The sequence below is a fragment of the Serratia ureilytica genome (assembly GCF_013375155.1).
GTDB lineage: Bacteria > Pseudomonadota > Gammaproteobacteria > Enterobacterales > Enterobacteriaceae > Serratia > Serratia ureilytica.
Map to the genome: position 1 here is coordinate 226,575 of NZ_JABXOF010000002.1, position 55,734 is coordinate 282,308.

At 58.3% G+C, this 55,734-nt stretch carries 56 protein-coding genes and 3 pseudogenes (2 of these 59 running past the window's edge); 36 read left to right on the top strand and 23 right to left on the bottom strand.

The features are described 5' to 3' along the window. The 5 genes from tssH to HWW83_RS04495 form a co-directional block, all read left to right on the top strand. A protein-coding gene (gene tssH, locus HWW83_RS04475) for a type VI secretion system ATPase TssH (protein ID WP_033643564.1) crosses the window boundary here: on the top strand, positions 1-572 show its 3' end. Its footprint begins 2,083 nt before the window's first position; 572 of the gene's 2,655 nt are visible here — the last part of the coding sequence; its start codon lies beyond the left edge, outside the window; the stop codon is at positions 570-572. 49 nt (positions 573-621) lie between these two features. Beyond that, positions 622-2,067 carry a serine/threonine protein kinase gene (locus HWW83_RS04480; RefSeq protein WP_033643565.1) on the top strand — a complete coding sequence of 482 codons (1,446 nt, stop codon included), beginning with the start codon at positions 622-624 and terminating at the stop codon, positions 2,065-2,067. A gap of 140 nt (positions 2,068-2,207) precedes the next feature. Then, positions 2,208-4,136 (top strand): type VI secretion system Vgr family protein, encoded by a 1,929-nt coding sequence (locus HWW83_RS04485; RefSeq protein WP_042784895.1) that lies wholly within the window; start codon positions 2,208-2,210, stop codon positions 4,134-4,136. A 132-nt stretch (positions 4,137-4,268) separates the two neighbouring features. Further along, positions 4,269-4,793: a hypothetical protein gene (locus HWW83_RS04490; RefSeq protein WP_146035835.1), complete on the top strand. Its 525-nt coding sequence runs from the start codon at positions 4,269-4,271 to the stop codon at positions 4,791-4,793. 3 nt (positions 4,794-4,796) lie between these two features. Continuing rightward, positions 4,797-5,549, top strand: coding sequence for an Ivy family c-type lysozyme inhibitor (locus HWW83_RS04495; protein ID WP_033643567.1), 753 nt, complete (start codon positions 4,797-4,799; stop codon positions 5,547-5,549). Positions 5,550-5,767: 218 nt separating this feature from the next. Here the strand turns inward: HWW83_RS04495 and sbmC are convergent, their stop codons facing one another. Beyond that, positions 5,768-6,235, bottom strand: a complete 468-nt coding sequence (gene sbmC, locus HWW83_RS04500) for a DNA gyrase inhibitor SbmC (RefSeq protein ID WP_033650839.1) — start codon at positions 6,233-6,235, stop codon at positions 5,768-5,770. A gap of 23 nt (positions 6,236-6,258) precedes the next feature. Further along, positions 6,259-7,101 (bottom strand): tryptophan 2,3-dioxygenase, encoded by an 843-nt coding sequence (gene kynA, locus HWW83_RS04505; RefSeq protein ID WP_033643569.1) that lies wholly within the window; start codon positions 7,099-7,101, stop codon positions 6,259-6,261. Positions 7,102-7,395: 294 nt separating this feature from the next. Here kynA and HWW83_RS04510 point away from each other — a divergent pair, with 294 nt between their 5' ends. The 4 genes from HWW83_RS04510 to HWW83_RS04525 all read left to right on the top strand — a co-directional run bounded on the left by HWW83_RS04510 (position 7,396) and on the right by HWW83_RS04525 (position 11,186). Next, complete coding sequence (locus HWW83_RS04510; RefSeq protein ID WP_033643570.1) at positions 7,396-8,433, top strand: LacI family DNA-binding transcriptional regulator; 1,038 nt, start codon at positions 7,396-7,398, stop codon at positions 8,431-8,433. Positions 8,434-8,702: 269 nt separating this feature from the next. Beyond that, on the top strand, positions 8,703-9,938 hold the full coding sequence (locus HWW83_RS04515) for an MFS transporter (RefSeq protein WP_226772921.1): 1,236 nt from the start codon (positions 8,703-8,705) through the stop codon (positions 9,936-9,938). A 21-nt stretch (positions 9,939-9,959) separates the two neighbouring features. After that, positions 9,960-10,724: an SDR family NAD(P)-dependent oxidoreductase gene (locus tag HWW83_RS04520; RefSeq protein WP_122016283.1), complete on the top strand. Its 765-nt coding sequence runs from the start codon at positions 9,960-9,962 to the stop codon at positions 10,722-10,724. 45 nt (positions 10,725-10,769) lie between these two features. Continuing rightward, positions 10,770-11,186 (top strand): RbsD/FucU domain-containing protein, encoded by a 417-nt coding sequence (locus HWW83_RS04525; RefSeq protein ID WP_033643572.1) that lies wholly within the window; start codon positions 10,770-10,772, stop codon positions 11,184-11,186. Between the two features lie 52 nt (positions 11,187-11,238). Here HWW83_RS04525 and HWW83_RS25770 read toward each other — a convergent pair whose 3' ends face one another. Then, positions 11,239-12,588, bottom strand: a complete 1,350-nt coding sequence (locus tag HWW83_RS25770; RefSeq protein ID WP_176589013.1) for a colicin-like pore-forming protein — start codon at positions 12,586-12,588, stop codon at positions 11,239-11,241. A 305-nt stretch (positions 12,589-12,893) separates the two neighbouring features. On the opposite strand from HWW83_RS25770, the gene HWW83_RS04535 reads away from it, so the two are divergent. Beyond that, the gene (locus tag HWW83_RS04535; protein WP_033643574.1) at positions 12,894-13,973 is read left to right on the top strand and encodes a transketolase-like TK C-terminal-containing protein; all 1,080 of its coding nucleotides are present in this window, start codon (positions 12,894-12,896) and stop codon (positions 13,971-13,973) included. Here the strand turns inward: HWW83_RS04535 and HWW83_RS04540 are convergent, their stop codons facing one another. Then, entirely contained in the window at positions 13,974-14,411 is a 438-nt protein-coding gene (locus HWW83_RS04540; RefSeq protein WP_033643576.1) for a MarR family winged helix-turn-helix transcriptional regulator, read from the bottom strand. It abuts the gene before it with no gap. Positions 14,412-14,565: 154 nt separating this feature from the next. Here HWW83_RS04540 and aceE point away from each other — a divergent pair, with 154 nt between their 5' ends. Continuing rightward, positions 14,566-17,241: a pyruvate dehydrogenase (acetyl-transferring), homodimeric type gene (gene aceE / locus HWW83_RS04545; RefSeq protein WP_164119675.1), complete on the top strand. Its 2,676-nt coding sequence runs from the start codon at positions 14,566-14,568 to the stop codon at positions 17,239-17,241. 27 nt (positions 17,242-17,268) lie between these two features. Here aceE and umuC read toward each other — a convergent pair whose 3' ends face one another. From umuC to HWW83_RS04570, 7 genes and pseudogenes are all read right to left on the bottom strand, one after another. After that, positions 17,269-18,585, bottom strand: a complete 1,317-nt coding sequence (gene umuC, locus HWW83_RS04550) for a translesion error-prone DNA polymerase V subunit UmuC (RefSeq protein ID WP_047025430.1) — start codon at positions 18,583-18,585, stop codon at positions 17,269-17,271. Between the two features lie 2 nt (positions 18,586-18,587). Next, positions 18,588-19,022, bottom strand: a complete 435-nt coding sequence (gene umuD, locus HWW83_RS04555; protein ID WP_047574693.1) for a translesion error-prone DNA polymerase V autoproteolytic subunit — start codon at positions 19,020-19,022, stop codon at positions 18,588-18,590. A gap of 188 nt (positions 19,023-19,210) precedes the next feature. Next, positions 19,211-19,390 (bottom strand): annotated as a pseudogene (locus HWW83_RS25830) (SOS response-associated peptidase family protein); the annotation flags it as partial. Between the two features lie 313 nt (positions 19,391-19,703). Further along, positions 19,704-20,075, bottom strand: a complete 372-nt coding sequence (locus tag HWW83_RS04560) for a hypothetical protein (protein WP_126502249.1) — start codon at positions 20,073-20,075, stop codon at positions 19,704-19,706. Between the two features lie 75 nt (positions 20,076-20,150). Next, positions 20,151-20,363: pseudogene (locus tag HWW83_RS25655) on the bottom strand (resolvase); the annotation flags it as partial. Between the two features lie 117 nt (positions 20,364-20,480). Beyond that, positions 20,481-20,726, bottom strand: a complete 246-nt coding sequence (locus HWW83_RS04565) for a hypothetical protein (RefSeq protein ID WP_033650831.1) — start codon at positions 20,724-20,726, stop codon at positions 20,481-20,483. A 14-nt stretch (positions 20,727-20,740) separates the two neighbouring features. Further along, positions 20,741-20,932, bottom strand: a pseudogene (locus HWW83_RS04570) (S24/S26 family peptidase); the annotation flags it as partial. A gap of 295 nt (positions 20,933-21,227) precedes the next feature. On the opposite strand from HWW83_RS04570, the gene fdhD reads away from it, so the two are divergent. The 7 genes from fdhD to HWW83_RS04605 all read left to right on the top strand — a co-directional run bounded on the left by fdhD (position 21,228) and on the right by HWW83_RS04605 (position 27,087). After that, complete coding sequence (gene fdhD, locus HWW83_RS04575) at positions 21,228-22,070, top strand: formate dehydrogenase accessory sulfurtransferase FdhD (protein ID WP_033650829.1); 843 nt, start codon at positions 21,228-21,230, stop codon at positions 22,068-22,070. Positions 22,071-22,128: 58 nt separating this feature from the next. Beyond that, complete coding sequence (locus HWW83_RS04580; protein WP_164119674.1) at positions 22,129-23,046, top strand: bestrophin family protein; 918 nt, start codon at positions 22,129-22,131, stop codon at positions 23,044-23,046. Between the two features lie 34 nt (positions 23,047-23,080). Continuing rightward, positions 23,081-24,043, top strand: coding sequence for a Dyp-type peroxidase (locus HWW83_RS04585; protein ID WP_033643584.1), 963 nt, complete (start codon positions 23,081-23,083; stop codon positions 24,041-24,043). Between the two features lie 73 nt (positions 24,044-24,116). After that, complete coding sequence (locus tag HWW83_RS04590) at positions 24,117-25,226, top strand: YbdK family carboxylate-amine ligase (protein WP_122003949.1); 1,110 nt, start codon at positions 24,117-24,119, stop codon at positions 25,224-25,226. Positions 25,227-25,321: 95 nt separating this feature from the next. Then, a complete protein-coding gene (locus HWW83_RS04595; protein WP_004935085.1) occupies positions 25,322-25,501 on the top strand; it encodes a hypothetical protein in 180 nt (59 codons plus the stop codon). 213 nt (positions 25,502-25,714) lie between these two features. Then, complete coding sequence (locus HWW83_RS04600) at positions 25,715-26,311, top strand: hypothetical protein (RefSeq protein WP_069100618.1); 597 nt, start codon at positions 25,715-25,717, stop codon at positions 26,309-26,311. Between the two features lie 2 nt (positions 26,312-26,313). Beyond that, on the top strand, positions 26,314-27,087 hold the full coding sequence (locus tag HWW83_RS04605; protein WP_033650823.1) for a DUF3307 domain-containing protein: 774 nt from the start codon (positions 26,314-26,316) through the stop codon (positions 27,085-27,087). A gap of 48 nt (positions 27,088-27,135) precedes the next feature. Here the strand turns inward: HWW83_RS04605 and mgtA are convergent, their stop codons facing one another. After that, positions 27,136-29,835 (bottom strand): magnesium-translocating P-type ATPase, encoded by a 2,700-nt coding sequence (mgtA, locus tag HWW83_RS04610; RefSeq protein ID WP_033643589.1) that lies wholly within the window; start codon positions 29,833-29,835, stop codon positions 27,136-27,138. A gap of 243 nt (positions 29,836-30,078) precedes the next feature. After that, entirely contained in the window at positions 30,079-30,777 is a 699-nt protein-coding gene (locus HWW83_RS04615; RefSeq protein ID WP_025303346.1) for an MgtC family protein, read from the bottom strand. 501 nt (positions 30,778-31,278) lie between these two features. Between HWW83_RS04615 and HWW83_RS04620 the strand changes: the two genes are divergently transcribed. Both HWW83_RS04620 and HWW83_RS04625 read left to right on the top strand, forming a co-directional pair. After that, a complete protein-coding gene (locus HWW83_RS04620; RefSeq protein ID WP_069100619.1) occupies positions 31,279-33,459 on the top strand; it encodes a glycoside hydrolase in 2,181 nt (726 codons plus the stop codon). A 61-nt stretch (positions 33,460-33,520) separates the two neighbouring features. Further along, positions 33,521-34,906, top strand: a complete 1,386-nt coding sequence (locus tag HWW83_RS04625) for a CoA transferase (protein ID WP_033643591.1) — start codon at positions 33,521-33,523, stop codon at positions 34,904-34,906. Here HWW83_RS04625 and HWW83_RS04630 read toward each other — a convergent pair. Then, complete coding sequence (locus HWW83_RS04630; protein WP_142002634.1) at positions 34,903-35,778, bottom strand: LysR substrate-binding domain-containing protein; 876 nt, start codon at positions 35,776-35,778, stop codon at positions 34,903-34,905. The genes HWW83_RS04625 and HWW83_RS04630 overlap by 4 nt on opposite strands. A 101-nt stretch (positions 35,779-35,879) precedes the next feature. Between HWW83_RS04630 and HWW83_RS04635 the strand changes: the two genes are divergently transcribed. Further along, on the top strand, positions 35,880-37,295 hold the full coding sequence (locus tag HWW83_RS04635; protein WP_101453177.1) for a pyridoxal phosphate-dependent decarboxylase family protein: 1,416 nt from the start codon (positions 35,880-35,882) through the stop codon (positions 37,293-37,295). A 12-nt stretch (positions 37,296-37,307) separates the two neighbouring features. On the opposite strand, the gene HWW83_RS04640 is transcribed toward HWW83_RS04635, so the two are convergent. Beyond that, positions 37,308-37,949: a GNAT family N-acetyltransferase gene (locus HWW83_RS04640; RefSeq protein WP_103101012.1), complete on the bottom strand. Its 642-nt coding sequence runs from the start codon at positions 37,947-37,949 to the stop codon at positions 37,308-37,310. 794 nt (positions 37,950-38,743) lie between these two features. On the opposite strand from HWW83_RS04640, the gene rcsA reads away from it, so the two are divergent. Beyond that, positions 38,744-39,373: a transcriptional regulator RcsA gene (gene rcsA, locus HWW83_RS04645; protein ID WP_019453510.1), complete on the top strand. Its 630-nt coding sequence runs from the start codon at positions 38,744-38,746 to the stop codon at positions 39,371-39,373. A gap of 217 nt (positions 39,374-39,590) precedes the next feature. Here rcsA and dsrB read toward each other — a convergent pair whose 3' ends face one another. From dsrB to HWW83_RS04660, 3 genes are all read right to left on the bottom strand, one after another. Beyond that, positions 39,591-39,791 (bottom strand): protein DsrB, encoded by a 201-nt coding sequence (gene dsrB, locus HWW83_RS04650; RefSeq protein ID WP_033643594.1) that lies wholly within the window; start codon positions 39,789-39,791, stop codon positions 39,591-39,593. 364 nt (positions 39,792-40,155) lie between these two features. Further along, positions 40,156-41,169, bottom strand: a complete 1,014-nt coding sequence (locus HWW83_RS04655; protein ID WP_176589014.1) for a phage integrase — start codon at positions 41,167-41,169, stop codon at positions 40,156-40,158. Between the two features lie 76 nt (positions 41,170-41,245). Continuing rightward, a complete protein-coding gene (locus tag HWW83_RS04660; protein WP_176589015.1) occupies positions 41,246-41,545 on the bottom strand; it encodes a helix-turn-helix domain-containing protein in 300 nt (99 codons plus the stop codon). A gap of 97 nt (positions 41,546-41,642) precedes the next feature. Here HWW83_RS04660 and HWW83_RS04665 point away from each other — a divergent pair, with 97 nt between their 5' ends. The 14 genes from HWW83_RS04665 to HWW83_RS04735 all read left to right on the top strand — a co-directional run bounded on the left by HWW83_RS04665 (position 41,643) and on the right by HWW83_RS04735 (position 50,173). Next, the gene (locus HWW83_RS04665; protein ID WP_176589016.1) at positions 41,643-41,993 is read left to right on the top strand and encodes a hypothetical protein; all 351 of its coding nucleotides are present in this window, start codon (positions 41,643-41,645) and stop codon (positions 41,991-41,993) included. After that, entirely contained in the window at positions 41,990-42,238 is a 249-nt protein-coding gene (locus tag HWW83_RS04670; protein WP_176589017.1) for a hypothetical protein, read from the top strand. Before HWW83_RS04665 ends, HWW83_RS04670 begins: the two co-directional genes overlap by 4 nt. 3 nt (positions 42,239-42,241) lie before the next feature. Continuing rightward, a complete protein-coding gene (locus HWW83_RS04675) occupies positions 42,242-42,460 on the top strand; it encodes a phage filamentation protein Fil family protein (RefSeq protein WP_072270979.1) in 219 nt (72 codons plus the stop codon). Beyond that, entirely contained in the window at positions 42,457-42,669 is a 213-nt protein-coding gene (locus tag HWW83_RS04680; protein WP_176589018.1) for a hypothetical protein, read from the top strand. Before HWW83_RS04675 ends, HWW83_RS04680 begins: the two co-directional genes overlap by 4 nt. Positions 42,670-42,751: 82 nt before the next feature. After that, complete coding sequence (locus HWW83_RS04685) at positions 42,752-43,210, top strand: tellurite resistance TerB family protein (protein WP_230202718.1); 459 nt, start codon at positions 42,752-42,754, stop codon at positions 43,208-43,210. Then, positions 43,210-43,383 carry a DUF3927 family protein gene (locus tag HWW83_RS04690; protein ID WP_072265536.1) on the top strand — a complete coding sequence of 58 codons (174 nt, stop codon included), beginning with the start codon at positions 43,210-43,212 and terminating at the stop codon, positions 43,381-43,383. The genes HWW83_RS04685 and HWW83_RS04690 overlap by 1 nt, the downstream gene beginning before the upstream one ends. 111 nt (positions 43,384-43,494) lie before the next feature. Then, positions 43,495-43,797, top strand: a complete 303-nt coding sequence (locus HWW83_RS04695; RefSeq protein WP_176589019.1) for a hypothetical protein — start codon at positions 43,495-43,497, stop codon at positions 43,795-43,797. Between the two features lie 90 nt (positions 43,798-43,887). Continuing rightward, positions 43,888-44,124 (top strand): hypothetical protein, encoded by a 237-nt coding sequence (locus HWW83_RS04700; protein ID WP_176589020.1) that lies wholly within the window; start codon positions 43,888-43,890, stop codon positions 44,122-44,124. 162 nt (positions 44,125-44,286) lie between these two features. Further along, positions 44,287-44,907 carry a hypothetical protein gene (locus HWW83_RS04705; protein WP_060433190.1) on the top strand — a complete coding sequence of 207 codons (621 nt, stop codon included), beginning with the start codon at positions 44,287-44,289 and terminating at the stop codon, positions 44,905-44,907. Continuing rightward, the gene (locus tag HWW83_RS04710; RefSeq protein WP_060433193.1) at positions 44,904-45,713 is read left to right on the top strand and encodes a Dam family site-specific DNA-(adenine-N6)-methyltransferase; all 810 of its coding nucleotides are present in this window, start codon (positions 44,904-44,906) and stop codon (positions 45,711-45,713) included. Before HWW83_RS04705 ends, HWW83_RS04710 begins: the two co-directional genes overlap by 4 nt. Then, entirely contained in the window at positions 45,710-45,961 is a 252-nt protein-coding gene (locus tag HWW83_RS04715; protein ID WP_060433195.1) for a DUF3850 domain-containing protein, read from the top strand. The genes HWW83_RS04710 and HWW83_RS04715 overlap by 4 nt, the downstream gene beginning before the upstream one ends. Next, the gene (locus tag HWW83_RS04720) at positions 45,955-47,004 is read left to right on the top strand and encodes a phosphoadenosine phosphosulfate reductase domain-containing protein (RefSeq protein ID WP_176589021.1); all 1,050 of its coding nucleotides are present in this window, start codon (positions 45,955-45,957) and stop codon (positions 47,002-47,004) included. The genes HWW83_RS04715 and HWW83_RS04720 overlap by 7 nt, the downstream gene beginning before the upstream one ends. Then, the gene (locus HWW83_RS04725; RefSeq protein WP_343926891.1) at positions 47,001-49,367 is read left to right on the top strand and encodes a replication endonuclease; all 2,367 of its coding nucleotides are present in this window, start codon (positions 47,001-47,003) and stop codon (positions 49,365-49,367) included. Before HWW83_RS04720 ends, HWW83_RS04725 begins: the two co-directional genes overlap by 4 nt. 113 nt (positions 49,368-49,480) lie before the next feature. Beyond that, positions 49,481-50,173: a DNA adenine methylase gene (locus HWW83_RS04735; protein ID WP_176589023.1), complete on the top strand. Its 693-nt coding sequence runs from the start codon at positions 49,481-49,483 to the stop codon at positions 50,171-50,173. A 27-nt stretch (positions 50,174-50,200) separates the two neighbouring features. Here HWW83_RS04735 and HWW83_RS04740 read toward each other — a convergent pair whose 3' ends face one another. The 5 genes from HWW83_RS04740 to HWW83_RS04760 all read right to left on the bottom strand — a co-directional run. Next, a complete protein-coding gene (locus HWW83_RS04740; protein WP_060387955.1) occupies positions 50,201-50,470 on the bottom strand; it encodes an Ogr/Delta-like zinc finger protein in 270 nt (89 codons plus the stop codon). Positions 50,471-50,547: 77 nt separating this feature from the next. Further along, positions 50,548-51,375, bottom strand: a complete 828-nt coding sequence (locus HWW83_RS04745; protein ID WP_176589024.1) for a hypothetical protein — start codon at positions 51,373-51,375, stop codon at positions 50,548-50,550. Positions 51,376-51,385: 10 nt separating this feature from the next. After that, positions 51,386-53,206, bottom strand: a complete 1,821-nt coding sequence (locus HWW83_RS04750; protein ID WP_176589025.1) for a hypothetical protein — start codon at positions 53,204-53,206, stop codon at positions 51,386-51,388. 2 nt (positions 53,207-53,208) lie between these two features. Then, complete coding sequence (locus HWW83_RS04755) at positions 53,209-54,258, bottom strand: phage portal protein (RefSeq protein ID WP_072271432.1); 1,050 nt, start codon at positions 54,256-54,258, stop codon at positions 53,209-53,211. Further along, positions 54,255-55,734, bottom strand: partial view of a terminase large subunit domain-containing protein gene (locus tag HWW83_RS04760; protein ID WP_176589026.1) — the 3' portion only. It continues 320 nt past the right edge of the window; only the last 1,480 of its 1,800 coding nucleotides appear in the window; its start codon lies beyond the right edge, outside the window — the gene reads right to left on this strand; its stop codon occupies positions 54,255-54,257. Before HWW83_RS04760 ends, HWW83_RS04755 begins: the two co-directional genes overlap by 4 nt.

Consider the following 55,734-nt stretch of genomic DNA (forward strand, 5'->3'; position numbering starts at 1 on the left):
TGGACGAGATCGAAAAGGCGCATCCGGACGTACATGAAATCTTCTTCCAGGTGTTCGACAAGGGCTGGATGGAGGACGGCGAAGGCCGTCATATCGATTTCCGCAACACCATCATCATCCTGACCTCCAACGTCGGCACCGATCTGATCGCCGGGTTGTGCAGCGATCCGGAGCTGCTGCCGGAGCCGGAGGCGCTGAGCGGCGCGCTGCGCCAACCGCTGCTGTCGGTGTTCCCGGCCGCCTTGCTCGGCCGCCTGCTGGTGGTGCCGTATTACCCGCTGACCGACGCCACGCTGGGCAACATCGTGCGCCTGCAATTGGGCCGCATTCAGCGTCGCCTGGCGGAGAATCACGACATCGTCTGCACCTTCGACGATGCGGTCATCGAGCAGATCGTCAGCCGCTGCACCGAGGTGGAGTCCGGCGGCCGCATGGTCGACGCCATCCTGACCAACACCCTGCTGCCGCAGATCAGCCACACCCTGCTGACCGGCAGCGCCAACGACCAGCGCTATCGCCAGCTGCATATCGCGCTGCAGAACAACGAATTCATTTGTCAATTTCAGGCATAACGCCGCGGCCGCCGAGACGGCGGCCCTTTGAACACAGAGAGTCATCACTATGTCGGGAACCGGGATAACCAAACCGAATTCGAACAGCCTGCCGAGCGGCTATCGATTCAATGAATTCGAGATCCAGGAAGCGATCGGCGAAGGCGGCTTCGGCATCGTCTACCGCGCCTACGATCACCAACTGGAACGCACCATCGCCATCAAGGAGTACATGCCAACCTCGCTGGCGAAACGCAACGACGATCTCAGCATCGGGCTGCGCGGCGAACGCTTCGGCAAAACTTTCCAGGCCGGGCTGAACAGCTTTATTCAGGAGGCGCGTCTGCTGGCGCGCTTCTCGCATCCCGGTCTGCTGCACGTATTGCGCTTCTGGGAGGAGAACGGCACCGCCTATATGGGCACCCAGTTTTACAGCGGCACCACGCTGAAAAACCTGCAGGCGCAGCAGCCGGAGAAAATCGACGAGGCGTGGATCCGCCGGTTGCTGCCGCCGCTGTTCAGCGCCATCAACACCATCCATCAGGAAGGCTATCTGCACCGCGACATTTCGCTGGATAACATCCAGATCCAGGAGAGCCAGCTGCCGGTGCTGCTGGACTTCGGGTCGGCGCGCAAAGAGATCGGCAACCTGTCGGACGAAACGGAGATCATGCTCAAACCGGGCTTCGCGCCGATCGAGCAGTACACCGAGAACAGCGACGGCGAACAAGGGCCGTGGACCGATATCTACGCGCTCGGCGCCGTGCTGCACACGCTGATCGTCGGTTCGCCGCCGCCGGTCAGCGTGGTGCGCAGCATCGAAGACAGCTACCAGCCGCTGACCGAGCGCCGCCCCGCCGGCTACTCGCCGGAGCTGCTGCGCACCGTCGATCGCGCGCTGGCGCTGAAGCCGGAAGACCGCCCGCAGACCATTGACGAAATGGCCGAGTTGTTGCATCTGCCGATCGCCGATGAAAACGAAATCATCAGCACCCCGGCCGCCGCGCCGGAGAACTTGCTGGTCGCCGCCAACCCGGCCGCCGCTGCGGCCGCAGCCGGCACCGTTACCGCGCGCGGCACCCAATTCTCGCGCCCGATGATGGCCGGCGCCGGCGTCGCCGCGCTGCTGGTGATCGGCGCGATCGCCTGGCTGAGCGGCGGCAAGGACGATGCCCAGGCCGTCGCTCAAAACAGCGAGGCGTCACCGGCGCAGAAAACCCTGACGCAGCAGCCGAGCGCGCCGCAAACCGCGCAGCCTGCGGCGGCGGAACCTGAAAAAGCGGCGCCGCCGGCGCAACCGGTGGCGTTGGTGTACTTCAAACTGCAACCGGGTGAGCAGGTCAGCCTCGACGGCAAGCCGCAGCAGGTGACGCCGGGCGAAAACGGCTTTGCCAGCCTGAACCTGGCGCCGGGCCGCTATCAGCTGGAGATCCGTCACAACGATCGGCTCCGCCGCCAGCAGCTCAGCATCGACACCGCCGGCACCTGGCTGGTCAACCCGGCCACTGCCGGCTAATCCCGTTCTGAAACTCCGCCTCGGCGGGGTTTCACCTATTTCATGAGACTGACGAGCAACTGCCCCTCATTGGCCGCGCGGCAAGGCCGCTGCAACGCCGGAGTATGCAGGGCATGACGTCAATCACAGAGGACGTTCTCATGTTGGATCGCATTATTGCGCACACGCCGCTGGGCCAGGAGCAACTGCTGTTTCGCTCGCTGGACGGTATCGAAGCGCTTTCCACTCCTTTCGACTTCTCTATTGAATTGCTGAGCACCGACGCGCGCCTCGATCGCAAAGCGCTGCTCGGCCAACCGCTGACGCTGGAAATTCCGACCCAGGGCTTTCTCAGCGCCCCGCGTTACCTGAACGGTAAGATCACCGCCATCGCCGTCAGCAGCGAAGAGATCGGCGGCACGCGCTACGCGGTGTACAACCTGCACGTGCAGCCGGATCTGTGGCCGATGACCAAAGACCGCAATTTCCGCATCTTCCAGGAACAGACGGTGCCGCAGATCGTCAAGACCCTGCTGGCGGAGCACAACGTGCAGCTGGAAGATCAGCTGACCGGCGACTATCGCCTGTGGGGCTACTGCGTGCAGTACAACGAAAGCAGCTTCAACTTCATCAGCCGCCTGATGGAGCAGGAGGGCATCTATTACTATTTCAAACATGAAATGGGCAAACACACGCTGGTGCTCGGGGACGCCCCCCACCATCACCAGCCCTATCCCGGCTATGAGATGATCCCCTACCACCTGACGCCGTCGGGCGGCAGCACCAGCGAGGAAGGTATCAGCCAGTGGACGTTGTCCGATCGCGTCACGCCGGGCATCTACAGCCTGGACGACTACGATTTCCGCAAACCGAACGCCTGGCTGTTCCAGGCGCGGCAAAACCCGGTCTCGCCGACGCCGGGGCAAATCGACGTTTACGACTGGCCGGGCCGCTATACCGAGCATCAGCAGGGGGAGTTCTACGCCCGCGTGCGCCAGGAAGCCTGGCAGGCCGAACATCAGCAGATCCGAGGCACCGCCACCGCCATGGGCATCGCCCCCGGCAGTACCTTCACGCTGTATAACGCCCCGCATGCCGACGACAATCGCGAATATCTGACGCTGCAGGCCAGCTACCATCTGAAAGAGAATCGCTACGCCAGCGGCGACGATCAGAGCAGCGAACACCGCATCGACTTCATCGTCCTGCCGGCGGACGTGCCCTGGCACCCGCCGCAGCAGGCCACCTGGCCGAAAACCCACGGACCGCAGACCGCCCGGGTGGTCGGCCCGGCCGGCGAATCGATTTGGACCGACAAATACGGCCGTATCAAGGTGAAGTTCCACTGGGATCGCTTCGGGCCGAAAGACGACGGCAGCTCCTGCTGGGTGCGCGTCTCCAGCGCCTGGGCCGGCCAAGGCTACGGCGGCGTGCAGATCCCGCGCGTGAACGACGAAGTGGTGGTGGACTTTATCAACGGCGATCCGGATCGGCCGATCGTCACCGGGCGCGTCTATAACGAAGCCAGCATGCCGCCGTGGGCGCTGCCGGCCGCCGCCACCCAGATGGGCTTTATGAGCCGCACCAAGGACGGCACCGCCGACAACGCCAACGCCCTGCGTTTCGAAGACAAGGCCGGCGCCGAACAGGTGTGGATCCAGGCGGAGCGCAACATGGACACCCAGGTGAAAAACGATGAAAGCCACACCATCGCTAACGATCACACGCATCTGGTGGGCGGTAACCAGATCAAACGGGTGGTGCTCAATCAGGCGACCGGCGTCAAAGGTGAATCCTCCGCGCTGACCGGCAAAACGCGCAGCGACGCCGTGGTCAATGCCTTTACCCTCGGCTCCGGCGAATCGCTGCGGCTCGAGTGCGGCGAAAGCGTGATCGAACTGCTGGCGGACGGCCAAATCAACATCACCGGCACCAGTTTCAATATCACGGTAAAAGAGGATGGCGCGATCAACACCGGCGGCCAGCTGGATCTCAACCAGCCTGGCGGCGCCGCGCGCACCGCCGCACCGGGCGGTGGCCATCAGGCGGCAATCCAGAGCGCCGTCGATCAGCTGTTCCCTAAAGAGTAGGTAATTCGTTCGCCGGGAAAGCCGGTTAACGCCGCCCCTCGGGCGGCGGCAGCGGCGCCGGCATCTATCACGCAAAATGCTCAATCGACAACAAAACCCGGCAGAATTGATAATCGGGTTGTTGAATCGGTCATGGCCTCTGAAGGGAGTGCTGGAGAACAAGGTGGGCGCCGTGAGTTATACGGATTCAGAAAAGGAAATGGCAATGCTTATGACAAAATCCTTGCTGCTCGTAACCAATACGGCCAAGGCAGCGCTGAAGAGTTTGAGGAAGTATCCAAAGCAATGAGCGCATCAGCGAAGTCTGCAGGTGCACTGAACTTTTCTGATCCAGGAAAACAAGGGGCAATAACTTCATTGGCACATATGCGTGGCTCATCTGGCGCACAAGCGATCCTGAACTCCATGGAGTCCGGACGAATAGTTAAGGCTGATACCTTAACGTCGGAGGCAATAGCCAAAATTGAAAGTATGTCGGCGGAAAGCTTTCAGGATAATTTACTTAAAGCTCGGGTAGAATACGATAGAGCAATATATGGAGATACCATCACGACGCAGGGTGGTAAACAGTACAACTGGTGGGCACGTTATGGTAATGGCCTTCAAAAGCGGTATGCCCGGGAAGCAGAAGAATTTTTAAAATTATCAAACGAGTGATTTATGTTCAAAAAAATCTTATTACCTACATTGTTTGCTGCTTCTTTGCTTTGCTCCATTGAATCCACATCAGCGATAGACCTGTTACAATATAACAAAACCAACACAGTAAGCGGGCTGGTCAACGATAAAGCGGTCACTGACAATCTTAAAAGCATACTGGGTCAAGACTATGAAAAGTACATCAACAACTTTGATGTGTTCGGTGAACCTCATTCAACCCCAGGTGGTGGGTTATTTGTTGAAGGATGGCTAAAAGATCTTTATCTGGAAAATGCCTCTGCTCTGGTCATCAATCCCGATGGGAAAATTTATGCCGCCTGGGTTGTACCTGATTCTGATATCATAAATTACAAATCATCTGATAAAGATTCCCCTATTAATAATGATATTCTGCATTGGGCTGCACGCTTCAAAGACATGCATTTTTCCTCAGACAGCAAAAGAAATAAGGTGAGGACTGAGGAAGAATACTTTGACACACAGTCATTCTCTATCAAGCTCATGACTGTTTGCATCAGTAAAGGAAACTGTAATGATGCTACTTATTATGGAGAGCGTAAAAAAGATGGTGCTGCTGTAACTTTGCAGGGAAAAGTGACACGTGCTGATTGCAATACAGCCCCATGCCCAATAATCAGTTATGAGTTTAAAAATGCATCGACGACCTACATGCTCAGTAAAATTGATAACACACTGACAGTTATAAAGAACGGTAAGATATTAATGAATCAAAAAGGAACTTGGGGGAAATAGCCACCACAACCGCCACCGAGTGATTCCAAGGCACTTGATTCCAAGGCGCTAAAGTGAGACTTGGCCTATCTACCTACACTGTATAGATATCAAACGGCCTATACGTCAGTGCGAGTGACACTCCCTCCTCTTGTCACCGCTCCTAAACCGAACAGGAATGACAATCACAGGCTGAATCGATATCCCCTATCGATTCAGCCTTCTTTATCATTTCCCCTTCACCACTTTTTCACCGTCTGGTAAATCTCGAGGTCGAAATAGCCGTCGGCCTCGCAATCGTTGAGATAGTGTTCATAGCTCACCCCCTCAACCGGCTGATAGCCGCTGGCCGGCAGCAGCTTCTGGTAAAACTCGCCCCATACCCGTTCGAAATCGCCATCGCTGATGCGTACGCGGTAAACCGCGTACTGCCCGGCGGGCAGCGTCTGCACGGTCATACCCGCGCTGCCCGTCGGCAGCGCGAAATCGTCCGCCACGCTCATCACCACGTCGGCGCGCAGCTTTTCCGACGCCACTTCCGCCGGATCGTCCCAGTACAACACCAGCCATTTGCCGAACGGCACGTCGTGACGCTGCCGCCATGCCAGCAGTTGCTGCGAACCCTGCGGGATGGTCTGCGGATACGGCCCCACCACTCTTACCCCCACCACCTTCTCCGCCGCTTTATCGATAATCCTCACGCTCATCGCCCTTATCCTCTCTCTTTATCTCAGGCGCCGATTTCGGTACGCACGTCCAGCAGTTCGGGGAAAAAGGTCAGGTCCAACGCCTTTTTCAGGAAGCTGACGCCGCTGGAACCGCCGGTGCCCGACTTAAAGCCGATGATCCGCTCCACCGTTTTCATATGGCGGAAGCGCCACAGATGGAAACTCTCTTCGATATCCACCAGCTTCTCCGCCATTTCATACGCTTCCCAATAGGTCTGCGGGTTGTCGTAGATCACTTTGAACGCCGGCAGCAGATCCGGGTTGCGCTGATAGGGCTGCGTCCAGTCGCGCTTGAGGCACTCCTGCGGGATCGGCAAACCGTGGCGCGCCAGGTACAGCAAGTATTCGTCGTACAGGCTCGGCGCTTCGAGGATCGCTTTCAGCGCCGCGTGTTTTTCCGCATCGCTGCTGAACACCGCCAGCATGGCGGCGTTCTTGTTGCCGAGCAGAAACTCGATCGACCGGTATTGATGCGACTGGAAGCCCGAGGAACTGCCCAACACATCGCGAAACTCGACGTATTCCGACGGCGTCAGCGTTTCCAGCACCGCCCACTGTTCGAACAGCAGCCGCTGGATCTGTTTGACGCGCGCGAGAATTTTAAAACAGTGGCTGAGTTTGTCCTGCTGCACCAGCCGCAGCGCCGCCTGTAGCTCGTGCAGCATCAGCTTCATCCACAGTTCGGAGGTTTGGTGCTGTATCACGAACAGCATTTCATCATGATGCGGCGGATTGGAGAGCGGGTGCTGGCAGTCCAGCAGTTGGTCCAGGCACAGGTAGTCGCCATAGCTCATGCGTTTGGAAAAATCGGTGACAATCGCGCTTTCTAATTCCCGTTTGTTCATCTGTGATCTCCGTTGCGCCCAGCGCCCCATCGGCCTGGAACGTGCCGCAAAGAGAAAACAATAGTACAGAACCCGCCGCCCCGAAGGGCGATAAACGAGAGATGCTTCGCAGATCTCACTCATCCGCGTCACCCCATGGCCGCCGCCCTTTGCTGTTTAGTAAACAACCAGCCCTGCGCCTGACGACTCTCACAAATGCGCGATCCCGTGCGGGTTTCGCCCCGGTTGCGGCTTGCCTGCGCCCGCCTTCCCTTATAGATTGCAGGCTAACGGCAGGCAGCAAGGGATCGGCAAATGGCAAATATTCGTGATGTCGCGCGGTTGGCCGGCGTGTCCATCAGCAGCGTGTCGAACCTGCTGAATAATCGCAGCCACCAGATGAGCGCACAGACCCGTCAGCGCATCGAACAGGCGATGGACACCCTGGGCTATCGTCCGGCGCGCACCGCAGTGAACCTCGCGCCACAGGCGAAGATCATCGGCCTGCTGCTGCCGTCGATCGTTAACCCGAGTTTTTCGGCGCTGGCGCACGCCGTCGACAGCGCGGCGCGCGCTCACCGCTACCGCGTCTTGCTCGGCAACGCCTACAGGCAGGAACAGGAGGAAGCCGCGTTTATCGACGATATGTTTCTGCATGGCGTGCGCGGCATCATCGTGGCGGCGAGCGACATCCGCCAGACCCATTTTGTCCGGGCGGCCGAGCGGGGCATGAAGATCGTCAGCTATGACAGCCCGTTCGCCGAGCCGATGGCCGCCGACAGCCGGTTGTTCGACAGCGTGTCGATGGACAATCTCGCCGCCGGGCGTCTGGCCGCGCAGCACCTGCTCGAACGCGGCTGCCGACATATTGTGTTCGCCACCGAAGCGGCGCTGACCGTGGGGCGCAGCCACAAGATCGACGGTTTTCTGAGTGCGCTGGGGCACAACTTGAGCGAACGCCAACGGGTGATCGAAGGCAAAGCCACCAGCGCCTACGGCGACACGGAGATGTTCGAATTGGGGCTGACGCTGGCATCCCGCATCCTCGCGCTGACGCCGCGCCCGGACGGCATCGTGGCGATTAACGATGCGCTGGGCATCGGGCTGATGGTGGGGCTGCGCGCCGCCGGCGTCCAGGTGCCAGCAGAGATTTCGGTGGTCGGCATCGACAATATCGCGCTTGCCGGCCTGGCCGAACCGGGGTTGACGTCGATCGGCCCGCCGCTGGCCGAGATGGCGCAGCTGATGGTCGAACGCCTGATCGGCCGCATCAACAATGATTCACAACCGCCCGGCGAGTTTCTCTTCCCGCCGACGGTCATCAGCCGGCGTTCCGTCAAAACCGCCGGTTAATACGGTAAAAACGGCTTACCCAGGCGATGCGCAGATAGCATCGTCCGGCTCGCCGCAGCCAAAATCAGAAAAAACAGCGTCGTCGCAATAAATAAACGGCGCGACGCTTTATGCACGCAACGTCGTTATTCAGCACGCCGCTCATGACTTTGGGCCGGGCCGCTATTATTCCGATTAACCACATGGGAAAAACCATGATGAAAAAAACAATGCCAAAGGATATTGAACGCAGTGCCATCAGGAAATTGACGCTGCATATTGTCCCCCTAATGATCTTGTTGTATTTCCTGGCCTTTCTCGACCGCAACAATATGGCCTACGCCGCCAAAGCGTTGGAAGATAATCTGGGATTGACCGCCTCGGCTTTCGGCTTCGCTTCCGGAATTTTCTTTATCGGCTATTTCCTGTTTGAAATACCCAGCAACGCCGGCACCATTAAATTCGGCCCGCGCATCTGGTTCGCCAGAATATTAATTTCCTGGGGCATCTTCGCGACCCTGCTCGGTTTTGTGCGCACGCCGCTGGAGCTGTATATTTGCCGTTTTATGCTGGGCGTGTGCGAGGCCGGTTTCTTTCCCTCGGTGGTGTATTACTTCACGGTCTTCTTCCCGGAAAAATACCGCACCAAAATTCTCGGCATGTTCATCATCGTCCAGCCGCTGTCTAACGCGGTCGGCTCGCCGATTTCCGGCTTTATTCTCAATATTCAGCATGACTGGTTCGGCTTCGCCCCCTGGCAGCTGCTGTTCATCCTCGAAGGGCTGCCGCCGATCGTCATCGGCCTGCTGATCCCCTTCCTGATCAAGAACTCGCCCAAGGACGTCGGTTATCTGAACGTGGAGGAAAAAGCCTGGCTGATGAGCAACGCCGGCCGCTCCAAATCCGGCTCAAAAATCACGCTGGGCGACTTCCTCAAGGGCATTAAAAACAGAAAGTACCTGCTCTACGCGCTGCTCAACTTCGGCATGGTATGCGGCATTTACGGCTTCGGCACCTGGCTGCCGTCGATCATCAGCGCCATTTCCGGCAGCGATATCTTTCGCGTCAGCCTGCTGGCGCTCATTCCCTACGGCCTGGCCGCGCTGCTGGTGTATCCGTGGAGCCTGTGGGCCAGCAAAACCAAAAAGCTCGGCGTGTTCGCCGGCCTCAGCATGGTGATCGCCGCCATCGGCCTGATGGGCGCGGTGACATTTTTTAAATACGACCCGTTCGTCGCGCTGTCATTCCTGTGCATTGCCGCCATCGGCATCTACACCGCCGTGCCGCCGTTCTTATCCATGCCCGCCAATATCTCCACCGGCGCGGCCGCGGCCGCCGGGCTGGCGGTGGTGAGCTGCATCGGCAATATCGGCGGTTTTGTCGCCCCCTATGCGGTGGGCGTGCTGAACGATCTGACCGGCAGCAGCGCGCCGGGGCTGTTTTTCCTGGCCTCGTGCCTGCTGGCGACCGGTTTGATCTGCATTTTCTACTGCGCCAAACAGCGTGAAGGCGTCATCAATTCTTAACGAACCAATAAGGAGTCAATCATGGGCGATCTTGCGGGCAAAAAGGTCTTTATCACCGGGGCGGAACAGGGCATCGGCCGCGCCACCGCAGAGCGGCTGATCAAGGCCGGGTGCGACATCTATTTTCACTACCACAGCGACGAAAGCGGCCCCAAGGCGCTGGTGGCGCTGGCCCATTCACTCGGACAAAAGGCCGCCTACGGCTACGCCGATCTCATCGACACCGACGAAACGCTGCGCTGCGTCTCGGCCGGCGCCGAGTTTCTCGGCGGCATCGATATTCTGATCAATAACGTCGGCGGCATCGTCGGGCGCAAATGGCTGGGCGAGATCGATCGCGCCTTCTGGCAAATCGTGATCGACGTAAACATGACCACCATGCTGAACGTGACCCAGAGCGCGCTGCCGCACCTGAAGGCGGCGCCGAACGGCGCCAGCATCATCAACCTGGCCTCGCTGGCCGGCCGCGCCGGCGGGCACGCCGGCTCGCTGGTCTATTCCGCCACCAAGGGCGCGGTGCTCACCTGGACGCGCTCGCTGGCGGCGGAGCTGGGCGAGCACGGCATCCGGGTGAACGCGGTGGCGCCCGGCCTGATCCTCGGCACCCGCTTTCATAATCGCCATACCACCCAGGCATCGGCGGAGGAAACCGTTCGCAGCATCCCGCTGGGCCGCGCAGGCACGCCGGACGACGTGGCCCGCGCCATCGCCTTCCTGGCGGCGGAATACGACGGCTTCATCTCCGGCGCCACTCTCGACATCAACGGCGGCATCTTCCGCATGTAGTTCAGCTGCGGGCGGCACAGCCGCCCCCTATTCAGGAATCGCTTTATGATCAAATCCGCCATCACTCACCCGCCGCTGCTCGCCGCGCTGGCGCAATGCGGGCATAAAACCCAGGTGCTGATCGCCGACGGCAATTACGCCTGCGTGACGCACGCGCCGAAAGACGCCACCGTGGTCTATCTGAACCTGGCGCCCGGCACGCTCGCCGCCCCGCCAATCCTGGAAAAACTGCTGGCCTGCATCAACGTGGAAAGCGCGGCGCTGATGGCCTGCCCGCCGGACTTCACCAACACTATCGAAGCCGAATACCGGCAACTGCTGCCAGAACATTGCCCGATCGAGCACCTGCCGCGCGAGGCGTTTTACGCCGCGGTCAAATCGGATCGGACGCTGCTGGTGATCGCCTCCGGCGAACGGCGCCGCTTCGCCAATCTGCTGCTGACGGTGGCGCCGGTGGTGTGAAAGAGGTAGAGGGTGTGAGGGATAAAATGAGGGGGCCAGCCCCCTCATGCCGTTACAGGTCAGCGACCCACTTCTCCAGCTCCCCCGCACGTTCCGCATCGATATAACTGGTGGCCCAGCCAAACAGGTAAGCGAAGGCGAAAATGCCCACCGTCGACGACACCAGCGTCGGCGCGAAAAACGCGGCGATAGCGGAGAGCGTATACCCTGCGCCGATCGACAACCCGAGCGCTTCGAGCTGGTTGCGGAACGCTTTCCAGTTGCCGGTTGAGAAACCTTCAATCGCGGCGTTTACCAGATCCGCGCCCTTGATCGCCCAGTCCACCCCGGTGAAGACCTTGCCCAATACCCGCGCATTGCGGGCATACTGTTCCGCATCGATCATTTTCAGCCAGGCGACAATCGCCGCTTTGTCCTGCGCCTTGAGCTTTTTGTTCAGGCCCTTCGTCAATTGCTCGTAGGTTTTCTCCGCATCTTGCACGTTGCGGATATATTTTCCTTGAATTCCCGCCTCCAAATCCTTGGCGAGTTTGGCGTATTTCGCGCCGATCTTTTCCGCGATATCTTTATTGATACCTGCGGCCAGGCTGACGCCATCCTTGATGGCTTTTAATTCCGCATTTTGATATTCGACGAATTCCTTAACGATCGTTTTTACCGAGCCGGGTGATTTTACCGGCTTGCCGTTGGCATATTTCACCTCCATGGCATTCAGGTTATCCCCTCTCACCACGGCGATAAACGCGGGCCGGTTCTTATTGGCCTTATAGTAGAGGTTGTAGGTCGCCACTCCGTCTTGCTTTTCCACCTTCAAATGATGAAAACCGTAGTAACTCCCGGTCGTGCGGGTCGTCGAGAATTCGCCGGTTTTGCCGTTGCCATGCCAGCCGCTGACGGGCCGATCGCGATGCGAGTCTGTCACGAAACTGCCTAACGAAGAGGCGCCGATCTGCCCGGTATTCAGGCCATTGTTGCCGCCTTTGCCAGGGGGTGAGGGCTTGCGCGCATGGCCGGTTTCGATATCCCCGATCGCCACTGTCACCCCCTTGGCGTTGACCCCCATCACCAGCCCCCCCAGGCCAATGTGCTTCGCCTGATCGGCCGTCAAACCGGTGGCGGAAAGGCTCAGCGTGCCGGATGGGCTGACGCTTTCAATATGCAATTTCGCATCCGGGTTAATTCTGCGCGCCGCCTTAATCACCGCCTCCAGCTTCATGCGCAGCGCCGGATCGTTTTGGATCGCCGCTATCTGTTGCTGTTCCGGGCTGTTGCCAACGCCGGCGCCGCCGCGATCGCGATCGCCGGAATGGCCTTTATCGCCGCCCCCCGGCTCAGGGCCCGTACCGCGTTCAGAACTCCAGTTAGTCCCATCTCCTTTACCACCATAATTAAATCCAGGCATATGCTTTCATCCTTATTTCGTTTTATTTTTAAGATGCCGATATTCTCGTTTAACGCGGATTGACACGCGCATTATCCCTATCGGCAAACCGTTTTTAGCTGCCCGTCATTTATAAAAAACCGCAGAAATAAGGACAACGGATGGCGGCTGTCTGGTCGGTGAAACAAATAGGATCGCGTCTGCATAACCTGAATATATCGCCGCGGGTCACGCCTGGATGGCTGCGACCTGTTCAGAAGTCATTGGCACACGCCATGAATTGCAATTACAATCATCGCACTTGCAACTCAAAGGGAATGCTCCGCATGTCGCCTCAACGTATAACAATGCCTGCCGCCTCCGCCAGGACCAGAACCCTGGCCGAAGCCTGTATCCGCAAGATGGCCTCCGTCAGCCAGAACGCCGGCGCGGCGCTTCCCTCTTCCACCGCCTGGACGGCGGAAGCCTTGAGCGAACTAAACGCCAGTGGCAACATCTGGCTCATCGACGGTAGAAGGCGCGCCGAACCGCCGAGCTCCCGCTACGCCACCGCCTGGCCGCTCTGGTTTGGCCATCAATCAGAACGTTATGAGAAACCGTTGTTTTACGTCGTCAACACCCCTTCGGTGGACATGCTCCGCGGGCTTGAGCCGGAAACCAATCGCAAGGGGATTTTCATCAGCGATGCGGATACCGGCAGTACCGACTTGCCGAAAGGCGTGCAGGCCTGGTTCCCGCTCCAGCTCACCGCCATGCCGGACTGGCTGCCTTTCGATCCGGCCAATGCCCGGGAAACCGGCGCGATACTCCATCACGCCCTGCACGCGCTCTATCTGGAGGGAACGAGAAAGATGGTGTATCTCGCGACCAACGCAGACAATGATGCCCCCGCTTCCGGTGAGCCGTTTGTCGCAGAGCAGGCGTTCAAGGGGATGTATCGTGTCGCGGCGGCGGCGGACTCGCCGTTGCAGGTTCGCCTGTGCGGCGCAGGCAGAACGCTCGCCCGCGTTCAGCAGGCGGCTGAGGTGTTGAAAAATTGGGGCATCGCGGCCGAAATCTGGAGCTGCCCCAGCTACACGCGGTTGGCGCAGGATGCTGAACTCGCCGACATGCAGCGCCAGGACAGCGGCGGCGAATGCCATCTGAAAACGTGTCTGGGCGCCGGGAATGCCCCCGTCGTCGCCGTTACCGACTACTCGCACCTGATTGCCAACCAGCTCAAGCGGTTCATTCCCGCACGCTTTGCCGCGGTGGGTTCGGATTCTCGCACCCGGGGCGAAATTCACTATCCGCAGGCGGAATGGATTGCGCTATGTGCCCTCAAACTGCTGGCCGACGAGCAGAAAATTCCCTCGACGCTGATCGCCGATGCGCTGCGCGTTCTGCACATCACGCCCGATGCCTGATCACGCTCTGGCCAGCTGCATCGCGTTGTCCAACGCGTCGGAGAAGCGTGCGATCTCTTCTTCGCTGAACTGATTGAGAAAGTGGGTTTTGACCACCGCACGGTAGATCTCCCACATTTTTTTCCGCAGGGCCTTGCCTTCCTCGGTGATGGTGGCGAAGGAGGCCCGACGGTCGTCATCCGAACGAAAACGCGTGACCAGCCGCTCTTTTTCCAGGCGATCCATCAGGCGGGTCAGGTTATAACGCTCAATCACCAACACGTCCGCCAGTTCATGCATGCGGCGCGTGCCGTTTTCCCCGCTTTCCAATCCCCATAACACGTCATACCAGGCGTACGCCGGCAGCCCCGCCTCCGACAATTGCGTTTCTATCTTTTTGATGATTGCCCGGTGCGCGCGCACGAAGGAGAACCACAGGTCGGGTTGTTTATCTGTCATGTCAGTTTTCTCGTCAAAAGCGGTGAGTTGCAATTGCAATTGTAAAGGGATAGAGTGGCTTTCACCATTATTGCATTTGCAACTCTTGCATATGCAATTCAATAAATTCCTGTATCGCTCAGCGCCTTATCAGGTAAGTACATTTGGAGCTTTTATGAACCAACCCGCGGTAAAAGCAGATCTTGACCCACAAGAGACGGCTGAATGGCTTGAGGCATTTGAAGGCGTCGCCGACATCGACGGCCGTGAACGCGCGCATTTTTTGTTGGAAAGAATGGCCGAAGCCGATCAGCGAAAACACGGCGATTTCTTCAGCATGGTCACCACGCCGTACGTGAATACGATCCCGGTCTATAAGCAGCCGACGTATCCCGGCGATCTGGCCGCGGAAGCGCGCATCAATGCGTTTATTCGCTGGAACGCCATGGCGATGGTGCTGCGCGCCGGCAAACATTCCAACGTCGGCGGACACATCGCCACCTACCAGTCGGCCGCGGTGCTTTACGACGTGGGATTCACGCACTTTTTCCGCGGACGCACCGATGAGTTTGCCGGCGACATGGTGTATATCCAGGGCCATTCCGCCCCCGGCATTTATGGCCGCGCCTATCTCGAAGGCCGCATCGACGAGGAGCTGCTCGACAACTTTCGCCGCGAATCCGCGCGCCGCGGCCTCTCCTCCTACCCGCACCCGCGGCTGATGCCGGATTTCTGGCAATATCCCACCGTTTCGATGGGGCTGGGGCCGCTGACCGCCGCCTACCAGGCGCGCTACATGCGCTATCTGGAATACCGCGGGTTGAAACCGCACCAGGGGAGAAAGGTGTGGGCGTTTCTCGGCGACGGCGAGATGGATCAGCCGGAATCGCTGGCGGCGATTGCGCTGGGCGGGCGAGAAAAACTCGATAACCTGATCTTCGTCGTGAACTGCAACCTGCAACGGTTGGATGGCCCCGTGCGCGGCAACGGCAAGATTATTCAGGAGCTGGAAGGCACCTTCAAAGCCGCCGGCTGGCAGGTGATCAAGGTGATCTGGGGCAGTGGCTGGGACAAACTCCTGCAAAAAGATCGCTCCGGGCTGCTGATGCAGCGCATGATGGAGTGCGTCGACGGCGATTACCAGACCTTCAAGTCGCAAAGCGGCGCCTATGTGCGGGAGCATTTCTTCGGCAAGTACCCGGAGTTGCTCGCGCTGGTCGCCGATCTGAGCGACGATGAGATCTGGGCGCTGCACCGCGGCGGCCACGATCCGCAAAAGGTGTACGCCGCCTACCATCAGGCGATGCATACCCCGGGCAGGCCGACGGTGGTATTGGCCAAAACGGTCAAAGGGTTCGGCATGGGAGAAGCCGGTGAAGGGCAGAACATCAACCATCAGTTGAAAAAAATGAGCCAGGATGCGGTGAAAGCCTTCCGCGATCGTTTGGGGCTGACGCTCCCCGATGCGCAGCTGGAAGCGATCCCTTATCTGAAGCCCGAGCCCGACAGCGCGGCGGCGAAGTACATCACCGCGACGCGCACCGCGCTGGGCGGCTACATCCCCGCCCGCTTCGGCCAATCCGCCCCGCTGGCGATACCGGCGTTATCGCGCTTCGACAGTCTCCTTAAGGGCAGCGGCGAGCGCAACATGTCAACCACCATGGCCTTCGTCAATATCCTCGGCGCGCTGCTCAAAGACCCCAACATCGGCAAACTGATCGTGCCCATCGTGCCGGACGAGTCGCGCACGTTCGGCATGGAAGGCCTGTTCCGCCAGATTGGCATCCATTCCTGGCTCGGCCAGCTGTACACCCCGCAGGATGCCGGGCAGCTCAGCTACTATAAAGAGGCCAAAGACGGCCAGATTTTGCAGGAAGGCATCAACGAATCCGGCGCGATATCGACCTGGATCGCCGCCGGCACCGCCTACAGCAACCACGATGTCGCGACGATCCCGTTCTATATCTTCTACTCCATGTTCGGGCTGCAGCGGGTGGGCGATCTCGCCTGGGCGGCGGCCGACGCGCGCACCAAGGGTTTCCTGCTCGGCGCCACCTCCGGCAGAACCACCCTGATGGGCGAAGGCTTGCAGCATGACGACGGCCACAGCCACGTGCTGTCTTCCGTGATCCCCAGCTGCGTCTCCTACGATCCGACCTATGCCTATGAACTCGCGGTGATTGTTCAGAGCGGCATGCGCAGGATGTTCGTTGAGCAAGAGGATATTTACTACTACATCACCTTGCTCAATGAGGGATACCCGCAGCCGCCGATGCCGGCGGGCGTAGAGGACGGGATTATCCAGGGGGCGTATTTGCTCAAACAGAGCGCAGCGACAACCCAAGAGAGCCCGCGTGCTCAGCTGGTCGCCAGCGGCGCCATCATGCGCGAGGCGCTGGCGGCGGCGGAGCTGTTGGCCGTGGACTTTGGCGTCGCCAGCGATATCTGGAGCGCCACCAGCCTGAGCGAGCTGCGCCGCAACGGCATGGCGGCCGAACGCTGGAACCTGCTGCATCCGGAAGATCCGCCGAAAGTCCCTTATATACAAAGCCTGCTGGCGGCGCATCCCGGCCCGGTAGTGGTAGCGACGGACTATATGAAGATCGTCGGCGATCAGATCAAACCGTTCTTGCCCGACCGCACCTTTATCGCCTTGGGCACCGACGGTTTTGGCCGCTCGGACACCCGCGAGGCGCTGCGTGAGTTCTTCGAGGTCAACCGCCATTTCATCGCGCTCGCCGCCCTGAAGCTGCTGGCTGACGAAGGCCGTATCGCCCGCAGCGAGGTCAACCGCGCCATGGCGCTGTACGGCATCGCCCCCGATAAACCGGATCCGGCGGCGGTGAAGTAACACTCAGCCTACCCACGCCGCCGGTTGTCACCCGCGGCGTTTTTCTTCCTTCGATTCGGCAGCGCGCGGCGCCCGCTCCCCCAACCGCACCAGCGGGATATCCGCCAGCCGGGTGGTGTAAGCCGGCGACAGCATGTCGCGCTTCATTTGCCACGGTTTGACGATCCCCTGCCCGGCGAACCACACGCGCCCGCGCCCTTCCTGATTCAGGCGATCGAGGGTCGCCATCAGGCGCTCGCTGTTGCGGCGCGGCGGGCAGTCGTCGAACAGGTCGATCTGCGCCATGGCGGCGGCGCTGAAATCCCCCAGCATCACGCCGCCCTTCAGATAACGTCGCCCCTCCTGCCAGATGCTTTCCAGCGCACGTACCGCCATGGCGATGATGTCGCGGCTGTCGTTACTCGGGGTTTGCAGCCGGGCGGTGCCCATATTGCTGTAATAGCCTTCGCCCGCCGAATGCGGGCTGGTTTTGATAAACACCGACACGTTGCGGCAATAGCGCTTTTCCTGTCGCAGCTTTTCGGCGGCGCGTTCGGCATAGCTGCAGATCGCCTCGCGCATGTGCGGGTAGTGCGTCAACCGCTGGCCGAACGAGCGGGAACAGATGATCTGCTCTTTCGCCGCCGCCTCATCTTCCCATTGCAGGCATGACTCGCCGCGCAGCTCACGTATCGTGCGCTCCAGCACCACGCTGAAGGTTTTACGCGCCAGCCGGGTATCGCAGTCCGCCAGCTGCAGCGCGGTGTGAATGCCCATCGCCTGCAGCTGGCGCGTCAGGCGGCGGCCCACGCCCCACACTTCTTCCACCGGAAGCAACGCCAGCAGTTTGCGCTGGCGCGCCGGATCGGATAAATCCACCACGCCGCCGGTGCCGCGCCATTTCTTGGCCGCGAAGTTGGCCAGCTTGGCCAGCGTTTTGCTCGGCGCAATGCCAACCCCGACCGTCAAATGCAGCTCGCGCCGGATGCGATCGCGCACCCGCTGGCCGAACGGTTCCAGCGCCTCGCAGCGCGCCACGCCGTCCAGCCGCAGAAAGGCTTCGTCCAGTGAATAGATCTCCACCGCCGGCGCCATCTCCTCCAGCGTGTCCATCACCCGGCGGGACATATCGGCGTACAGCGCGTAGTTGGAGGAGAACACCGCGACGTTGCGACGGCGCATCTCCTCTTTGATCTTGAAATAAGGCGCGCCCATCGGCACGCCCAGCGCCTTCGCCTCGGCGCTGCGGGCGATCACGCAGCCGTCGTTGTTGGACAACACAATCACCGGCCGCCCCCGCAGGTCGGGCCGAAAGATGGTCTCGCAGGAAGCGTAGAAGCTGTTGACGTCTACCAGGGCGAACATGGTTACAGCGCCGCGTAGACGATAAAGGTCACCACGCCGAAGATCTCCAGCTGCGCTTCGTCGTCGAACACGATGGGCGCGTAGGCGGGATTCATCGGCAACAGCCGCACGTCGGGGTGGCGCTGCAGCTTTTTGACGGTGAATTCACCGTCCACCGCAGCGATCACGATATTGCCGTGCTCCGGCGTCAGGGCGCTGTCGACAATCAACAGATCGCCATCCTGAATATTGCCGTCGATCATCGACTCGCCGCTGGCGCGCACGAAGTAGGTGGCGTTGGGGTGCCGCACCAGCAGCTTGCCGATGTCCAGCCGGCCTTCGACATAGTCCTGCGCCGGGGAAGGAAAGCCGCAGGCCACGCGATCGGCAAACAGCGGTAACGTTAGGGGTTCACCTGGTGAAAAAGCATACAACCTTGAATTGCTCAGCATAATCATAACCAAACTGTATATTTATACAGTTAAGCATAAACAAAACGCGAACGCGTGCAACCCCCAATCCCCCTGCGGATCGCGCTTTCCCGCGTAATATAATAATTTTCTGAGCGATTTTTCCTGCAGCTTTTGGCGTTCTTCACGTGTGTTTGCACACATGATATCCACCAAAACTGTGGATAATGCGGCACTCAGACCGTTGGCGTATCGATGGGCAGGATGAGTGAGGGATTGTCATTGCGAACGGCGCCGACGGCGGGCGATACCGGTTGCCAGACGAAATCCTCTGCCTGCAGGCTGTACACGTCAGCCTGCATTTGACCAGAGGGCGGGACTAAGCGGGAGTCGAGCCAGTCGCGCGCGGCCGTCGGTCTCTGCTGCGTACAGCGCCGCAAAGAACAGCGGCAGGCCTTGCCTCAGCAAGAGCCCACGGGAGGAACGGCGGACGGCCTTACAAAATGACGCCAATAAAATTGCGACTGGCAATGGCATCAATGGGACGGCCAGAGACGAAAGTCAGTACGTTATGCCAGGAGCTTGGGATAACCCGACAAACGCTGTACCGCCACATTTTCCCTGATGGTCCACTGCGAGCTGACGGTATAAAGCTGCTCAACCGGGGATAATTTTAGCGGACGGAAAAATCTGGGGTTCCGGCGTAGAATCCCGAATAAGGAATAATCCTTAATTCATTTCCGGATTATTAATTCCATCTAAAACCTCTCGGCAATATTCTTTTTTATAGGCTTCATCATTACTTAATGACTTAACCAAAAAATCAGCATTTTTCCAACCATTATCCCAATGCGTATCGAATCCTGACTGTTCATACTTTAATGTTCTAGTTAATGAGTCTTTTATTTGTTTTTTATATTTATCAATTTTCTCATTGGTTGCCCCACAAACATCATGTGCAACACGAGCATTTGAGCCAGAAAAACCTATTGCTGAAATTGCCATCGCTTCATTTGATTTGTCGAAATCATTCGCATATGCCACAGCATTAGATAAAGCGAATATGACAAGAGCAGGTATGATTTTTTTGTATGAAATCATCTTTCACCTCTAACTCATTGATTGTTCATGGGGTCAGTTTGGATATCGAAAATTATTGTACATTAAGGCTGCTTTTTAATCAGTCTCAACTTCTTTATAGAAGGCCTGAATGCGACAAACTTGGGAAGTACTGTAGCCTGTCGCGTCTGCTGTTTCTCGGATGCTCAGTTTCTTAATCTGTCGGTAGTACAGGACTTTCTGATGTCGTTCCTGATCTGCCTGCTTTCCCCGGTATCTACCCAACGTATGCGCCCGTTCAATTCCCGGCTTTTGCCGTTGGCGGCGACTTGATCGTTCCGTCCGCGCGCCACAGCAGCAGGCAGGGGGCACGCAGGTTCGGCCAGCACAATCAGCATCCGTCGCTACAGCGGCGACGGCCGGCGGACGTTAACCGTTGCCACGATGTCACTCCTCTCTCTTATAGATGAGGACATGCAGGCGCAGCCGGTCGGCATCAACACGTTCATCCATTATTGTGCCCGGATAGCCCTGCAGCGCCAGACCGTACCAGAAACTCAGAATGGCAGAAGGCTTACCCAACTCTAGGGTGTAACCCATCCCGCCCTGGTTCAGATTGCATTTTTTAATCGCATCTTCTGCTTCCCGGATCAGCTGCGCATAGCTGAGTGAAAAATTCAGTGCCTGATCCATCCTGCTCGCTCCATCTCACCGCTGGCGCGCACGAAGTAGGTGGCGTTGGGGTGCCGCACCAGCAGTTTGCCGATATCCAGCCGGCTCTCGACATAGTCCTGCGCCGGGGAGGGAAAACCGCAGGCCACGCGATCGGCAAACAGCGGTAACGTTAGGGGCTCACCTGGTGAAAAAGCATACAACCTTAAAGTACTCAGCATAATCATAATCAAACTGTATATTTATACAGTAAGACATAAACAAAACGCGAACGCGTGCAACCCCCTATCCCCCTGCAGATCGCGCTTTGCCGCGTAATATAATAATTTTCTGAGCGATTTTTTTTTACGCCTGCTAACGGTTTCACGCTGCCTTGCACACACGTTATCCACTAAAACTGTGGATAACCTGCAGGGCGTGATTCCCTACGCGAGCGGGATCAGAATCCTGTATAATGTCCACACCTGCTCAATAAGCATTCATCCCCGTCGGCGCCTCGTCACCGACGGTCACGAGAACGTTATGAACAAGCACCTACTCCTCGCAGAAACCGACGACATCGAACAGGCCTGCCTGTCTCGCCATGCGGTCTGGCAGCGCACCGATCTGGCTCAGGCGCAGCAGGATTGGCTGGCGGAAGAAGTGCCGGTCGCACTGGTGTACAACGGCATTTCCCACGTGGTGATGATGGCGACGCCGAAAGATCTGGCGGCCTTCGCCATCGGTTTTTCGCTGTCCGAAGGCATCATCACCTCTCCCGACGATATCTACGACATCCGTCAACAACCGGCCTGCAACGGCATTGAAGTGCATGTAGAGCTCTCGAGCCGCCGCTTTATGCAGCTGAAAGAGAAGCGCCGCAGCCTGGCCGGCCGCACCGGCTGCGGCGTCTGCGGGGTCGAGCAGCTGCAGGAGGTTGCTCAGCCCATCGCACCGCTGCCCTTCACCCAACGTTTCGATTTGGCCCAACTCGACCGGGCGTTGGCTCAACTGCAGGAAGTGCAAACGGTGGGAAAACTGACCGGCTGCACCCATGCGGCGGCCTGGATCCAGCCGGACGGCGCACTCAGCGGCGGATGTGAAGACGTCGGCCGCCATGTGGCGCTCGACAAACTGCTGGGTTACCGCAGCCAACAGGCCTGGTCGCAAGGGGCGGCGCTGGTCTCGAGCCGCGCAAGCTATGAAATGGTGCAAAAGTCCGCCATGTGCGGCGTCGAGATCCTGTTCGCCGTCTCCGCCGCCACCCGTCTGGCGGTGGAAGTGGCCGAGCGCAGCAACCTGACGCTGGTGGGCTTCAGCAAACCGGGGCGCGCCACCGTCTATACGCACCCGCAACGGCTCTGGCAATCGACAACGGCGGCATAGCGCCGCCGGATAAGAATCGACTATTCTCAATAGCAGGACACCAGGAAGCACCCACGTTATGATAATTCGCCCGCACCAGAACTGGTTTTTTCGCCTGTTCGCCTGGCACGGTTCCGTGCTGTCAAAAATTACCTTTCGCCTGTCGCTGAACGTGCTGATGTCGATAGTGGCGGTGATCAGCTACCAATGGTACGAACAGCTCGGCGTGCATTTGACCATTGCGCCGTTCAGCCTGTTGGGCATCGCCATCGCCATTTTTCTCGGCTTTCGCAATAACGCCGGCTACAGCCGCTTTGTCGAAGCGCGCAACCTGTGGGGCTCGCTGCTGATTACCGAACGCACCCTGCTGCGCCAGATCAAAAGCCTGCTGCCGGACGAACCGGCGGTGCAGCAAAAGGTCGCCAAGCTGCTGATCGCCTTTAGCTGGAGCCTGAAGCATCAGCTGCGCGGCACCGACCCCACCGCCGATCTGTACCACAATCTCACCGGCAACGAGCTGGCCGAGGTGATCGCCAGCCCGATGCCGACCAACCGCATCCTGCTGATGCTGGGCCAGGAAATCGGCAAATTGCGCCGTCAGGGCTTGCTGAGCGACATCACCTTCGGGCTGATCGACGATAAGCTGAGCGAACTGTCTCACACCCTCGGCGGCTGCGAACGGCTCGCCAGCACCCCGGTGCCGTTCGCCTATACCCTGATCCTGCAGCGCACCGTTTACCTGTTCTGCAGCCTGTTGCCTTTTGCCCTGGTGACCGATCTGCATTACATGACACCGTTTGTTTCGGTGTTCATTTCCTATACCTTCTTATCCTGGGACTCACTGGCCGAAGAGCTGGAGGATCCGTTCGGCGTGTCGGCCAACCATCTGCCGTTAAACGCCATTTGCAACACCATCGAGCGCAACCTGCTGGAAATGAACGACCAAAGCCCGCTGCCACCGCTGATGAAACCCGACGAGCACTTTAATTTGATCTGATCTATTTCACCCGAACACACTGGAGCCGAATGCAATGAATGCAAATAACACCCCGCCGCAAGCCGTATTCACGCCGGTCACGCGCCATGCCATTTTCATCGTCGCCACCCTGTCGCCCGTTCCCGCCCATCTGGCGGCGGTGCGCGCCTGGTGCGGCGATATCGCCGCCGTGGTACGTTCGGTCGGCAAACGCGCGCCGGCGGGCAATCTCACCTGCGTCTGCGGCTTCGGCTCCGAGGCCTGGGATACGCTGTTCGGCGCGCCGCGCCCTCGCCAGCTGCATCCGTTCAGCCCGATCGGCAGCGGGGAGCGCGTTGCGGTCGCCACGCCTGGCGACATCCTGCTGCACATCCGCGCCGATGAAATGGATCTGTGTTTTGAACTGGCCTCTCAGTTGACCGCCAAGCTCGGCGACGCCGTGACGGTGATCGAGGAGGTGCACGGCTTCCGTTATTTCGATCAGCGCGCCATGATCGGCTTCGTCGACGGTACGGAGAACCCGGAGGGGCACGAAGCCTTCGACTACACGGTGATCGGCGACGAAGACGCGGCGTTCAGCGGCGGCAGCTATGTGCTGGTGCAGAAATACCTGCACGATATGCAGGGCTGGAATTCGCTCAGCGTGGAAACGCAGGAGAAGATCATCGGCCGCCATAAACAGTCCAACATCGAGCTGGATGAAGCGGTCAAACCGTCGTCGTCGCACAGTTCGTTGACCACCATCACCGACGAGCAAGGCAACGAGGTGAAAATTCTGCGCGACAACATGCCGTTCGGCCGCCCCGGCCTGCGCGAGTTCGGCACCTACTTTATCGGCTATGCGCGCTCCCCGCAGCCGATCGAGCAGATGCTGGAAAACATGTTTATCGGCCGCCCGGCCGGCAACTACGATCGGCTGCTCGATTTTAGCCACGCGGTGACCGGCACCCTGTTCTTCGTGCCTTCTGCCCCGCTGCTGGAAGCGCTGGCCGATCGCAGCGGCGCCGAACTGCACTAACGCCTCTTCGGCGGCAATGCCTCCCCCCGCGACTTATACTGAATTAACGTTGCGTTATTGAGGGGGAGGCGCCATGCCGCTCACATTCAAACCGTCGGAAAGACTCTCCATCGGCACCGAAATAGAGCTGCAGCTGGTCGATGACGAGCACTACGATCTTACGGATCGGGCTGACCGGGTGGTCAGCGCGGTCGGCGACCGCCGACGCGTCAAACATGAGCTCACCAAGTCGATGGTGGAACTGAACAGCTCGGTGCACCGCGATCTCGATGCGCTGCACGCCGAGCTGCGCGCCCTGACCGATACCGTCCGGCGCAGCGCACGACGCCTGGGCTGTGACGTCTGCGGCGGCGGCCGCCACCTGAGCAACGACTGGCGCAAGCAGGTCATCAGCGACAACGCGCGCTACAGGCAGCTGGCCAGCCGCTTTGGCTATCTCTCCAAACTGGCCTGCGTATTCGGCCAACACATCCACCTCGGCGTCAACGACGGAGACGAGGCGATGTACCTGTGCCATGCGCTGACGCCCTATTTTCCGCAGCTGATCGCGCTCAGCGCTTCGTCACCGCTGTACCAGGGCGTCGATACGCGCTTTGCCAGCTCCCGTTTCAGCGCACAGAATTCTTTCCCCAATTACGGCTGCCTGGAACACATCTACAGCTGGCGCGAATTCAACGCCTACTATGACCGGCTGCATGCCGCCGGCGTCATCGACAGCGTCAAGGATATTTACTGGGATGCGCGGCCGAAACCGGAGCTGGGCACGGTAGAGATCCGCATCTGCGATACGCCGCTGCGCCTCGCGCACGCCACGCTGCTGGTCGGCTACTGCCGTCTGCTGGCCGATTTTCTGTTGCAACACCGCACGCCGATCGCGCCGGAGTACGATGCCTTCACCAACTACAACAAGATCAACGCCTATCGCAGCGGTTTCGCCGCCGAATACGTCGATCCCGCCACGCTGCGCCGCTGCAGCCTGACCGCACATATCCTGCACACCCTCGACTCGCTGAGCGGCTTCGCCGAGCGGCAGGAGGATCGGGCCGTGCTGCAGGCGGTCGAGCGCCATGTGCGCCGGGGCATCAGCGATTCGGAGCATATCCGCCAGATGTTGCACAACGGCCTGCCGCAAACCCAGGTCATCAAACGCCTGTGCGATGAGCTGTTGCAACCGGCAAGTTAAGTTTCGGCTATCGATTCCATACGCCAAAGCGGCTGTTCATTATGTGCTCTTTCGCTACAATCGTGAGCACTGACATTCACCGTATCGAGGACACTATGTACAATTTCTCCCGCTATCAGGCAAAAGAACTGGCGCTGGCTTACATGAGCGGCAAAAAGCACGATCTGTCGCCGCAGGAGTTTTTGCAGCAGCTGAAAAGCAGCGAAAGATCGTTTGAGCACCTGCTGAAACACGGCAGTGAAATGCCGCGTGACGTGCTGGTCAAAAGCTTCTGAACGGCCGGTCGCCGGCCTCTTTCCGTCTACGCCGCCGGTGGCGGGCCTGACAGGTCCGCGCATTCCCGGCCGTCTCTCTCCCTTTCTCTTCGCCCCCGACGTTTCGCCTCCACCGACCAACACCCGGAAAATTCGCCTTTAGAGACGAATTATTGACATATTCGTATTCAGGTGCGAATTTATAGTCATCCCCCATCCACAACGGATCACGCCATGCCGACGCCAATCAGCGTAATCAGCGGCGATCTGGTCGATTCTCGCCGGTCAGACACCGTCAACTACCTCAACGGGCTGCACAGCCTGCTCGATCGGCTGCAGCGCGACGGGCGGCTGCGCCAGGTGGAAATCTTTCGCGGCGATGCCTTCCAGGCGCAGGCCGCGCCGGAGGACGGGCTGTTGCTGGCAGTGTATATTCGCACTGCGCTGCGGGCGATGGGCACCGCTCACTGGGATGCGCGCATCGCCGTCGGGCTGGGTAGCCAACGGCCCGACGCCGCCGGTTACGGTAGCGCCTTTATCAACTCCGGCAGCGCGCTGGACGCCATGACGAAAAATTGCCGCCTGGCTCTGAAAACCGACAACGATCGGACAAACGCCATTGTCAGCGATCTGCTGCCGATGTTAGATCATGTCATTGGCCGCTTGTCGCAGACCGAAGCGCGCATCGTCCAGGCGAGAATGTTCGCCGACAGCGGCGCGGCCGTAGCCGAGCAGCTGCAAAAAGCCGCTTCCACGGTCTCCGCCACGCTCAAACGCGCGGCCTATGAGGAGATCATGCGGTTTATTCACGCCATTAACAGGATCGTCTGACTATGGATCTGACCTATGCGCCTTTACTGGCCTGGCTGTTGATCGTCCATCTGCTGGCGGATTTTCCGCTGCAGCCGCTGAGTTGGGTGGAAGATAAAATCCAACATCGCGCGCGTTCGCGTTTTCTGCTGCTGCACGCGTTGCTGCATGGGGTGCTGGCCGCCTGGGTGGTGGCCGGTTTCGGCCTGCTGCACGGCGGACTGTCTTCACTGCAGGTGTTGGTCAGTCTGCTGGTTATCGCCGTCAGCCACTACCTGATCGATTTGCTGAAAGTCACCGCCATGATCCGCCTGAGCCCGGCCCGCAGCTTTCTGCTCGATCAGGGATTGCATCTGGCGGTGATCGCCTTGCTGTGGCTAGGGCTGACGCCGAATGCCGGTGAACTGCTCGCGGCGTTGGGACGGCAACTGGGGAGTTGGCAAACCGGCCTGGTGCTGGTGGCCTACAGCCTGATTTATCTGCCGATGAGCCTGCTGATTGGGCAACTGCTGGCGCGCTGGACGCCGCAAATGCCGCCTTCGGCCAAGGCCGACAACGATTCGCTGCTGCGCGCGGGCAAACAGATTGGCTATCTGGAAAGAACGCTGATCCTGACCTTTGTGCTGCTGGGGCAAATTCCGGCGATCGGCTTTTTGCTGGCGGCCAAATCTATCTTCCGTTTCGGCGATCTGCGCCAAAGTGACGATAAGATGCGTACCGAGTATGTGCTGCTCGGCACGCTGTTTTCCTTCACGCTGACCATCATGCTCGGCCTGCTGGTCAACAAACTGCTGTAGCGGTGCGGGGGCGAAGAATTTCGCCCCCGAAGTGAACGCCGAGGCGGCTTAGAGCCACTCGCCGAAGCGGCGGATATAGAAACGCTTCATCAACTGTGCGACCACGCAGTAGCTGACCAGCGTAGCGGCCAACCACGGGAAGTATTCCCACGGCAGCGGCTGCAAGCCAACCAGGGCGCCGAGCGGCGAGAACGGAATGTAGATGCCGAGCGCCATCACCAACCCGGTGGTCAGCAAGACCGGCAGCGCCGCCGTGCTCTGAATGAACGGGATCTTCTGGGTGCGCAACATATGCACCACCAGCGTTTGCGACAGCAGCCCCTCAATGAACCAGCCGGACTGGAACAGCGCCTGGTGTTCCACGCTGTTGGCGGCGAACACGTACCACATCAGCGCATACGTCGTGATATCGAAGATTGACGAGGTCGGCCCAATCCACAGCATAAAGCGCCCGATGTTTTTGGAGTCCCACTTGCGCGGCTTGCGCAGGAACTCTTTGTCCATCTTGTCCCACGGCAGCGACAGCTGGGAAATGTCGTACATCAGGTTTTGAATCAACAGGTGGATCGCCAGCATCGGCAGGAACGGGATGAAGGCGCTGGCCACCAGCACCGAGAACACGTTGCCGAAGTTGGAGCTGGCGGTCATGTTCAAGTACTTGATGATATTGCCGAAGGTCTCGCGCCCTTTGATTACCCCCTCTTCCAGCACCATCAGGTTCTTTTCCAACAGGATGATGTCCGCCGACTCCTTGGCGATATCAGTACCGGTGTCGACCGAGATGCCGACGTCGGCGTCGCGCAGCGCCGGCGCATCGTTGATGCCGTCGCCGAGGAAACCGACGGTATGGCCGTTGGCCTGCAGCATTTTCAGCACCCGCGATTTTTGCAGCGGCGTCAGCTTGGTGAAGACCGTGCGCTGTTCCACTTCGCGCGCCAGTTCTTCGTCATCCATCTGTTCAATCCGCAGCCCGGAGAGCGGCTCGCCCGGCTCCAGCCCGACGTCGCGGCAAATCTTGCAGGTGATCACCGGGTTGTCGCCGGTCAGCACCTTCACCGTCACGCCATTTTCCTGCAGCGCGGCGATCGCCTGCTGAGCGCTCTCCTTCGGCGGATCGAGGAAGGTCAGCAGCCCTTGCACCACCATATCGCGTTCGTCGGCCACGCTCAGCGGTTCGGCCGGGCGCTGCGCATCCAGCTCGCGCGTCGCCAGCACCAGCACGCGGAAACCGTCTTCGTTATATTCTCGGGCCAGCGCCTGCAACGCCGCACGGCGCGCGTCGTCCAGCACCAGCGTCTGATCGCCTTCGCGCACGTGGGTGGCGATCTCCAGCATCTCCTCCACCGCGCCCTTACAGATCAGCTGCTGGCGGCCATTCTCATCCGCCACCACGATCGACAAACGGCGGCGCACGAAATCGAACGGCAGCTCGTCCACCTTGCTGAAACGCCCCAGGGCTTCAATCCCCGGTTTGCCGCGGCCAAAGCGGATCACCGCCTGATCCATCAGGTTCTTCATGCCGCTCTGATGGAAGCTGTTCAACCAGGCCAGGTGCAGCACCTCGTTATCTCTGGCGCCGTTGACGTCGATGTGGTGCTCGAGAATGATGCGGTCCTGGGTCAGCGTGCCGGTCTTGTCGGTGCAAAGCACGTCCATGGCGCCAAAGTTCTGAATGGCGTTCAGACGCTTCACCACCACCTTGCGACGCGACATGGCGATCGCCCCTTTCGCCAGGTTGGAGCTGACGATCATCGGCAGCATTTCCGGCGTCAGGCCGACCGCCACCGCCAGCGCGAACAGCGCCGCTTCGCTCCAGTCGCCTTTGGTGAAGCCGTTGATCAGCAACACCACCGGCACCATCACCAGCATGAAGCGAATCAACAGCCAGCTGACGCTGTTCACCCCGCGATCGAACGCAGTCTGCGCCCGTGTCCCGACGATCGATTTGGCCAACGAGCCGAAGTAGGTGCGCCCGCCGGTCGCCACCACCACCGCCGTAGCGGTACCGCTGGCGACGTTGGTGCCCATCAGACAGATGTTGGAGAGCTCAAGCAGCGCGTTCTCGCTGGATACTTCCCCTTCGCTCGACTTCTGCGCCACGTTGCCCATCGCATCGTATTTCTCGATAGGGATCGCCTCGCCGGTCAAAATCGCCTGGCTGATGAACAGATCGCGCGAGGCGATAAGACGCACGTCGGCCGGCACCATGTCACCGGCGGAGAGCTGGATGATATCCCCCGGCACCAGTTCGCGGATCGGCACTTCCAGCGTCAGCGGATGCGCGCTGTAGCTGCTGCGGCGCAGCACCGTGGCGGTAGTGCGCACCATCGATTTCAGCGCTTCCGCCGCTTTGTTGGTGCGGTATTCCTGCCAGAAACGCAGCAGCCCGCTCAGCGTGACCATGGTCAGGATGATAATGACGCCGGTGAGTTCAGTTTCTTCACCGCTCTGGAGCGGCAGCCAATAATCGGTAAAGAAACTGATCGCAGCCAGCACCATCAGCACGAAGATAAACGGGTTGTTGAAGGCCTTGATCAGCTGGATCAAGGCATGCGGCGCCTTGTCATGGGCGACCTGGTTGGCGCCGAACTGCTCCAGCCGCTCATCGGCGTCGTCCTGGGTCAAGCCGTTGCGGTTGCACTTCAGGTTCGCCAGCGTTTGAGCGATGCTGTTGGTGGCCTCTTGCGCAATGGCGTAGGTCACCGCGTCTTTATCACGGCGACGCGTTCTTTCATTAATCTGAGTCATAACGCTATTCTCTTATTTTAGTTCTGCGCACAGCGAAGCCCCGCCCGATAAACAGGTGACTATGCGCAGCTTGGAATTTTTTATTAGCGTGACTAAATGGCGGAATTACCCTGTCAGCCACGCTGGGATCATTTTCCTTCCGGGGTCATCGTCCATAACGCCTCCTTAATGTTCAGCGTTATTCAAGGCGTGCATGAATAAACCTGAACATATAATCAAGTTAATCAATATTTATATCATTAATCAGACCGGTAATTCGGACGCGACGCGCCAGCGAACGGCACTCACGCTTTTTTCCAGACTGACGCGGCAGACAATACCTTCGATTTCTTTTTGCGCGGCCGGCGTAGCGGTAATTTCCGCGCACACTTCCAATTGCCCCGGGCTCGAAATATCGGCGCTGCGCAAGGATTGCAGCCGCAAGGCGACGCCGTTCAGCGCCTGCAGGATCAGGGTGCGCACCAGAATTTCGTCCTGCTCGCCGCAGGTCACCTGAATGCGATAGCACAGTTCCAGATCGGTCGCCTGCTGATGCGGCTGCAGATTGATGCGCTGCGCGGCTTCGCGCAGCAGGATATTGGCGCACAGGATCACCAGCGTAGCGACCACCGCATCCCAATGCTGGCCCAGGCCGCACAGTACGCCGATCCCCGCCGAACACCACAGCGTGGCGGCGGTATTGAGGCCGCGAATATTAAGCCCTTCACGCATGATCACGCCGGCGCCGAGGAAGCCGATACCGGATACGATCTGCGCCGCCACGCGGCCGGCGCTGGCCGGATCGGTGGACATGGAGCTGAGAATAAAGACCGCCGCGCCGGTCGCCACCAGCGCATTGGTGCGCAGGCCGGCCATGCGTTGGCGCCACTGGCGTTCGGCGCCAATGACCGCGCCCAGGCACATCGCCAGCAATAAATTCAAAACGAAAGGAGTCATAGCCATGACTGTCCCCTTAATTAACCGCAGGAGATAAAATCATGTGCTGTTTAGCACACGCGAAATCGCGCTGAAAATAAATCAGCGAATCAGCGTGCTGTGCCTGGAGGGAAAAGGCTGTGGCTGCAGAATACCATAATAACGTCCAACTCAATTCACCTGAAACCGTCAGGCATCAGGAAACGTTTCTTATTCGGGTATGCACAGCTCAGAAATAACTGGAGAGGGGTGCTGCCCGCCGATAACGGCAAGCAACAAATCAGAAGAGAATTGGTCAGCTTGCCTTATTTGTTTTATTACAACTACAACTGTCCAATTGGGTTTCTCCACTGAAATTTTGGCTGAGTATAGTGACGTCGGGTAATGAAGTAAAGGCTAATTTATTAAACGAAAAATAAACTGGAATACGGCGTTTATATTTCGATGTCACAAATAGAAGATGGCGACATTGGGTGACACTGCGCTTATCGGTAAACTGCCCTCTTTCATCTTCCAAGGACGCCCCTGATGAAACAACGGTTTTCCCCGCTCGCGCTGGCGCTGCTCATCAGTTTTCCCGCCGAAGCCTTACTGCTGCAGCAAGGCGACGTGCAGTTTGAACTCGACCCTGCCACGCTGCATATCGCCGCAGGCCCGGTGCCGATCAATCTGGCGCAGCCTGCGCAGCAGGTAACGGATCTTACCGCAACGCCACGACGCGCCAGCTGGCGATGGCCGCAACGCGCAATCAACGTCAGCGCCCGTCTGGAAGGCGGCGATCTGCGCCTGAGCTTCAGCAGCGATCGGCCGCAAACCCTGAACTGGTATCGTATGCCGCAGGGAGAAACGCTGCTGTTGCCGATCGGCGAAGGCAGCCGCATCCCGCTGGACAACGCGGTCTGGCGTCATTACCTGACGACGGAAATGACGCCGCTGGATACCAACTGGGATCTGAAACTGCCGCTGTGGAGCCTGCAACACCAGGGTAAGGTCTACAGCTGGCTGATGTTGACGCCGTTCAGTAACCAGATAGCCTTCGCCACCGCGCAGGAAAAGCTGGCGATGCGCGCCAGCCACCAATTCAATCGCTTCAATCAACAACAGGCATTCGAGGTGCTGCTGCACGTCGGCAACGCCCCGCTGTCCGGCGCCCGCCGTTACCGCGACTATCTGCAACAAAACGGCCGGTTCAGCAGCCTGCGCGAGAAGATCAAGCAGGCGCCCGAAGGCGAAAAGCTGATCGGCGCTACCCATATCTATCTGTGGGGCGACCAATTGCTGGCGGCGGAGGATGTCAAGGATTGGCCGGGATTACTACACTACTTCGCCTCTCCCGCCGCCGAAGCGCTGCGGCAGAAGATGGACGCCGAGAGCAGAAGCTTGCTGCTGCGGCTGGCGGGAAAAACGCCGGAGGGCTGGCAACAACAGCCCCTGATCGACGGCATCAACCGGGCGTTGACGGCGCAGTTCGCGCTTGGCGCGACGCCGGATGACGCCGACTTTCTGCAGGCGCAACAGCGCCAGGCCGCCGCAGTGCGGGCGCTGGCGCAACGGGAGCTGGGACGCTGGTTAACCCCAGCGGACGGTTGGGGGCAAGGGTTGGCCAAACCGTTGATCGACGCGCTGCGCCAGGCCGGTTTGCCGCGCCTGTGGTTGGGCACCGATAACTGGACCGCCGCCTTCCTGCACCCGCAAGCGGTAGCCGCCGCCAAAGCGGCCGGTTATCTGATCGCCAGCTACGACTCCTACGATACCGCCATCGCACGCGGCGTCAACGACAGCTGGCTCACCGCGCAGTTGCCGACGACGCTGCGGGAATCCTGCGCCATCGTGCGTGCAGACGGCAGCAGGAAACCCGGCTTCGGTAAACAGGGTTATTACCTCAATCCAGGCTGTGTCCTGCCCTATTCTCAACAGCGCATGCGCGAACTGGTGCAATTGGCCGGGTTGAACAGCCTGTTTCTCGATGTGGACGGCACCGGCATGGTGTCCGACGACTATCAGCCCGACCACCCAACCGGCGCGGCGCAGATGGCCGAAGCCCGCAACGCCCGGCTCGCCTGGTTCAGCGCCACCCTTAAGTTGCCGCTGGGCTCAGAGGATGGCAACGCAGTGACCGCGCGCAGCCTGATGTTCGCCCACGGCATGGAAACCTGGGGATTCGGCTGGGGAGATAAACAGATGAATCAGGATAAATCCTCGCCCTATTATCTCGGCGCTTGGTGGCCCAACGCCCAACCGGCGTTTTTCTTCCGCCCCGCCAAAGTGAAACAGCCCTACCGTACCGTCGAATTCGATCCGCGTTACCGCCTGCCGCTGTATCAGGCCGTTTTCCACGATGCTATCGTCAGCAGCCACCACTGGAATTACGACAATCTGAAGTTCAGCGACGTTCAGACCACCCGCAGCCTGCTCAGCCAGCTGTACAACACCGCGCCGATGTTCCACCTGAGCCGCACCACTCTGGCGGCGCGCTTACCGGCGATAAAACGCGCCGATGCCGCCTTCCGGCCGCTGCATCAGGCCTTGTGGGATAAAGCGTTAACCGACTTCCGCTGGCTCGATCGGGACGGCTGGGTGCAACAGACGACGTTCAGCGACGGATCGACCCTGACCGCCAATTTCAGCGCGCAACCTTTCGGCGGCGTGGCGCCCCACAGCGTACGCGCCAAACTGGCCGACGGCCGCACTCTCGACGTCGCACCTTAGCAAGGCCGCCGACAGTGGGCTACGCTAGGCTATATTTCCGTTTACCCACAAGGAGCGGCCGATGACTCCCCTGATCCACACTCTGCTCGACGAGATTTGGCAAAGCCTCGGGCAATGCCCTGCCCCCGCCGATCGCCTCACCGTAAGCGGCACCGGCGCATTGCCTTCGGCTTTTCCCGTGACCGAATTGGCCACCGCCGCCTGGAGCGCCGCAGGTTTAGCCTGCGCCGAGCTGCTGCGGCGCGAGGGCGCCGCCGCGCAGCAGGTTTGGGTCGATCAACGCCTGGCCTCGCTTTGGTTCGGCTGGACGCTACGCCCGCTGGGTTGGACGCTGCCCGCCGCCTGGGACGCGCTGGCCGGCGACTACGCCACGGCGGACGGCTGGATACGCCTGCATACCAATGCGCCACACCATCGGCGAGCGGTGGAACAGGTGCTGGGCCCGGCATCGAAGAAAGGCGCGCTGGCGGAACGTGTGCTGGCCTGGAAAAAAAGCGAGCTGGAGGAAGCGGTGATCGCGGCCGGCGGCTGCGCAGCCCAAATGCGTTCGGCGGCCGCGTGGCGACAACATATTCAGGGTAAAAGCGTGGCGCTCGAACCGCTGATCCACACCGCATTGCAGCCGGAAGCGCCATCGCCCGGCTGGACGCTACCCGTCGCCCGGCCGCTGCACGGCGTGCGGGTACTGGACCTGACGCGCATTCTTGCCGGGCCGATCGCCACGCGTTTTCTCGCCGGCTTGGGCGCCGACGTGCTGCGTATCGACCCTTACGGGTGGGATGAGCCCGGGGTCGAACACGAAGTGATGTTGGGCAAGCGCAGCGCGCGCCTCAATCTGACCAATGCGCGCGATCGCCATACGTTTGAGCACCTGCTGAGAAACGCCGACGTGATCGTGCACGGCTACCGCGCCGGCGCGCTGGAGAAACTGGGCTATGGCGCGGAGGAAAGGCACGCGCTGGCGCCGGGCCTGATCGACGTCTGCCTGAATGCCTACGGCTGGAGCGGGCCGTGGCGCACCCGGCGCGGTTTCGACAGTCTGGTGCAGATGAGCTGCGGGCTGGCGGAGGCGGGCATGGTTTGGCGCAGCGCCAGTTTGCCTGTGCCGCTGCCGGTACAGGCGCTGGATCACGCCACCGGCTATTTGATGGCGGCGGCGGTGCTGACCGGTATGACGCAGCGCCTGTACCGCGGCACCGGCTATCGCGCGCGCTTGTCGCTGGCGCGGACGGCGCAGCTGCTGCTGGCGCATCCCTACCCGACGCATTATCGGCCGGAACCGCTGACACCGGCCGGAAGCGCCGACGAGAACCCTGAAACGGAACTGACTCACTGGGGGGCCGCGCAACGCCTGCGCGCGCCGTTGAGTCTGCAGGGCACGGCGCTGCAATGGGCGCTGCCGGCGACCACGCTCGGCACCTCGCAACCGGAATGGCTACGCCGCTAAATCGCCGCCAACTGCTGCTGAAGCCACTGCAGCAAGCGGGTGACCGCCGGCGTCAACCCGACGGTCTGCGGCCATGCCAGATAAACGTCGTCATCGCTCAGGCGACAGGGCGCGGCCAAGGCCACCAGCCTCCCCGCGTCGAGAGCATCCTGCACCAGCAGCTTTTTCGCCAACGCGATGCCAAACCCTTGCTCCGCCGCGCGAATCAATAATCCGGCATCGTTGAACAACGCCTGTTGCCGCCCGCATAACGGGCGCCCCTGCGCGTTGAACCAGTCGCGCCAGGGACTGACGTCGTGCTCGAGCAACGGAATATCGCCACCGTTCTCGAAAGCCGCCCCCCATTCTCGCGCCATATCCGGCGAAGCGACAGGCAACACGTCCCCCGAGGCGATGCGCTGCGCCTGCAGCCCCGCCCATTGACCGCTGCCGATGCGGATCGCCGCATCGAACCCCCGCTGCGACAGATCCTGCAGCGCCAGCGACGCATCGATATCCAGCGCAATATCGGCACAGGCCTCATGAAAAGCCGACAGACGCGGCAGCAGCCAGTAATGGGCAAAAGACGGCAACACGCTGATGCGGAGCGTCTGGCTTGCCGCCGCTCGCCGGGCGCGGGCGACGCCCTGCTGCAGCGCCTGCAGCGCCGGCTCTACCGCCGCCAGCAACTCTCGCCCGGCGGCATTCAGGCGCACACCGCGCCCGCGCCGTTCAAACAGCGGAGAGCCGACCGCCTGCTCCAGCAGCTGAATTTGCTGGCTGACCGCGCCGTGCGTCAAATGCACCTGTTGCGCCGCAGCGCGCAAATTTTCCAACCTGGCGGCGATCGCAAAGGTCGGCAAGACATGCAAGGGAATGCGTTCACTCATCATTGGTTAACCAGGCTATCCAAAAAGGTTATTTTTCATCGATTTTGACCGGCAGGCAAATGTTCTATGTTTACCCCATCATCCCTGACGCTTTCGGAGCCGCCATGCATCCACGTTTACAACAGGACCTCGCACAGTTTCCGCAGATCCTCGATCACACCCGCCAACTGGCGGAAGATTTCCTGGCTGGGCTGCAGCAACGCTCGGTCTGCCCACCGCTCGAGCATCAGCAGCTGCAACCGGGCGACGATCGGCTCGACGAAAACGGCGAAGGCGCCCTGGCGGCGCTGGAGCGCTTTTGGCAACGTTATCAGGCCGGCATTTCCGCCAGCGCCGGCCCGCGTTATTTCGGCTTCGTCACCGGCGGCGGCACCCCGGCGGCGGTCGCAGCGGACTGGCTGGTTAGCGTGACAGACCAAAATAGCCTGCTCAGCCATGATACCATCGCAGCCACGATCGAGCTGGCGGCCGTGACGCAATTGAAATCCCTGCTGGGCCTGCCGGAAACGTTCAGCGGCAGCCTGGTCAGCGGCGCGACCATGGCCAATTTCACCGGGCTGGCCATTGGTCGGCAGTGGCTGGGGCAACAGCGCGGCGTGGATATCGCCCAACACGGCCTGGCGGCGCTGGGCCCGATCCGGGTTCTGGGAGCCAATCCGCATTCTAGCAGCGTGAAGGCGCTCAGCATGCTCGGTATCGGCCGCGAGGCGTTGACGATCGTCGCCAGCCTGCCGGAGTCTGAAGCCATGGATATGGCGGCGCTGGAGCGGCAGCTGGCCGCTAGCGCAGGCCAGCCAACGTTGGTACTGGCCAGTGCCGGCACAGTCAATACCGTCGCTTTCGACGATCTGCCGCAACTGCTGGCGCTGCGAGAGCGTTATCCATTTTGGCTGCATGTCGATGCGGCATTCGGCGGCGTGGCGGCCTGCTCGCCGCTCTACGCCCCAAGGCTCGAGGGCTGGCAGCATGCCGATTCCATCACCGTCGATGCGCACAAATGGCTGAACGTGCCTTATGACAGCGCGATCCAATTTACCCGCCATCTGGATCTGCAGATGCAGGTATTTCAGAACCATTCGGCCTACCTGGAAGCACCGACGCTGCGGCCAGACAACTATCTGCATCTGACGCCGGAAAATTCGCGCCGCTTCCGCGCCCTGCCGCTTTGGCTGACGCTGAAAGCCTATGGCCGCAGCGGCATACGAGATATCGTCGAGCGCAATGTCGAACTGGCGCAGGCGCTGGGAGCGGCGTTAGCGGCCGAGGACGGTTTCCATCTGTTGGCGCCCGTGAATATGAACGTGGTGTGCTTTGCCCTCAGTCATCCACAGGGCGACAGCGAAGCGGCGCGCGATCGCTTTCTCGAACGCCTTAGCCGGCATGGGGTGGCGCGTTGCACCCCTACGCGTTATAACGGCCAGCCGGGGATCCGCGCCGCGCTGGTCAACTGGATGACGGAGGAACAGGACATTCGCCTGACGCTGGACTCGCTGCGCCATTGCCTGGCGGAGACGGCCTAAACGCCTGGCGCGTCACCCGGGCTGGAAGGCCTGCAAACGCCGTTCTTGCCGCCCGTCGTCGCCGATGTTATCCGGCGACAGCCAGGCGGCAAACGCCGAGCGCAGCGCCGGCCATTCTCCATCGATGATCGACAGCCAGTCGGTGTCGCGCGTGCGTCCTTTGACGACGACCGCCTGACGGAACGTGCCCTCATAGCGAAAGCCAAAACGCTCGGCGGCCTGACGCGAAGGCAGATTGAGGCTATCGCATTTCCATTCGCAGCGCCGGTAACCCAGATCGTCAAACAAATGGCGCAGCATCAGGAAAATGGCCTCGCTGCCGAGCGCACTGCGCTTCATCAGCGGGGACCAGTTGATGGTGCCCAGTTCAGCCGCACCGTTGGCGGGATCGATGCGCAAAAAAGCGCAGGTTCCTACCGCGCGCCCGTTCGCCTGATCGATCACCACCATCGTGCGCCTGTCGGCGCTGGACGCCAGGGCCTGCAGGTAATGCTGAAAATCCTCGCGCGTCTGCGGCCGCGCCCAAAACAGATAGGTCCAGTCGCGGTCGTCCTCGGCGGTTTGATAAGCCCGATAAAGCTCGTCGCCCCAGCGTGCGAGGTTCAGCGGTTCCAGGCGGCAAAACCGCCCTGACAGTAACGCTTGCCCGGGCATGCCTGCCGGCTGCCAATGAGGGAGGGCATCGCCTATCGGCTGCCCATATTGATTTTGTCTCACCGCGACATCCTGTTTTTGAAAGGTGCAAGAGCAAATTAAAACCGGCACGGGTCAGAAACAACTCCGACCTGCCGCCGCCCCTGCCGACCGGCTGGCAAGACGATAGTTTAGAAAAATCACTCAATCACCGATAAACATTCACACAAATAATTTCATATGAAATAAATATCCACATAACCTATTGTAAAATGGTGATTTATGGCAACAATTAAGCTACACATTCCAGCAATAATGTTAACTTTTGTTTGTTGTTATGATAAAAACAGAAGCGCTTATCATTAGCGAAAGGTGCCAAGACAATCATAACGCAATGATTTTTATGATTAAAAATAGAATAACCTAGAAGCGAGTGCTTTTTGAGCACTTGAAAAGCACGCTAAAAGACTTCAAAAAAAAGACACATGAATTTTTTTTAAGACTTTTCCTAGCAAACTAAAATTTTGTTTCGTGACATGATGAACAGATTATCAGCAGACAATGCCGGCAGGCGCGGGCGCCAAGCGCGAATCAGGCCCATCATGCCGACGCCGGGCGAGTAGCGGATCGCTCTGACTTAAGCCAAACTTATAGATTCATGCGATTAATAAGTTTAGTATGAAAATATCATTGAGTGCCGTCGTGTTTATTGATAGAACACTCGCTACACTGAATTATTGTTCCATTTTGCCTTTCGGCTTTTTAGGCTTTTTCTCATATTACCGCAGTAAAACGGATTTAAGTGGGGGTGCGATATGCCAACGATTATCATGGATTCATGTAGCTATACCAGATTGGGGTTAACCGACTATCTGACTTCGCATGGCGTGAAGAAACGCCATATTAATGCCATCGAGGACATTGACAGCCTGCATGAAAAATGCAGTAAGTTGAATCCTAGCCTGGTGTTTATTAACGAGGACTGCTTCATCCATGAAGCAAACGCCACGGAGCGAATAAAACGGGTGATTTCACTGCACCCGGATACGTTATTCTTCATCTTCATGGCTATTACCAATGTACATTTCGACGATTATTTATATGTTCGCAAGAACGTCATCATATCGTCAAAATCCATCAAACCAGAGACTATGAATCAGCTACTTAGTCATTATCTCGAGAAAAAATCCCTACGGGTGGAGAAATCCTCTCTGGATCAAACGCCGGTGACGCTGAGCCAAACTGAATCGAACATGTTACGCATGTGGATGTCCGGGCAAGGCACCATCCAGATATCAGACCAGATGCAAATAAAGGCCAAAACGGTCTCTTCCCACAAGGGAAACATCAAGCGGAAAATAAAAACGCACAACAAGCAGATCATTTACCACGTTGTCCGTTTGACCGACACATTGACTAGTGGAATATTCGTCAATAGCCGCTGAACCGTAGAGAACGCCCCCACTTTGTTTACCCATCGTTAAATATCCGGTGATAACGTAATCCGGTTCTCAAACGCTGGGATAACCAAAAGAATACCTGCTGCGTTATCCCCCGCTAGCGCAACGGGTATTTTTATGTCGTCGATAAAAAAATTCTTACCGCATTGAAATAATCTCAAAATAGACAGTTTCGTTAGCAAATTAATGAGATTATTCGAAGTTACTGCCCGGGCGCGCCGCAAGGCTCCACAAAAGTGCCGTCACGGCTGTCGATTTCATTAAAAAACCACACGCCCGCCGGGTAGTCCTCAAGAGACACCAGATACATGGTACCTTCGTTGAAGACCTCTACGGCCAGAATGACGCCTTCGCGCCGTGGGCCGCCATCTGTTTTTACCGTCACTCGATCGTTAACCTGCATACCCTTCCCCATTCTTTGCGATTGGCATCAGTGTATTACAAAACCCCGGGTGAAGGACACCGCCCCAGCCCTGCCGGTCTCTGCTATCAGCGTAGCAGCCGCCTGGATTTTCACTTTCTTAACGGTTTGACCGCAGAATCTTAAGCCGTCCTCGCGTAACCTGTCTTCAGGCGTTTCCCCCCCAGAGAAGCGCTTGCAAATGAAGAAGTAACAAGGAACTTTTGCCCGCAGACTTGCGGGCTTTTTTTTGATCTCCTTGTGAACACAAGGCATCGCAAGCAAATATCATCACTTTAAAATCAATCAATTACATCAAAACAACAAATCAGCGAAACGAATCAAAGCGAATCGAGCGCAATCAGGGTCAACCTAATTTTGGCAAAATGTGGACACCACCATCTTGGTGATATTCCAGCGGGTTGAATCGCACGGCATCGAGTAGGTAGTCAGGTGCAAAGTGCGCATAGGTCATAGTTTGTTCAATCGTGGCGTGACCTAAAATCTTCTGTAAGGCCAGAATATTGCCGCCGTTCATCATAAAGTGGGAACCAAATGTGTGCCTAAAAACGTGCGTAGCCTGCCCGTTTGGCAAGTCGGGGATCAACTTTTTCAGTAACTGCCGCACCCGCGTGTAGCTCAACTTAGGAAACACTCGGCGCCCAATGATGGAGCCTTTGATGTCTTTGAACAACTCCGGGGAGATAGGGACTGTTCTGTCCTTCCCGTTTTTTGTGTCCACGTATGTAACACGATTTTTTATGATGTGTTCATCAAGCAGGCTTTCGACCTCGCCGAAGCGTGCACCGGTTGCAAGAGCAAGCCGAACAGCGCGGAGATCATTCGGGTGCGTTTCATCCAAAAGTTGAGCGATCTGGGCGTTGGTCAAGAACGCCATTTGAGAGCGTTTTGTTTTCGCGCGCTTCAGCCCCTTCATAGGGTTGTCCCCCTGAAACTTGCCAGCTGCTGCCAACGCAGTAAACACACCACTCACGCGGATTTGCATGTTGTTAATGGTTCGGGGGCTAATCCCTTCCGTGAGCCTGGCCGCCCGATAATCAGAGAAAAGTTCATGCGTAATCTGATCAGCTCGCGGGTGTTTCATATACGCATCGAAAGCAATCAATGCCAGGTAGGTACAGCGGCCAGCCTTCAGGGTTTGTCCGTAGTGCGCCCACCAGAGATCAATCAGCTCTGAAAATGGCCGCCGATCTTTGGGTTTATCCATCCAACCCTTGTTGTGCTGGGTTGCGATAACCCACCGTTCAAACTGCTGCGCTTCGTTTTTGGTCGGGAACTTTTTACGAACGCGAGGGCCGTCACGTCCCTGCGGTCGAACGTCAACCATCCACTCACCGGTATCAGTAGGCTTTATGCTCATAGTTCCCCCTCAAGCCAAAAACACTTTTCGGCGCAAATGCCACCCTTTCCCCAACTTATCCAAATTTTATAGACGGTTAGCCAACCTTCCGGCCGCTTTGGTGGTTGGATGTGCTGTTTTGCCCATCAGGGGAGAGAGCCGGAGAGATCTGCCCCACTTCGGGCATCGTCTTACCAGTCATAAGCCACATAGTGTATTTCTCAAATTGTGGATGCTTGATGATTTTATCTAGCACCCCGAGCCCCACTTCACGCTGACCTGTCTCATAGTTGCGAATCGCGCCCAGGCTAACCCCTGTTAGCTGCGCTAACTCCGGCTGCGTTAATTTCTCCGCATTACGAACGGCTTTAAGTTTTTCGCCATACCCGCTTGACATCATCCTCTCCTGAAGATTATTCTCACCTTCACATCCTCAATTGAGGATGATTAAAGTGAATCGAAATATATTTAGGTTGATCTGCCGAGGATAACGCATGAAAGGCCAAGCTCAAAGAAAGGTAAATGAAGTTAATCAAGCGAGATCACAGCTTTATGGCGGACGTTTGGCTGGACGCTCCACAGCTGAAAATCGTGCCACCGAAATGGCTCTGGAATACATCACCAAAAACGGCATCAAGCCACGCATGACCCTGAAGGAGTTTGCTGAGTTCTTCAAAATGCCACTGGAGCAGGTGCAAAGTGATGCCCGCCGTAATTACCTGCCATTAATGCCGCGCACTACCCCAGGCCGCCGCGAACTGCTGCAGGTGAACATGGTTGCTTACTACGCGCATAGTTTGGCGGCCAGCGGTAATTACATTGCAAATGCAACGGCATTCCAATGAACGCCCCATTCTTCGCCGCTGCTAACCGCGTGCTCCGCATGTATGAGTTGCGCCAACAGCAGATCACTCGCAGGGCGCCACACTCACAGACAGAAATCGAGTGGGCTGCCGATCTGCTGTTAGGCCTGGCTGGTGCGGCTGCATTTTCTGCCAGCAAAGAAGCCGTTTCGCTACGTGATGCCGCCGAATACTGGAAGCGCTACGGCAAACAACCAGACTTTTTCCCCGAAACAATCGAGGCTTAGCCCATGACGATCACAGCACAGTGCCCATCACTGGCCGCCATGCTGACCCAAGGCCAGCAAATAACACACCGCCGCCACACTCGCGGCTGGCTGGAACTGCCAGACGGTCGCCACTTCCAACCGAAGGCCACCGATGTGCAGTTCATCCCCGGCATGCGTAAGCCGTTTATGTCGCGCCCCCGTCCGCGCTGGTTCGCCCGCTTAATGGGGATATTCGCATGACTAGTGAAATCGCTGGCCTCATTGCCTATCTGGCAACGGTGCTGGTCTGGTGGTTCTCTTTTCTATTCGACAGATCACAGGGCTGGTCTGCTGGATGGGAAAAATTTAAATCTAATTTTCTTAAGTACGGCTGGCCGGTTTTAAAAATGTGCGGGCTTATGGCCGGTGTCTGGGTTTTGTTTTTTGGTTTGTTAATGGCATGGGCTTAATCGAAAGCCCTCTCTAAACCCAGCGTTTACAGAGGGTTTTTAACGGGTGACCGTGTGCGGCAGAGGCAGGCGGTTGCTAATCATGGCAACAACTGAGGGTAACAATATGGGATTTCTGGGATTTGGTAAGAAAGTCGCCGCGGCGAAAGTTGAGCTGAAGAAGGTGGAGAACCGCGATCTGATGGAAGCCATCGTCGGCGGCTGTCTGCTGGTTGCTGCAGCTGACGGCACGATCGAGAAAGAAGAAACCGCCAAGCTGGATCAGCTGCTGCGTTCTAACCCGCGCCTGGGTCACTACGGCAACGAGATCACCGCGCTGATCACCCGCTTTACTGAACAGCTGGAAGCCGGTTTCCGCGTTGGCCGCATGAACATTCTGCGCGAAATCGAAGACATCAAAAACACCCCGACCGAAGCCGAAGAGGTCTTCGTCAACATGCTGACGATTGCCGAGGCCGACGGCGAGATCGAACCGGAAGAACAGAAAGTTCTTGAAGACGTTGGCCGCCGTCTGGGCCTGCGCGTGGAAGATTATCTGTAATGCGCGCGCTGCTCGGCAACCTGCGCCTGATTGGTGTGCTGATCCTGGCATTCATGGTTGTAGCCGTGGACTTCACCAGTTATGTGCTTTCGGTCGTTGGCGATCTGTTCTTTGTCGGCGCGCTGGTTGCACTGGCATGGCCAGCGCTGAACAACAAGGCAGCATCCGAATAAACCGCCTTTGCGCCGGGATAGGCTCCGGCACCCAACACAAAGCGCACGTTTCGGGGCGTCACCCTGTGCGCTTTTTGATGGGTCAGAGTATGCGAGGTGACTATGGGCGGCATGACAACAGAGCAAGTGCAATCAGTTGGCAAGTTCCTGACAACCGCTAAGCAGCTTCTTGCCTCAGCAAAATGCGTCAACCCGACAGCCGTTTTTTATGACGGGTTGATGGATAGCCAGAAAAAAGCCGTATGCATCCTGGGAAATATTGATAGCCGGGTGAAGCTTTCCGCCAAACATATATCAATGAGGTTTGAGGAAATGAGCAAAGAAGAACGGCGCGCGGTTTACCGCGGCATTAAAGAATTGCAACGCCTGGGGCAACGAGTGCCGACGCTTTCAAATATCGGTGACTGCGACTAACCACTCCTGAACAGTAATTAATCCAACTGAACAAAATGCGGGCGCATTTATATGTGCCGGGGTTTCTTCATCCTGAAAAAAGGTAATGCCATGACAGACAAAACCGTAAATCAACCGACCTTTATCGGCCTCGATCTGGCCGCGGGAATTATCAGCAATGAACGCCGCTCTGAGCGTCTCGCCTTGCTGGAACAGCTGGATCGCCGCCTCGACGAGCTGGAGCTGCACGGTGACCAGCGCGAACAAATCCTGACCCGCCTGCGCCATTGGGTCGCATCCCGTAAGGCGCCGACAGACACCACCGCACAGGACGTCACGCCATGCTGATCCATATCGCTATCGCCGCAACCGTATTCACCGGCGTTGTATGGGTTTGCTTGCTGGCCTGGATTACTTACCGCTGGTGCAAATTCTGCCGTGCTTTCAATCGCGCGGCATCCGTCCCACCTGAATTGCGTAATTACGATTAATTAAATCGGAGCCATAACCATGAAAGAAATGATGAAGAACATTTTCAGCCAACTTAAATATGCATCTGAGGCCGCAGCCTGGGAACCTCGTGTATATGAGGCAATTATTAATGCTGAAAGAGTTATTGAATGCCAAGCCGCAACAATTGAATGCCTAAAAAACAATCGGCTTGGTATCGGTGACTATCTTAATGAACTGCAAGAGCGTTGCCGTTTTCTTCACAAAAATAGCGTTGAGAATCTTATCCTCCGGGAAAAAAGTGAGGCGCAGCGAGACGCCTTGCTGATGGCTATCGGTGGCACTGAAGACGGAAGAATCATTGATATCACCAAGCCTGAAGAAGCCACGGAGCAAGCGGTAATTATCATCCGTCAATCTTTCCGCGACCTAAAGCAGTATCGCGACCTTGAAGAAATCCCGTTCGGTGCCGTTGAGCAGGATCATGAAGTGGCCCAGCTGCAGCGCCAGGTCGATGAAAAAGATTTGTTGCTCCAACAGGCAAAAGAAAATGAACGCCGCGCGATGGATTGCTTTGCGCGCGCGGTGGCTTTCACTAAAGGCCTTGAATGTGATCCGTGCTACATCAACACGCTGGAAAAAGAAGTTGCTGACTTGGCAGGCGAGGGGCGAAAAAAATGATCCGTTCCTGCCTGAAGTGGGCCGGCGGCAAGGCCGGCATCATCGACACCCTGCGCCAGCACCTGCCAGCTGGTAAACGTCTGGTTGAGCCGTTCACCGGCTCCGCCACCGTGTTTATGAATACGGACTATGACGCCTACCTGCTGGGCGATATCAACCCTGACCTGATCAACATGTTCAACACCATAAAGCGCAACCCGTCGCGCTTTATCAGCTATGCCGCCTCGCTGTTCAGGGATGAGAACGATCCGACCTCCTATTACCAGTTGCGTGAAGACTTCAACAAGTCGGGTAACCAGTTCTATCGCGCAGTGCTGTTCCTGTACCTGAACCGCCACGGCTACAACGGCATGTGCCGCTACAACCAACGCGGCGGCTTCAATGTGCCATACGGCAAATACAAAGCGCCCTACTTCCCCGCAGCCGAGATCCGCGCCTTCGCAGAGAAGGCCGACAAGGCGCTTTTCCTGTGCCTGGATTTTGAAGAGTGCATCGAGATGGCAAACGACGGCGACGTCATTTACTGCGATCCGCCCTACGTCCCCGTATCGAAAACGGCCGATTTCACCAACTACCACACCGGCGGCTTTAACACTTCCGACCAATATCGGCTGATGTATGCCCTGCGCAAAGCAACCCGCCGCGGTTGCCACGTTGTCGCATCCAACAGCGACACCGCGGAATCGCTGAAGATTTACGGCGATTTCAAGATCACCCATATCGAAGCGCCCCGCGCGGTCAGCTGCAAAGCCGAAAGCCGCCAACCGGCACGCGAGATCATCGCAACTATGAGGGCATCGGCATGAAAGTGCATGAGCTGAAAATCACCACCGAACATTTTTACTATGTCCTTGCCGGGGTGAAAAAGGCGGAGTTTCGTCTTAATGACCGAGATTACAAAGTGGGCGATGTCCTGAAACTTCGCGAATGGTTACCCGTTGCAGAAGGATTCACCGGTGATTATGTGCATGTACGGATTACACATATCACCGATGTGAGCGAATGGGCGCCTGGTTATGTGATGCTTAGCATCAGGCGGGCAGCTGCATGCTGATAACTTCACTCGCCATCTCATATCCAGCAGGAACGGCGCTGATCGACGATCGCGTCTTTGCTAGCGATGCCATCAACGTGATCAGCATTTCAGGCGGCAAAGACAGCCTGGCGCAGTGGCTGCTTGCACTTGCTGCCGGCGTCAAGATTATTCCCGCATTTGCCGACACCGGCCACGAACACCCGTTAACAATGGAATATCTGGATTATCTGGAATCCAAGTTAGGGCCGATTCGCCGCGTTAAAGCCGACTTCGCCGCGCGCATTGAGGGTAAGCGCCGGTTTATTGCTGAGCGCTGGCCCGTATCACTTGTTACTGAGTGTGGGCTGACTGAGCAGGAGGCAAAAAAGACCGTAGCCCTCGCACTTGAAACCCTTCATCCAACTGGCGTGCCATTCCTTGATCTCTGCATGTGGAAGGGTCGTTTTCCATCAACAATGGCCCGCTTCTGCACATTCGAGTTAAAGCACATCCCGATCCGCGATCAGCTGGTTGCACCTTTGCTAGACGAGTACGACGAGGTGATCAGTTGGCAAGGGGTTCGGGCGGAGGAATCGCCGCAACGCGCGGGATTGCCCGCGTGGGAAAGCGATGCCGATAAAACGCCAGGCCTAAATATTTATCGGCCAATCCTCGATTGGAAACATGCCGACGTCTTCTCGATTGCCAAACATCACGGCATCAAGCCGAATCCGTTGTACACACAAGGCTGTAGCCGCGTCGGCTGCATGCCATGCATTCACGCATGCAAATCCGAGCTGGCCGAGATTTTTACCCGTTGGCCGGAAGAGATAGCCCGCGTTGCTCGATGGGAAAAGCTGGTCGCCGCTTGTTCTCGTCGCCAGAACAGCGTCTTCTTTCCTGCTACGCAAGATCCGAAAAAGGCGGAAAGCCGAATCGAGTGCGTCACGGTTGAATCACATGGCATCGAAACCTATCGAGATTGGGCCCTAACCACCAGAGGGGGGAAGCAATTCGATTTACTGGCCGCAATGAACGATCACTCCGCTTGCAGTAGCGTTTACGCCGGTGTTTGCGAATGACAAGCAACGCCCGCGGACGGCACCAACCTTCCCCGCCGCTACCCTATCCGGGCAGCGGCTCGGTTGCTTTTGAATACGCATACTCCTGGAACGCCAAGCGCGACGCCATCGTCACCGAGCGCGCCGACGAACCGGCATCGATCCAGTTATTCGGTGCAACCAACCACGCCGGCGAGCCGGTGCGCGTTCCCCTGTTTGATATCGCCGGTCAGACTCGCGTTGCCGATCCCGCGCCGCGCCGCCTGCGCCGGCGGCTGGCTGCCCTTCCCCAGTATGTCCGACGCTATTACACCCAGCGCCTGAACAGCCTCGAGCAGGACAAGGGAATGAAGGCCGCTAACGGCTGGCTGGTCAATACCTTTGAGCGCCACGTCCTGCCGCGCATCGATGCAGTTAATGAGCAGTACCAGATCGGCCAAGTGCCGCCGGCGCTAATATCTTTCCGCGATGACTTTTTCCGCATCCCGTACAGCGGAAAAAAAGACCTCAAACGCCTGGCGCACAGGCTGGCCGACTGCATGACAGGCGAGTTTGTGCGCCTCTGCGATTACTGGGCCGCCGCCGCTGACGATCTGGCCTTTGCCGTGATCTATGCCTATGGCCGCATCGGATACTTAGCCCAGCATCTGAATATGTTCGCTCCGGGCTGGCAGCAATATTGCAGCGGGCAGTTGAGTGCGGAGGATGCAACGCGCGCCGTCGCGCGCCTCGAATCACCGGCATGGTGGTTGCGCCGTTTGCGCCGCCTCCATGACCAGTGGCGCGAGCACCTCATGATCGCCGCGGGCTACGTCAGCGATAAAGCGACACCCTACTGCAGCGATCCATGCCTGAAAGAATGGCACGCCCAGAAGAAAGCCAACCGCGAGTTTTTGAAGTCGCGGGAACTCGAAGACGTGGACACCGGCGAGCGCGTTTCGCTGGTAGATAAGGTGGACGGCAGCGTCGCCAATCCGGCAGTGCGCCGCGCTGAGCTAATGAACCGCATGCGCGGCTTTGAAGATTTGGCGAAGGCCCGCGATTTGGCAGGCGAGTTTTACACCCTGACGGCGCCGTCGAAGTACCACGCGATGCAAAGCAAGACCGGGCGCCGCAATAACAAATACCGCGGCGCCAGCCCGCGCGAAACCCAGCGCTATCTTTGCAAGGTCTGGTCAAAGGTGCGGGCGTCGTGGAAGCGCGCCGGCATTCGCGTGTTCGGCTTCCGCGTCACTGAGCCACACCACGACGAAACCCCGCACTGGCATTTGTTGCTGTTCCTCAAGCCCGAGCACATCGAGCAGGCACGCGACATCTTTCGGCGCTATGCGCTGCAGGTTGATGGCGATGAGCCAGGCGCCGCCGAATACCGTTTCAGCGTTAAGCCAATGGATGAGCAATTCGGCTCCGCCACGGGCTACATCGCGAAATACATTTCGAAAAATATCGACGGGTACGCCCTTGACGACGAGCTGGATCACGACACCGGCGAACCGCTGAAGGATATCGCCAAGCGCGTAAACGCCTGGGCGTCTCGCTGGCGTATTCGTCAGTTTCAGCAGATTGGCGGTGCCCCGGTCACGGTATACCGCGAGCTGCGCCGGCTGCGCGATCGCGACCTGTTCCTGCACCCGGAGATCTCGCCCGCGCACATCGCGGCAGATGCCGGCGACTGGGCTGGGTATACCGACGCCCAGGGCGGCCCGTTAGTCGAACGTCGTCACATCCGCGTGCGCATTGGCTACGACATAACCGAGAACGGCAACGATTACGGCGACGACATCAGCAAGATCGCCGGCGTTTACTCGCCGTTCGCCAGGACGCAACCGATGATTTACACCCGCCTGAACACCTACAAAATTGTCCCGGCCAGCGCCGATCCGGGTTCGGCCGTTGACCTTCAGGCGGCAGCGCCGCCCCTCGGAGTTCTGTCAATAACTGTACGCGGGACGCGGCAGGAGGAAGACAGACAGGGCAGTAATTCCGGCCTTTTGCCCCCTGATATAGATGCAAATGGCTGTGCCAGCTGGCCGCCTGGGGGCGATTTTGAGGGGATGACGCGCCGAGAACGGCGAGCCTTCAACGAATACCTGATAGCAGAAGCGAAAAAAACGCGAAGCAGGCAGCCCGCGCAGCACCAACGTGCCGAAAAATCGTCGCAGCATCTAGAGCGGCTAACCGATTTCGCGGCTTCGATCGACCTGGAACTGACCGAGCTGGAAGCGAAAAAGCTGGCCGGCGGTGATGAGTTGTCGCTGAACGGCAAGCGCTGGCGGGCTGGCGCCGATGGAACCATCCGCGAGGCGCCGGCCAGCTACGCGGAAAAACGCAGCGCCATCATGAGCCGAGTGTTTGAACTGAAAAAGCATCGAGCACAGCCATAAACGGCGATGTTGGCCGGCAGTCATAGACGCATTTGTCTGTTCTGGCCATAACGCGGCATAGACAAAAACAGCTGCGCTGCAGCACCGTCATTTACAACTATGGGGTACCGACAATGGGATATTTGGGGAGCAAGGCGGCGAGCGGCGCTTATCAAGCGATCATTAGCCAGATGCCGCCACACGACACCTACATCGAAACGCACCTCGGCGGCGGCGCCATTATGCTGCGTAAACCGCCGGCGGCCCGCACGATCGGATGGGATATCGATCCGGAAACCGTTGAAGCATTTTGCCAGGGAAACCCGGACTATCTGGATGAACAGGCCGATCGCCTTATGATTGAGATCGGCGACGCGGTTAAGCTGCTGCGCGCCGTTCCTTTTGAAAAATACGGCCGCACGCTGATCTATGTCGACCCGCCTTATCTTCCTGAAACCAGAACCAGCCGCGCGCGGTATCGTTACGAGTACACCGTCGACGATCACCGCCGCCTGATCGACGTGCTGCGCAACGTGCCCGCCAACGTCATGATCTCCGGCTATCCGTCCTCTCTCTATGACGAGTTGCTCGGCGACTGGCGCAGCATCCAATTTCAAGTGATGACTCGCGGCGGCCCGCGCACCGAGCAGCTATGGATGAACTTTGCCGAAGGGAATGCCTACAGCCACGCCTTTGCCGGCGCGAACTACATCGACCGCCAGCGCATCAAGCGCAAGGCTGAACGTTGGGCGAATAACTACGCCGCCCTACCCGCCGCCGAACGAACCGCCATACTGGCCGCGCTGCTGGCTACCCATGAGAAATGAAAAACCCGCCAATCGGCGGGTTTCTTTTTATCCTGGCTGGCCCTGCAGCAAGTCGAGGGCAATCTGTTTATCTTCCGGTCGCAGCAAACTGAGCAGCGATTTGACCAGACCGCGCCCACTTCGCGCGCTGGGGCTGAGGGTGTGCGAAAACGTCATATTCATCACGAAAGTGTGCCCACATTCCACATCGGTGCACTGACAGTAAAGATCGGCAAACTGGGCCGTTTTCCGGTTGGTTTTACTGATGATGGCCGGCGCGTTGCACTCGGTGCAGATAACTTTCAGATTGCGTGACATAGAACCCCCGAAACAGCTGTTTGTTATATTTTAACCGTTTCGGGGGTAAGGGCAAACTAACGCGCCAATTATCTCAATTACGCACCGCTGCTGCCGGTGAGCGCGGCTTTCATCGTATTGAGGCGATCATAAATCAGAGTCTTGGCACCGTCCCGCAATTCCCCCGGCAGCAGCAGCACCGCGGCAATATCCCCCTGGAAACCGTGCGATAGCGGATTGCATGCCCCACCGATCACCAGATGGCGGCTGGCCTCAGTCGGGAACGGCTTCGCGGGGAAGGTGGTTTCCTGCAGCAGCGCGCCGTCAATTTCCCAGCGGTGAAAATCGGCGCCCGCCTGGATCGTGCTGATATGCCATTTCGCATCACGCCAGCCAGCAAGGGAGGTATTGATTGGGTAGTTATCCGTGCCGGTGACCGCAACGCCACCATGATTTAAGAAAATCGCGTTCCCCTGATAGCTGTCGCTACCGAAGCGCACTCGCAACCATTCGCCAGCCGCTTCATTATTCCCGACGATATTACCGCCTACCCCCGTATAACCTTCTGTATTTTCAGCCGGGATACGGTACAGGATAAACAACGAATAGATGCCATCTGCCGGGATTGCCTGGTAGCCACCATCCGCGAGCAAGGCGCCGGAGTTAGACACCGCGCGGCCGAAGTTTAGCGCCGGGATGCCGTTGTGCATCTTAATCAACGGCGGGTTGGTCGCGGTATGCTTCCAGGTCGTTTTCCCCGTTTTGTCACGCACAGCGGAAACCTTGCCGCCGCTTGAAACCACGCCGCTGGTTGATTCCAACCAGGCCGAAGGTTTCAGGCGGAGAATGTCTCTTTCCTCGTCACTGATAACCCAGCGAGGGGCGTTGTCGTTGTCGGCTGAAATATCACTGAGTAATACCAACATGGTCTGATCCTTACGCTATTTCGATGATAAAGGCCGGGCACCAGTTCGGATGGGAGATGCCGGTCTCATAAAGGGATTCATGTGCGGTGCTGTCGCGCAGGCAACCACGGGCACCGACCAGCGGGCCGTCCTGATTGTTGTTGCCGTCGTTGCGTTTGATGGCATAACCAATCCGGCCACTGCGATTTGCGAATGGTTTAGATAAGGTCAAATCAATCGACGACGTGCTACTGACAACGGCATCGATCACGGTCGGAGGGCTGCTGGTGCGATCGTCGCAAACAAACCCCAACCCAGCGCCCAGTCCATCCGGGCTGATAATTCCGCCGGAAACGTCAAGCACCAGTTCGCGAGGGGTGTCGAAAGGAAGGCGAATCTTTGTATCCGACAACCAGATATAGCCGGTGCACTTTATCGTGCGCCAGCCTGTCCCGAATTTTTCCCAGATAAACACCCGCGCTACCATCTGCCCGCGGCGGTTTTGTCCTAAGCTATTGATATGAATAGTGTCGCCTGACGGGAAAGGATAAACCGGCCCGGCCAGCCGAATGTTGCCGATACCGTCGCTTTCATATTGCGCTTGCCTTACATGCTGGTTCCAAGTGCCGTTAGGTGTAAAAGCAGACTGGCAGACAGAGATGATCGCGTCCCCGGCGTGATCAGGGAAAATGCGCTTGACCTCGGCATTAAAATCACGGTCAAGCTGCATCAGCTGGCGCTTTTCCCGTTCTTTGGTCATATAGGCAACTTGATCCATGTCGCTTTCGCCTGCCATCCAATCCAGCCCCAGGACAACAGGTATCCAGCCCTCGCGCTCGCAGATGTCCCGCGCATCAATCAGACCTTGCACCAGCGCATCCCAGGCCGGTGTCCCGCGAATGAGTTCCATATAAGGCTTGCCGCCAGTCGCAGCGATGTAGGACAGCGTCCTGATCCGATGCCCGGTGTGTTTTTCGACCTCGTGAACGATGTGCGCCGCCAGGGAGCTGGCCGCAGACTCTTTCCACCCACCGTTAATAGTTTCGCGCAGAGGTTCCAAATCGGTGATCGGCGCGCTGCCGCGGTTCGGGTTTTCTTTGCCGGCGCCGCGAGATGACTTGAACATAAAGCACGCGTCGGGATAAAGCGGGTCTGTCGCGATCAGAACGTCGTTCGGTAGCGTGTTCCAGCCCTGCGCCAGCGACTGCCCACCGGTCACAATGATGTAGCAGATACGCGGATCAGGATTGACCGAAAGCCGTGTCGGCGACATCCCCGTAACGCTGGCTTTTGCCGAGGCGTAAGTGATATTTTTTGCGGCTGCTTTGGCATTGCCCGCAACATTCTTCAGCCCGTTCGGCGTCAAAATGTAATAGCCGCCGTCAGTCGTCCAGGCTTCTTTTACACGGCCCTGTGGGTCAACAATGATTTGCGAACAGATCGCCCCGTCCGGCAGTTCGAACGCTTCGCACTCGATGAACGATCGCGCCGGAATATCGGTGCTGGCCGCGTTCGTCTGTAATTTACCGTCCATATCAATGAAGCACCCGCGACCGTTGCGCAGCATGAACGGGAAGAAAAAGTTATCGTCGCTGCGAACACCGGCAAAAACCTCAGCTAAGGCCGACAGCTGGTTAGGCACATGCGACACCAGGCTATTAAGCAGATCCACGTTATCGGCGGTTTCACCGACAACGGCATCCTTTAGAGTGCCGAATGTCACCGATTTTGTTTCAAATACCCCGCTATCACGATCATTGTTGACCGAGAGCGGGAGCACGTCTTTCTGCGTGAGCTTTTCCGTTTGCGTCAGTTCGGAAATGCGTTTGGTTGGCAGCGATTCGTCAGCCATTATTATTCCCCTGCAGGTGTTGAAAAATCGAAGTTGAGGCGCAGATGCGCCGGAACTTCAGGATCGGCGGCGACGCGTTCAGCAAACATTTTCTGAACGGGAATGGATTCATCCTGCCGATAGGTTTCGCGCGCCTTGATCGGGTCACCAAGACCGGCGGTATTTTGTGGAATGATGCCGGCCAGCCCGGCCGGGAATCGATGCGCGGTAAGCACGTCCTGGGCGCTGATGTTTTTGACGTTTGAGAATTCGTCTTTGGCGCTGATATCGCCCACCGGGATAAACTTCACCCCTTCTTTATCGCCGCCGGGGATGTTGATAAACATGTTGCGGAAGTTGCCCAGCCCCTTGGTGCCTTCAATTTTCTTTTTGATCTCGGCTTCCACTTCTTCCGAAAGGTTCGGATCGGTGGTGTAGAGAATGCCGCCCATGTGCGCGCCGTTGTTGTAATAGCGGCGCCTGAAGATGGTCGCCTCGCTGTTCAGCAGCGCGCTATTGATGCCGCCGATATAGTCGGGAAGACCGTAAATTTGCTGTTGCGGATCGTATTGACGGAAAAAGATGATATCGTCGGGGGCGTAAACCAGCGGCTCACCCTTTTGCAAGATGACGAATTCACCGCTGCGGCGGATACGCATATACATCGACGGCAGCGGCTGCAGGCGCACCACCTGGCCCCAGCCGTTGCGCACCTTCAGTAACGGCAGGTCGCCGAACAGCAGATAATCGAACGCCATTGCGCCGATCTGTTCGCGCGTCAGTCCGCCGCCGGTATAGCTCGACGCAATCATGTTTTTGCGCGCATAAAGGATGCCGTCGTGCTGCGCGTTGGCGTTCGGCAGGCGCGCCAGCGCCAGGCGGCTGATCGGTGGCGTCCAGTGGTCGTAATCGTTGTCATACCAGACATCCTGGTAATCAGTGCCGCTGGTCAGCACCAGTTCGGGCGGCCCGATGAATATCGTGCTGCGATCGCCGGGAATGGGTAACCCTGCCGAGAAGGCTTTCGCCGGCTGGGCGGGTTTCTGGGCTGGTTTTTTGTTCTTTCTGCTCATGCGGCCGCCTGTGAAAATGCCCAGGTAGATTTACGCCGGGTGTCAAAGTTGAGGGGTTCGTTAATCGCTGCGTGGGATATGGCGAAGAAAACATCGGCGTGGCCAGTTTCGGCGCTGCGCTCCGCCACAAACGTGATCGCGTTGCCGCTGCCGGTAACGGTCTTGCGAATAGCCAGGAAGCTGCCGGAGATGCCGCGCTTTTCGGCATCCCATTCGATGCGGTCGCCTTCCACCAGGTCGACCATTTTCAGCACCAGACGGGTTTTGGTTTCGAGGCTGTAATGAATGTCGCGCACTTCACGCGGGGCGAAGGACTGCACGCGCTCATAGACGCCGCGCCCGATGCCGGTCACATCGATCCCGATGTAGGTCATCCGGTAGCGCTGCATGATTTTTTTGATCTGCTCGGCCTGATACTTGAAGCTGTATCCCTGCCAGTGGTGGGTTTCCAGCACACGGAAGCGCTCGCCGTCATACAGCGGCGGCGCGATAACCACAAAGGTGGACGTGTCGCCGCTGCGTGCCGGGTCAAAGCCGCCCCACACTTCACGCTCACCAAAGGGGCGTTTCGCTTTGGGGTCGAAGTCCTGCCAGGTTGCAGGGTCAACCTCGCAGCGCGATAGCTGGTCGAACTTGAAGACGCTGTCGCCGCTGTCCACAAAAATGCACATGTACAGCAGGTTGAAGGCGTCGACGCTGTGCTCGCCGCGCACCCGCTCGACGGTGACGTACTTATCGAGACCGCCCGCGCAGGCATCGACCAGCGTCACGACGTAGCGCCATTGCCCATCAGGGCACAGGCGCCCACCGTCGCGCAGTTCGTCGAAGTCGGGGAACTTCAGCGCTTGGCGTTTTTTGTCGCTGCCTTTCCACTCGTCGCCCGTCCAGAACGGGTAACCGTCATGGGTTTTCGCGCTCGGAGTTGAGAAGAACGTCCGGCGCCATTTGTCGTGCGTGGCGATCGCGCTGGTGACATCCTTGAACACCTGGAATTTCGGCACCCAAAAATATTCATCGCAATAAAAATGCCCCGTCTCGCCCTGCGCGGTGTTCTTGTTTGTCGACAGGAAAATCAGGTTGGCGCCGTTGCTGAGCGTGATCGGGTTGCCGGTCAGCGTGACGCTGAACATTTCACGGGCAAACTTGACGATGTAGCGCCGGAAGATTTCAGCCTGGCGCCGCGATGCAGAAACAAAAATCTGGTTATCGCCGGTCAGCGCAGCGTCTTCCAGGGCTTCCCATGAAAAATACCAGGTCGCACCGATCTGGCGGGATTTGAGCAAATTGCGGATTGAGTGATCTTTGTTGGCCCGCAGCGTTTTTTGGTAGGTAAACAGGCCCGTCTCGGCGAATTCGTCGAAACGCTCTTTCGTCATCGTGCTGACGTCATTCTTTTGCCGGCGGCCCTTGCGCTGCGCTGGCGCGTCTTCGCCTGCCGCCATAAAGCCGACTGCCCCGCCGTCACCTGGCGCCGCA

Bases quoted from the DNA above. Each gene is read 5' to 3' on its own strand.
- HWW83_RS04695 (WP_176589019.1), top strand. From the start codon at position 43,495: ATGACAACAGAGCAAGTGCAATCAGTTGGCAAGTTCCTGACAACCGCT.
- HWW83_RS04580 (WP_164119674.1), top strand. From the start codon at position 22,129: ATGATAATTCGCCCGCACCAGAACTGGTTTTTTCGCCTGTTCGCCTGG.
- HWW83_RS04705 (WP_060433190.1), top strand. From the start codon at position 44,287: ATGAAAGAAATGATGAAGAACATTTTCAGCCAACTTAAATATGCATCT.
- HWW83_RS04540 (WP_033643576.1), bottom strand. From the start codon at position 14,411: ATGACAGATAAACAACCCGACCTGTGGTTCTCCTTCGTGCGCGCGCAC.
- HWW83_RS04585 (WP_033643584.1), top strand. From the start codon at position 23,081: ATGAATGCAAATAACACCCCGCCGCAAGCCGTATTCACGCCGGTCACG.
- HWW83_RS04665 (WP_176589016.1), top strand. From the start codon at position 41,643: ATGAAAGGCCAAGCTCAAAGAAAGGTAAATGAAGTTAATCAAGCGAGA.
- sbmC (WP_033650839.1), bottom strand. From the start codon at position 6,235: ATGAGCGTGAGGATTATCGATAAAGCGGCGGAGAAGGTGGTGGGGGTA.
- HWW83_RS04605 (WP_033650823.1), top strand. From the start codon at position 26,314: ATGGATCTGACCTATGCGCCTTTACTGGCCTGGCTGTTGATCGTCCAT.
- mgtA (WP_033643589.1), bottom strand. From the start codon at position 29,835: ATGACTCAGATTAATGAAAGAACGCGTCGCCGTGATAAAGACGCGGTG.
- HWW83_RS04490 (WP_146035835.1), top strand. From the start codon at position 4,269: ATGGCCTCTGAAGGGAGTGCTGGAGAACAAGGTGGGCGCCGTGAGTTA.
- HWW83_RS04680 (WP_176589018.1), top strand. From the start codon at position 42,457: ATGACTAGTGAAATCGCTGGCCTCATTGCCTATCTGGCAACGGTGCTG.
- HWW83_RS04655 (WP_176589014.1), bottom strand. From the start codon at position 41,169: ATGAGCATAAAGCCTACTGATACCGGTGAGTGGATGGTTGACGTTCGA.
- HWW83_RS04565 (WP_033650831.1), bottom strand. From the start codon at position 20,726: ATGGATCAGGCACTGAATTTTTCACTCAGCTATGCGCAGCTGATCCGG.
- HWW83_RS04590 (WP_122003949.1), top strand. From the start codon at position 24,117: ATGCCGCTCACATTCAAACCGTCGGAAAGACTCTCCATCGGCACCGAA.
- HWW83_RS04700 (WP_176589020.1), top strand. From the start codon at position 43,888: ATGACAGACAAAACCGTAAATCAACCGACCTTTATCGGCCTCGATCTG.
- HWW83_RS04660 (WP_176589015.1), bottom strand. From the start codon at position 41,545: ATGTCAAGCGGGTATGGCGAAAAACTTAAAGCCGTTCGTAATGCGGAG.
- HWW83_RS04675 (WP_072270979.1), top strand. From the start codon at position 42,242: ATGACGATCACAGCACAGTGCCCATCACTGGCCGCCATGCTGACCCAA.
- HWW83_RS04670 (WP_176589017.1), top strand. From the start codon at position 41,990: ATGAACGCCCCATTCTTCGCCGCTGCTAACCGCGTGCTCCGCATGTAT.
- fdhD (WP_033650829.1), top strand. From the start codon at position 21,228: ATGAACAAGCACCTACTCCTCGCAGAAACCGACGACATCGAACAGGCC.
- HWW83_RS04625 (WP_033643591.1), top strand. From the start codon at position 33,521: ATGACTCCCCTGATCCACACTCTGCTCGACGAGATTTGGCAAAGCCTC.
- HWW83_RS04685 (WP_230202718.1), top strand. From the start codon at position 42,752: ATGGCAACAACTGAGGGTAACAATATGGGATTTCTGGGATTTGGTAAG.
- HWW83_RS04715 (WP_060433195.1), top strand. From the start codon at position 45,710: ATGAAAGTGCATGAGCTGAAAATCACCACCGAACATTTTTACTATGTC.
- umuD (WP_047574693.1), bottom strand. From the start codon at position 19,022: ATGATTATGCTGAGCAATTCAAGGTTGTATGCTTTTTCACCAGGTGAA.
- HWW83_RS04480 (WP_033643565.1), top strand. From the start codon at position 622: ATGTCGGGAACCGGGATAACCAAACCGAATTCGAACAGCCTGCCGAGC.
- HWW83_RS04630 (WP_142002634.1), bottom strand. From the start codon at position 35,778: ATGATGAGTGAACGCATTCCCTTGCATGTCTTGCCGACCTTTGCGATC.
- HWW83_RS04725 (WP_343926891.1), top strand. From the start codon at position 47,001: ATGACAAGCAACGCCCGCGGACGGCACCAACCTTCCCCGCCGCTACCC.
- HWW83_RS25770 (WP_176589013.1), bottom strand. From the start codon at position 12,588: ATGCCTGGATTTAATTATGGTGGTAAAGGAGATGGGACTAACTGGAGT.
- HWW83_RS04485 (WP_042784895.1), top strand. From the start codon at position 2,208: ATGTTGGATCGCATTATTGCGCACACGCCGCTGGGCCAGGAGCAACTG.
- HWW83_RS04735 (WP_176589023.1), top strand. From the start codon at position 49,481: ATGGGATATTTGGGGAGCAAGGCGGCGAGCGGCGCTTATCAAGCGATC.
- umuC (WP_047025430.1), bottom strand. From the start codon at position 18,585: ATGTTCGCCCTGGTAGACGTCAACAGCTTCTACGCTTCCTGCGAGACC.
- rcsA (WP_019453510.1), top strand. From the start codon at position 38,744: ATGCCAACGATTATCATGGATTCATGTAGCTATACCAGATTGGGGTTA.
- HWW83_RS04525 (WP_033643572.1), top strand. From the start codon at position 10,770: ATGATCAAATCCGCCATCACTCACCCGCCGCTGCTCGCCGCGCTGGCG.
- HWW83_RS04620 (WP_069100619.1), top strand. From the start codon at position 31,279: ATGAAACAACGGTTTTCCCCGCTCGCGCTGGCGCTGCTCATCAGTTTT.
- HWW83_RS04720 (WP_176589021.1), top strand. From the start codon at position 45,955: ATGCTGATAACTTCACTCGCCATCTCATATCCAGCAGGAACGGCGCTG.
- HWW83_RS04750 (WP_176589025.1), bottom strand. From the start codon at position 53,206: ATGGCTGACGAATCGCTGCCAACCAAACGCATTTCCGAACTGACGCAA.
- dsrB (WP_033643594.1), bottom strand. From the start codon at position 39,791: ATGCAGGTTAACGATCGAGTGACGGTAAAAACAGATGGCGGCCCACGG.
- kynA (WP_033643569.1), bottom strand. From the start codon at position 7,101: ATGAACAAACGGGAATTAGAAAGCGCGATTGTCACCGATTTTTCCAAA.
- HWW83_RS04745 (WP_176589024.1), bottom strand. From the start codon at position 51,375: ATGTTGGTATTACTCAGTGATATTTCAGCCGACAACGACAACGCCCCT.
- aceE (WP_164119675.1), top strand. From the start codon at position 14,566: ATGAACCAACCCGCGGTAAAAGCAGATCTTGACCCACAAGAGACGGCT.
- HWW83_RS04515 (WP_226772921.1), top strand. From the start codon at position 8,703: ATGATCTTGTTGTATTTCCTGGCCTTTCTCGACCGCAACAATATGGCC.
- HWW83_RS04635 (WP_101453177.1), top strand. From the start codon at position 35,880: ATGCATCCACGTTTACAACAGGACCTCGCACAGTTTCCGCAGATCCTC.
- HWW83_RS04535 (WP_033643574.1), top strand. From the start codon at position 12,894: ATGTCGCCTCAACGTATAACAATGCCTGCCGCCTCCGCCAGGACCAGA.
- HWW83_RS04740 (WP_060387955.1), bottom strand. From the start codon at position 50,470: ATGTCACGCAATCTGAAAGTTATCTGCACCGAGTGCAACGCGCCGGCC.
- HWW83_RS04755 (WP_072271432.1), bottom strand. From the start codon at position 54,258: ATGAGCAGAAAGAACAAAAAACCAGCCCAGAAACCCGCCCAGCCGGCG.
- HWW83_RS04640 (WP_103101012.1), bottom strand. From the start codon at position 37,949: ATGCCCGGGCAAGCGTTACTGTCAGGGCGGTTTTGCCGCCTGGAACCG.
- HWW83_RS04510 (WP_033643570.1), top strand. From the start codon at position 7,396: ATGGCAAATATTCGTGATGTCGCGCGGTTGGCCGGCGTGTCCATCAGC.
- HWW83_RS04600 (WP_069100618.1), top strand. From the start codon at position 25,715: ATGCCGACGCCAATCAGCGTAATCAGCGGCGATCTGGTCGATTCTCGC.
- HWW83_RS04520 (WP_122016283.1), top strand. From the start codon at position 9,960: ATGGGCGATCTTGCGGGCAAAAAGGTCTTTATCACCGGGGCGGAACAG.
- HWW83_RS04560 (WP_126502249.1), bottom strand. From the start codon at position 20,075: ATGATTTCATACAAAAAAATCATACCTGCTCTTGTCATATTCGCTTTA.
- HWW83_RS04615 (WP_025303346.1), bottom strand. From the start codon at position 30,777: ATGGCTATGACTCCTTTCGTTTTGAATTTATTGCTGGCGATGTGCCTG.
- HWW83_RS04495 (WP_033643567.1), top strand. From the start codon at position 4,797: ATGTTCAAAAAAATCTTATTACCTACATTGTTTGCTGCTTCTTTGCTT.
- HWW83_RS04595 (WP_004935085.1), top strand. From the start codon at position 25,322: ATGTACAATTTCTCCCGCTATCAGGCAAAAGAACTGGCGCTGGCTTAC.
- HWW83_RS04710 (WP_060433193.1), top strand. From the start codon at position 44,904: ATGATCCGTTCCTGCCTGAAGTGGGCCGGCGGCAAGGCCGGCATCATC.
- HWW83_RS04690 (WP_072265536.1), top strand. From the start codon at position 43,210: ATGCGCGCGCTGCTCGGCAACCTGCGCCTGATTGGTGTGCTGATCCTG.